General features: G+C 59.7%; 52 protein-coding genes, 2 tRNA genes, 2 pseudogenes and 1 riboswitch (1 of these 57 cut by a window edge). Of the genes and pseudogenes, 13 read left to right on the top strand and 43 right to left on the bottom strand.

Translation table 11 applies throughout. From position 1 onward, the window contains the following. The 3 genes from ACW4PC_RS02880 to ACW4PC_RS02870 all read left to right on the top strand — a co-directional run. Positions 1-228: the 3' end of a L,D-transpeptidase family protein gene (locus ACW4PC_RS02880; RefSeq protein ID WP_455872768.1), read on the top strand. 1,011 nt of this gene lie to the left of the window's left edge; 228 of the gene's 1,239 nt are visible here — the last part of the coding sequence; its start codon lies off the left edge, out of view; its stop codon occupies positions 226-228. A gap of 186 nt (positions 229-414) precedes the next feature. Next, on the top strand, positions 415-879 hold the full coding sequence (locus ACW4PC_RS02875; protein ID WP_455872767.1) for a hypothetical protein: 465 nt from the start codon (positions 415-417) through the stop codon (positions 877-879). A gap of 57 nt (positions 880-936) precedes the next feature. Then, complete coding sequence (locus ACW4PC_RS02870; protein ID WP_455872766.1) at positions 937-1,443, top strand: HIT family protein; 507 nt, start codon at positions 937-939, stop codon at positions 1,441-1,443. A 23-nt stretch (positions 1,444-1,466) separates the two neighbouring features. On the opposite strand, the gene dnaE is transcribed toward ACW4PC_RS02870, so the two are convergent. Continuing rightward, complete coding sequence (dnaE, locus tag ACW4PC_RS02865) at positions 1,467-4,949, bottom strand: DNA polymerase III subunit alpha (RefSeq protein WP_455872765.1); 3,483 nt, start codon at positions 4,947-4,949, stop codon at positions 1,467-1,469. Between the two features lie 306 nt (positions 4,950-5,255). Between dnaE and ACW4PC_RS02860 the strand changes: the two genes are divergently transcribed. Both ACW4PC_RS02860 and ACW4PC_RS02855 read left to right on the top strand, forming a co-directional pair. Next, a complete protein-coding gene (locus ACW4PC_RS02860) occupies positions 5,256-5,834 on the top strand; it encodes a hypothetical protein (RefSeq protein ID WP_455872764.1) in 579 nt (192 codons plus the stop codon). 71 nt (positions 5,835-5,905) lie between these two features. Then, a complete protein-coding gene (locus ACW4PC_RS02855) occupies positions 5,906-6,370 on the top strand; it encodes a DUF5680 domain-containing protein (RefSeq protein ID WP_455872763.1) in 465 nt (154 codons plus the stop codon). Here the strand turns inward: ACW4PC_RS02855 and ACW4PC_RS02850 are convergent, their stop codons facing one another. The 28 genes from ACW4PC_RS02850 to ACW4PC_RS02715 all read right to left on the bottom strand — a co-directional run bounded on the left by ACW4PC_RS02850 (position 6,371) and on the right by ACW4PC_RS02715 (position 31,167). Beyond that, positions 6,371-7,054: an ABC transporter ATP-binding protein gene (locus ACW4PC_RS02850; protein WP_455872762.1), complete on the bottom strand. Its 684-nt coding sequence runs from the start codon at positions 7,052-7,054 to the stop codon at positions 6,371-6,373. Positions 7,055-7,069: 15 nt separating this feature from the next. Beyond that, the gene (locus ACW4PC_RS02845; protein ID WP_455872761.1) at positions 7,070-8,377 is read right to left on the bottom strand and encodes a lipoprotein-releasing ABC transporter permease subunit; all 1,308 of its coding nucleotides are present in this window, start codon (positions 8,375-8,377) and stop codon (positions 7,070-7,072) included. 17 nt (positions 8,378-8,394) lie between these two features. Further along, the gene (proS, locus tag ACW4PC_RS02840; protein WP_455872760.1) at positions 8,395-9,717 is read right to left on the bottom strand and encodes a proline--tRNA ligase; all 1,323 of its coding nucleotides are present in this window, start codon (positions 9,715-9,717) and stop codon (positions 8,395-8,397) included. Between the two features lie 592 nt (positions 9,718-10,309). Then, complete coding sequence (locus ACW4PC_RS02835; RefSeq protein ID WP_455872759.1) at positions 10,310-10,585, bottom strand: DUF1467 family protein; 276 nt, start codon at positions 10,583-10,585, stop codon at positions 10,310-10,312. Positions 10,586-10,708: 123 nt separating this feature from the next. Beyond that, positions 10,709-11,113, bottom strand: a complete 405-nt coding sequence (gene mce / locus ACW4PC_RS02830; protein ID WP_455872758.1) for a methylmalonyl-CoA epimerase — start codon at positions 11,111-11,113, stop codon at positions 10,709-10,711. Positions 11,114-11,116: 3 nt separating this feature from the next. Further along, positions 11,117-12,787, bottom strand: a complete 1,671-nt coding sequence (locus ACW4PC_RS02825) for a ribonuclease J (RefSeq protein WP_074067428.1) — start codon at positions 12,785-12,787, stop codon at positions 11,117-11,119. Between the two features lie 8 nt (positions 12,788-12,795). After that, positions 12,796-13,560 (bottom strand): biotin--[acetyl-CoA-carboxylase] ligase, encoded by a 765-nt coding sequence (locus ACW4PC_RS02820; protein WP_455872757.1) that lies wholly within the window; start codon positions 13,558-13,560, stop codon positions 12,796-12,798. Then, positions 13,560-15,005 carry an NADH-quinone oxidoreductase subunit NuoN gene (gene nuoN / locus ACW4PC_RS02815; protein ID WP_455872756.1) on the bottom strand — a complete coding sequence of 482 codons (1,446 nt, stop codon included), beginning with the start codon at positions 15,003-15,005 and terminating at the stop codon, positions 13,560-13,562. The genes ACW4PC_RS02820 and nuoN overlap by 1 nt, the downstream gene beginning before the upstream one ends. Before the next feature lie 18 nt (positions 15,006-15,023). After that, a complete protein-coding gene (locus ACW4PC_RS02810) occupies positions 15,024-16,535 on the bottom strand; it encodes an NADH-quinone oxidoreductase subunit M (RefSeq protein ID WP_455872755.1) in 1,512 nt (503 codons plus the stop codon). After that, positions 16,535-18,535 carry an NADH-quinone oxidoreductase subunit L gene (gene nuoL / locus ACW4PC_RS02805; protein WP_455872754.1) on the bottom strand — a complete coding sequence of 667 codons (2,001 nt, stop codon included), beginning with the start codon at positions 18,533-18,535 and terminating at the stop codon, positions 16,535-16,537. The genes ACW4PC_RS02810 and nuoL overlap by 1 nt, the downstream gene beginning before the upstream one ends. A 7-nt stretch (positions 18,536-18,542) precedes the next feature. Continuing rightward, the gene (gene nuoK, locus ACW4PC_RS02800; RefSeq protein ID WP_039844563.1) at positions 18,543-18,851 is read right to left on the bottom strand and encodes an NADH-quinone oxidoreductase subunit NuoK; all 309 of its coding nucleotides are present in this window, start codon (positions 18,849-18,851) and stop codon (positions 18,543-18,545) included. A 24-nt stretch (positions 18,852-18,875) separates the two neighbouring features. After that, positions 18,876-19,490 (bottom strand): NADH-quinone oxidoreductase subunit J, encoded by a 615-nt coding sequence (locus ACW4PC_RS02795; protein ID WP_455872753.1) that lies wholly within the window; start codon positions 19,488-19,490, stop codon positions 18,876-18,878. Positions 19,491-19,632: 142 nt separating this feature from the next. Continuing rightward, positions 19,633-20,124: an NADH-quinone oxidoreductase subunit NuoI gene (gene nuoI / locus ACW4PC_RS02790; RefSeq protein ID WP_028739580.1), complete on the bottom strand. Its 492-nt coding sequence runs from the start codon at positions 20,122-20,124 to the stop codon at positions 19,633-19,635. A gap of 40 nt (positions 20,125-20,164) precedes the next feature. Next, positions 20,165-21,208 carry an NADH-quinone oxidoreductase subunit NuoH gene (gene nuoH, locus ACW4PC_RS02785; RefSeq protein WP_039844561.1) on the bottom strand — a complete coding sequence of 348 codons (1,044 nt, stop codon included), beginning with the start codon at positions 21,206-21,208 and terminating at the stop codon, positions 20,165-20,167. 11 nt (positions 21,209-21,219) lie between these two features. Next, entirely contained in the window at positions 21,220-23,301 is a 2,082-nt protein-coding gene (nuoG, locus tag ACW4PC_RS02780; RefSeq protein ID WP_455872752.1) for an NADH-quinone oxidoreductase subunit NuoG, read from the bottom strand. A 221-nt stretch (positions 23,302-23,522) separates the two neighbouring features. Then, entirely contained in the window at positions 23,523-24,131 is a 609-nt protein-coding gene (locus ACW4PC_RS02775) for a 5' DNA nuclease (protein ID WP_455872751.1), read from the bottom strand. Between the two features lie 4 nt (positions 24,132-24,135). Continuing rightward, complete coding sequence (nuoF, locus tag ACW4PC_RS02770; RefSeq protein WP_455872750.1) at positions 24,136-25,440, bottom strand: NADH-quinone oxidoreductase subunit NuoF; 1,305 nt, start codon at positions 25,438-25,440, stop codon at positions 24,136-24,138. A gap of 12 nt (positions 25,441-25,452) precedes the next feature. After that, positions 25,453-26,583 carry an NADH-quinone oxidoreductase subunit E gene (locus ACW4PC_RS02765; protein WP_455872749.1) on the bottom strand — a complete coding sequence of 377 codons (1,131 nt, stop codon included), beginning with the start codon at positions 26,581-26,583 and terminating at the stop codon, positions 25,453-25,455. A 16-nt stretch (positions 26,584-26,599) separates the two neighbouring features. Continuing rightward, complete coding sequence (locus ACW4PC_RS02760; protein ID WP_194729407.1) at positions 26,600-26,872, bottom strand: hypothetical protein; 273 nt, start codon at positions 26,870-26,872, stop codon at positions 26,600-26,602. After that, complete coding sequence (locus ACW4PC_RS02755) at positions 26,872-28,062, bottom strand: NADH-quinone oxidoreductase subunit D (protein ID WP_022714819.1); 1,191 nt, start codon at positions 28,060-28,062, stop codon at positions 26,872-26,874. The genes ACW4PC_RS02760 and ACW4PC_RS02755 overlap by 1 nt, the downstream gene beginning before the upstream one ends. Positions 28,063-28,275: 213 nt before the next feature. Continuing rightward, the gene (locus tag ACW4PC_RS02750) at positions 28,276-28,389 is read right to left on the bottom strand and encodes a four helix bundle protein (protein WP_455872748.1); all 114 of its coding nucleotides are present in this window, start codon (positions 28,387-28,389) and stop codon (positions 28,276-28,278) included. Between the two features lie 7 nt (positions 28,390-28,396). Further along, the gene (locus ACW4PC_RS02745; RefSeq protein WP_455872747.1) at positions 28,397-28,504 is read right to left on the bottom strand and encodes a four helix bundle protein; all 108 of its coding nucleotides are present in this window, start codon (positions 28,502-28,504) and stop codon (positions 28,397-28,399) included. Between the two features lie 35 nt (positions 28,505-28,539). Beyond that, entirely contained in the window at positions 28,540-29,142 is a 603-nt protein-coding gene (locus ACW4PC_RS02740) for an NADH-quinone oxidoreductase subunit C (protein WP_039844556.1), read from the bottom strand. 18 nt (positions 29,143-29,160) lie between these two features. Continuing rightward, positions 29,161-29,745, bottom strand: a complete 585-nt coding sequence (locus ACW4PC_RS02735) for a NuoB/complex I 20 kDa subunit family protein (RefSeq protein WP_455872746.1) — start codon at positions 29,743-29,745, stop codon at positions 29,161-29,163. Next, positions 29,736-30,101: an NADH-quinone oxidoreductase subunit A gene (locus tag ACW4PC_RS02730; protein ID WP_028739579.1), complete on the bottom strand. Its 366-nt coding sequence runs from the start codon at positions 30,099-30,101 to the stop codon at positions 29,736-29,738. The genes ACW4PC_RS02735 and ACW4PC_RS02730 overlap by 10 nt, the downstream gene beginning before the upstream one ends. Positions 30,102-30,347: 246 nt before the next feature. Beyond that, positions 30,348-30,424 (bottom strand) — tRNA-Asp (locus ACW4PC_RS02725). A gap of 47 nt (positions 30,425-30,471) precedes the next feature. Then, positions 30,472-30,548, bottom strand: a tRNA-Asp gene (locus tag ACW4PC_RS02720). A gap of 217 nt (positions 30,549-30,765) precedes the next feature. Beyond that, positions 30,766-31,167 (bottom strand): (R)-mandelonitrile lyase, encoded by a 402-nt coding sequence (locus ACW4PC_RS02715; protein ID WP_039844554.1) that lies wholly within the window; start codon positions 31,165-31,167, stop codon positions 30,766-30,768. 213 nt (positions 31,168-31,380) lie between these two features. Between ACW4PC_RS02715 and ACW4PC_RS02710 the strand changes: the two genes are divergently transcribed. Next, positions 31,381-32,367: an aldo/keto reductase gene (locus ACW4PC_RS02710; RefSeq protein WP_455872745.1), complete on the top strand. Its 987-nt coding sequence runs from the start codon at positions 31,381-31,383 to the stop codon at positions 32,365-32,367. A 65-nt stretch (positions 32,368-32,432) separates the two neighbouring features. Here ACW4PC_RS02710 and ACW4PC_RS02705 read toward each other — a convergent pair whose 3' ends face one another. From ACW4PC_RS02705 to clpP, 6 genes are all read right to left on the bottom strand, one after another. Then, on the bottom strand, positions 32,433-34,643 hold the full coding sequence (locus tag ACW4PC_RS02705; protein ID WP_455872744.1) for an esterase-like activity of phytase family protein: 2,211 nt from the start codon (positions 34,641-34,643) through the stop codon (positions 32,433-32,435). 81 nt (positions 34,644-34,724) lie between these two features. Next, positions 34,725-35,633, bottom strand: a complete 909-nt coding sequence (locus tag ACW4PC_RS02700; RefSeq protein ID WP_455872743.1) for a DMT family transporter — start codon at positions 35,631-35,633, stop codon at positions 34,725-34,727. 81 nt (positions 35,634-35,714) lie between these two features. Then, positions 35,715-35,869: riboswitch (FMN riboswitch) on the bottom strand. A gap of 121 nt (positions 35,870-35,990) precedes the next feature. After that, positions 35,991-36,266, bottom strand: a complete 276-nt coding sequence (gene hupB / locus ACW4PC_RS02695; protein ID WP_028739578.1) for a DNA-binding protein HupB — start codon at positions 36,264-36,266, stop codon at positions 35,991-35,993. Positions 36,267-36,471: 205 nt separating this feature from the next. Further along, entirely contained in the window at positions 36,472-38,889 is a 2,418-nt protein-coding gene (lon, locus tag ACW4PC_RS02690) for an endopeptidase La (protein ID WP_455872742.1), read from the bottom strand. A gap of 401 nt (positions 38,890-39,290) precedes the next feature. Then, on the bottom strand, positions 39,291-40,568 hold the full coding sequence (gene clpX / locus ACW4PC_RS02685) for an ATP-dependent Clp protease ATP-binding subunit ClpX (RefSeq protein ID WP_455872741.1): 1,278 nt from the start codon (positions 40,566-40,568) through the stop codon (positions 39,291-39,293). A gap of 302 nt (positions 40,569-40,870) precedes the next feature. After that, positions 40,871-41,500, bottom strand: a complete 630-nt coding sequence (clpP, locus tag ACW4PC_RS02680) for an ATP-dependent Clp endopeptidase proteolytic subunit ClpP (protein WP_039844551.1) — start codon at positions 41,498-41,500, stop codon at positions 40,871-40,873. A 368-nt stretch (positions 41,501-41,868) separates the two neighbouring features. Between clpP and ACW4PC_RS02675 the strand changes: the two genes are divergently transcribed. Both ACW4PC_RS02675 and ACW4PC_RS02670 read left to right on the top strand, forming a co-directional pair. Next, positions 41,869-43,122 (top strand): GGDEF domain-containing protein, encoded by a 1,254-nt coding sequence (locus ACW4PC_RS02675; RefSeq protein WP_455872740.1) that lies wholly within the window; start codon positions 41,869-41,871, stop codon positions 43,120-43,122. A gap of 50 nt (positions 43,123-43,172) precedes the next feature. After that, positions 43,173-44,408 (top strand): annotated as a pseudogene (locus ACW4PC_RS02670) (cytochrome P450); the annotation flags it as partial. Positions 44,409-44,435: 27 nt separating this feature from the next. Here the strand turns inward: ACW4PC_RS02670 and ACW4PC_RS02665 are convergent. Beyond that, on the bottom strand, positions 44,436-45,152 hold the full coding sequence (locus ACW4PC_RS02665) for a DUF1194 domain-containing protein (RefSeq protein WP_455872739.1): 717 nt from the start codon (positions 45,150-45,152) through the stop codon (positions 44,436-44,438). A 339-nt stretch (positions 45,153-45,491) separates the two neighbouring features. Continuing rightward, complete coding sequence (locus tag ACW4PC_RS02660; RefSeq protein ID WP_455872738.1) at positions 45,492-46,295, bottom strand: SDR family NAD(P)-dependent oxidoreductase; 804 nt, start codon at positions 46,293-46,295, stop codon at positions 45,492-45,494. Between the two features lie 146 nt (positions 46,296-46,441). On the opposite strand from ACW4PC_RS02660, the gene ACW4PC_RS02655 reads away from it, so the two are divergent. Continuing rightward, positions 46,442-46,933: a MarR family winged helix-turn-helix transcriptional regulator gene (locus tag ACW4PC_RS02655; RefSeq protein WP_455872737.1), complete on the top strand. Its 492-nt coding sequence runs from the start codon at positions 46,442-46,444 to the stop codon at positions 46,931-46,933. Here the strand turns inward: ACW4PC_RS02655 and ACW4PC_RS02650 are convergent. Both ACW4PC_RS02650 and ACW4PC_RS02645 read right to left on the bottom strand, forming a co-directional pair. After that, positions 46,930-47,275 (bottom strand): annotated as a pseudogene (locus ACW4PC_RS02650) (cupin domain-containing protein). The gene ACW4PC_RS02655 and the pseudogene ACW4PC_RS02650 overlap by 4 nt on opposite strands. Positions 47,276-47,727: 452 nt before the next feature. Next, positions 47,728-47,928: a hypothetical protein gene (locus ACW4PC_RS02645; protein WP_455872736.1), complete on the bottom strand. Its 201-nt coding sequence runs from the start codon at positions 47,926-47,928 to the stop codon at positions 47,728-47,730. 130 nt (positions 47,929-48,058) lie between these two features. On the opposite strand from ACW4PC_RS02645, the gene ACW4PC_RS02640 reads away from it, so the two are divergent. Then, positions 48,059-48,391 (top strand): cysteine hydrolase family protein, encoded by a 333-nt coding sequence (locus tag ACW4PC_RS02640; RefSeq protein ID WP_455872735.1) that lies wholly within the window; start codon positions 48,059-48,061, stop codon positions 48,389-48,391. 14 nt (positions 48,392-48,405) lie between these two features. Next, positions 48,406-48,633, top strand: coding sequence for an isochorismatase family protein (locus ACW4PC_RS02635; RefSeq protein ID WP_455872734.1), 228 nt, complete (start codon positions 48,406-48,408; stop codon positions 48,631-48,633). Here ACW4PC_RS02635 and ACW4PC_RS02630 read toward each other — a convergent pair. From ACW4PC_RS02630 to ubiA, 4 genes are all read right to left on the bottom strand, one after another. Further along, entirely contained in the window at positions 48,538-49,725 is a 1,188-nt protein-coding gene (locus tag ACW4PC_RS02630) for a helix-turn-helix transcriptional regulator (protein WP_455872733.1), read from the bottom strand. The two genes, ACW4PC_RS02635 and ACW4PC_RS02630, sit on opposite strands and share 96 nt — an antisense overlap. 103 nt (positions 49,726-49,828) lie before the next feature. Further along, positions 49,829-50,611, bottom strand: a complete 783-nt coding sequence (locus ACW4PC_RS02625; RefSeq protein ID WP_455872732.1) for a formylglycine-generating enzyme family protein — start codon at positions 50,609-50,611, stop codon at positions 49,829-49,831. Next, complete coding sequence (locus tag ACW4PC_RS02620) at positions 50,581-51,477, bottom strand: aldo/keto reductase (RefSeq protein WP_455872731.1); 897 nt, start codon at positions 51,475-51,477, stop codon at positions 50,581-50,583. The genes ACW4PC_RS02625 and ACW4PC_RS02620 overlap by 31 nt, the downstream gene beginning before the upstream one ends. Positions 51,478-51,958: 481 nt before the next feature. After that, positions 51,959-52,873, bottom strand: coding sequence for a 4-hydroxybenzoate octaprenyltransferase (gene ubiA / locus ACW4PC_RS02615; RefSeq protein ID WP_455872730.1), 915 nt, complete (start codon positions 52,871-52,873; stop codon positions 51,959-51,961). Positions 52,874-54,294: 1,421 nt separating this feature from the next. Here ubiA and ACW4PC_RS02610 point away from each other — a divergent pair. Together ACW4PC_RS02610 and ACW4PC_RS02605 are read left to right on the top strand one after the other, a co-directional pair. Beyond that, positions 54,295-54,537: a hypothetical protein gene (locus ACW4PC_RS02610; RefSeq protein WP_455872729.1), complete on the top strand. Its 243-nt coding sequence runs from the start codon at positions 54,295-54,297 to the stop codon at positions 54,535-54,537. An 11-nt stretch (positions 54,538-54,548) separates the two neighbouring features. Beyond that, positions 54,549-55,514, top strand: coding sequence for a LuxR family transcriptional regulator (locus ACW4PC_RS02605; protein ID WP_455872728.1), 966 nt, complete (start codon positions 54,549-54,551; stop codon positions 55,512-55,514). The last annotated feature ends 219 nt before the right edge of the window (positions 55,515-55,733 follow it).

Below are 55,733 nucleotides of genomic sequence, written 5' to 3'. Positions count from 1 at the left end.
AACGACCTTTCCAGGCAGGCAATGAAGCGGCTCGGGATCGTCGCCAACGAGAGTTCGATCGTGACCGGCACGCCGATCGCCAACGCGCTCGACCGCATCACGATACCCGACGAAACACGCCGCCGGATCGGCGGCATGCTGGCGGCAGGCTCGACTTTGACGATTTCCGACACCGGCATCGGCCCGGAGACCGGCGCCGGCACGGATTTCATCACAATTACGCGCTAGAGCGCAAACTCATCGATGGCTGGCGGCACGGCCGTCGTACCGGCAGCCCTTTTGCAGTCGGTTCCGGCACCGCCTAATTGCAATCTCGTCGCAATCAATGAAATACTGGTTGCATGATAGAGCGATTCATTTGGAACGTTCGATCAACCAAGTGGTGGGCCTGATCGAAAATGGAACTGCTCACGCATGTATGTCCTGAAACACGGCATCAAGAAAAATCCTGAAAAGCGGTGGGCGCTGCCTGACCGTATCTTCTTTGGCTATGGCGCCTGCCACATCCTTGCCGGTGTCTTCCTTCAGCGTCCGCCGCTCGAAGGTTTCCATGCTGAGCGGATCATTCCGAACGAGGGTTTTGCAGGAGGCCATATGTATGTGACGAACGGCATCATCGCCTTCGATTATCACGGCTATTCCGGGCGCGAACGGCTTCTGGAACACCATCGGAAGGGGTGGGCATCTCGTAATCCCGGGTGGGGCTGCGCGATCGAGAAAGTCGATTTCGATCCGCTCAGCACGCCCGAGTTAAATCATCGCAAGATGCTGGGTCCCGATCAGTATCTGCATGACCCGATCCCTCGGGCATGCAACTTCATTGACCGCAGAGACCACACGCAGGATGCGGCGAAGGCGCTCAAAACAACCTTCGCTTAAAATCGAAAGGCAGCGCAAGAAAATCTTGATTTATACGCATGGTCCTTGATGTTCAGCATGAGCAAACGCCAGCCGTTCAATCTCGAAGCCTACCTGCGCGATATAGCGACAAGGCCCTGTTTTATCTGCGGGCTGGTGAGCGGAGATCCTGCGTTCTTCCATCATCGCATTTTCGAGGATGAGGAGACAATTATCTTTCTCAGTAAGTATCCAACGTTGCCCGGATACTGTTTGGTTTCCCCAAAGAAACACCGCGAAGACTTGGCTCAGGATCTTTCGACCGAAGAATACCTGCGATTGCAAGGGCATATACACCTCTTGTCTCGGGCGCTGAAAAAAGCATTCAACGCTGAAAGAATCTACGTTCTTTCACTCGGCAGCCAGCAAGCCAACAGCCACCTCCATTTCCATGTCGTTCCTCTGCCTGCAGGCGTACCCCTCGAAGAGCAACAGTACCACGCGCTCATGGCCGAGCATGGCGTGCTGCAGATTCCCGCAGGCGAGATGGCACGGCTAGCGGCGCAGATCACCCAAGCCTTTCTTCAGGAACGGGGCGTTCCCTGATTCTGGTTCAGGCAGTTCACGACCTAGACAAGCTCGACATCGACGATGCCGGGGGCGGCGCGCAAGGCGGCGGCAATTTCCGGTGTGATGCGGTATTTTTGCGGCAGTTCGACCTCGACCTCGCGCTTGCCGTCCTCCTTGATGACGATGAAGGAAACGAGGCCGTCGCCCTTGGCGTTCAGGTGCGCCGCAACGGCGCGCAGAGGACCGGAATCGCGGACATAAACGCGTAGCGACTTCTGCATCTGCAGCGACTTTTCCTCGAGCGACTGGATCGTCTGCAAGCGCAGACCGACGCCTTCCGGCCGCTCCTCGCCGGTGGCGGTTAGCACAAAGGACTTCCCGGGTTCCAGCACGTCGCGGTACTGGTTCAGCATTTCGGAGAACAGCACAGCTTCGAACTGTCCGGACGAATCCGAAAAGACGATGATGCCCATCTTGTTGCCGGTGCGCGTCTTGCGCTCCTGCTTCGAAATGACAGTCCCGGCAAGCCGGGCATTGGTTGCGCCCTGCTTCACGGCGGCGGAGAATTCCGCAAAGGTCTGGACCCGCATCTTCTGCAGGATATTGTTGTAGCTGTCGAGCGGGTGCGCCGTCAGGTAGAAGCCCAACACCTGGAACTCCTTGAGCAGTCGCTCGGAAGCGAGCCAGGGCGAAAACGGCGGCAGCGCGATTTTCTCCGGCCCGGACGACAGCGCGCCGCCGAAGATATCCGACTGGCCGCTCAGCTTATTTTCCTGCGCGCGCTGGGCATAGCCCAGAATGCGATCAAGGCCGGCTGCGAGCTCTGCGCGATCCTGGCCGAAGCAATCGAAGGCGCCGGCATAGATCAGGCTTTCCAGCACGCGCCGGTTGACCTGGCGCGGATCGATGCGCAGGCAGAAATCCTCGATGCTGGCAAAAGCCTCGTCGCCGCGTACCTCGACAATGTGATCGACGGCATTTTCGCCGACGCCCTTCAACGCCGCCAATGCGTAATAAATGCGGTTGTCGCCGGTTTCAAATTGGCGGAACGAGCTTTGAACCGAGGGTGCGATGACCTCGATGCCGAGGCGCTTGGCATCCTGCCGGAAATCGTTGACCTTATCGGTGTTCGACATATCGAGCGTCATCGACGCGGCCAGGAACTCGACCGGGTAATGCGCCTTCATATAGGCCGTCTGATAAGAGACGATAGCGTAGGCGGCGGCGTGCGACTTGTTGAAGCCGTAGTTTGCGAACTTTGCCAGCAGTTCGAAAATGTTGTCGGCTTGCGGCTTCGACACGCCGTTTCTGATGGCACCGTCGACGAAGCGTTCGCGCTGCTGGTCCATTTCCGCCTTGATCTTCTTGCCCATGGCGCGCCGCAGAAGATCGGCTTCGCCGAGCGAATAGCCGGACAGGACCTGGGCGATCTGCATCACCTGTTCCTGATAGACGATGACGCCCTGTGTCTCCTTGAGCAGGTGATCGATCATCGGATGGATCGACTCGACCTCTTCTTCCCCATGCTTGCGGGCATTGTAGGTCGGGATGTTTTCCATCGGGCCTGGGCGATAGAGGGCGACGAGGGCGATGATGTCCTCGATGCAGTCCGGCTTCATGCCGATCAGCGCCTTGCGCATGCCGGCACTTTCCACCTGGAACACGCCTACCGTTTCGCCGCGAGAGAGCATCTCGTAGGTTTTCTTGTCATCGAGCGGGATCGCGGCGAGGTCCACCTTGATGCCGCGTTTGGCCACGAAATCGACCGCAACTTTCAGTACCGTCAGCGTTTTCAGGCCGAGGAAGTCGAACTTTACGAGGCCGGCCTGCTCGACCCACTTCATGTTGAACTGGGTGACCGGCATATCGGAGCGCGGGTCGCGATACATCGGAACCAGCTTCGAGAGCGGCCGGTCGCCGATGACGATGCCGGCGGCGTGCGTCGAGGCGTGGCGGTAAAGGCCCTCGATCTTCTGGGCGATATCGAGCAGGCGCGCCACCACGGGCTCCTTCGCTGCCTCCTCCTGAAGCTTCGGCTCCTCCTCGATCGCCTTGGAGAGCGGCGTCGGATTGGCCGGATTGTTCGGCACCAGCTTGCAGATCTTGTCGACCTGGCCGTAAGGCATTTCCAGCACACGGCCGACGTCGCGCAGGGCAGCGCGCGCCTGCAGCGAACCGAAGGTGATGATCTGCGCCACCTGTGCGCGGCCGTATTTCTGCTGCACGTAGCGGATCACCTCTTCGCGGCGGTCCTGGCAGAAGTCGATGTCGAAGTCGGGCATCGAGACGCGTTCCGGATTGAGGAAACGTTCGAAGAGCAGCGAAAAGCGCAGCGGGTCGACGTCGGTGATCGTCAGCGCATAGGCGACGAGCGAGCCTGCACCGGAACCGCGGCCGGGGCCAACAGGGATATCATGCTGCTTTGCCCATTTGATGAAGTCCGCAACGATCAGGAAGTAGCCCGGAAACCGCATGCGCTCGATGACGCTGAGTTCGAATTCCAGCCGTTCGCGGTAATCCTTCTCCTCATAGCCGGGCGACATGCCGAGCGTCGAAAGGCGCATGTCGAGGCCCTCCTCCGCCTGCCGGCGGAGCTCCAGCGCTTCGGCGCGTTCGGCCTCCTCGGGATCGTCGGTGGCGCCGGTAAAGCGCGGCAGGATGGGCTTACGGGTCTTGAGGACGAAGGAGCAGCGGCGGGCGATCTCGACCGTGTTTTGCAGCGCTTCCGGCAGATCGGCAAAGAGTTTCGCCATCTCGGCGCGGCTCTTCAAATAGTGGTCCGGCGTCAGGCGGAAACGGCTGTCGTCCGAGACGATGGCGTTATGGGCAACGGCCATCAGCGCATCATGGGCATCATAATCGTCGCGCGTCGGGAAGAAGGCTTCGTTGGTCGCCACCAACGGCAGATCGTGCTCATACGCAAGCCCCACGACCTTCTGCTCATGGCGCTTGTCATAGGTTCCGTGGCGCTGCAACTCGATATAGAGCCGGTCTGGGAAGAGGCGCTTCAGGGCAAGCAGCCGGGTTTGCGCCTGCGCGGCATGACCCTGCTTCAGTGCCACATCGACGGGACCGCCAAGCGCACCGGTCAGCGCGATCAGCCCTTCGGTTCCGGCCTCTTCCAGCCAGGACGCCCTGATATGAATAGCCTGGTTGTCGTCGCCGCCGAGATAAGCGCGGCTGACGAGATCGACGAGCCGCTCGTAGCCTGCCGCGGTCGCGGCAAGCACGACGATCGAGGGCAGCTTGGCCAGCGCCTGCTGACCGCCGCGCCTTTCTGTCTCCAGGCCGTCCATGTCGATCGACAGCTGGCAGCCGATGATCGGCTGTAGCCCCTCTTCCATCGCCTTTTGCGAAAATTCGAGAGCGACGAACAGATTGTTGGTGTCTGTGATGGCGATCGCCGGCTGGCTATCGCCCGATGCCTTGTAAAGGATCTTCTTCAGCGGCAGCGCGCCTTCAAGGAGCGAATAAGCCGAGTGGACACGCAGATGCACGAAACCCGGCGTACCGCCGACGAAGCCGCTCTCCGCATCCGCCATTTCATACCCTTCCAATCGCCCGAATGAATCGGTTTGCATTGTCGGTGTTGATGACAGCGATGTCCAGAAGCAGTCCCTTGGGCGGACCGCATGAAAGTGATGCGGTCCCCTGGAAAATTACAGTGCCATGAGGATCAACGAAAAGCTGGCAACGAACATTGCAATGGAGGTGAATGCTGCGATATCACGGATCATGTCAGTCATCTGGCTCTCCTTTACTCGTTATGTTTCCAATTTGTTCCGCTATTGTTCTGTTGTCAACAGGAATCATTTGCGCATAGTTAACGGCGGAACCGGAGGAGAATCATGAGGGCTGTCATCGCATTCATCGCCATTTTCGTCGCAACGGCGACGTCGGCTGCGGAGATAGACCCTGGCGCCATCGTCGATGGCGCGACGGGAGACTGGAACGGCGACGGCAAGCTGGATCTGGCTATCCTCGTCGCACCGGCCGATGCGGAGACAAAAGGGCAGATCGGCATCTACATCTATCTGCGCGACGCCGACCACGAACTCCTCAGGCTTTCGGCAAGCGCGCCCAGCAAGATCTGGGGCAGCACGGATGCAGACGGCGTTTTCGGCCAAGAACCCACGATCAAGGCTGCCGGCAAATCCTCCATTGCAGTCCATTCCCGAAACAGCGCGATCGGCCGCGAGCGCTGGGATCTGACGCTGACACTTGCCTACCGCAACAAGCAATTTGTTGTCGCCGGCTACACCTACAATCACTACGACACGCTCGATCCCAATGCCGGCGGTTCATGCGACTACAATGCGCTGACGGGCAAGTTGCAGAAGAACGGAAAGGACGTGAAAGCCGCGCCGCGCGTGATCACCATCGAGCAGTGGAGCGACGAAACCGGTCAATCGATCTGCGGCCAATAGTCGCCAGTTCTCATTTTGTTCTTTACAGGCATACGTTTTTGGGAAAGCTTCGGCGCGGGAGGCCGAGAGCCATGAATCTTGCTGCATTGAACGGCTTCATCGTCGAAGCGAAGGCAAATACCTATGTCGGCGGCGGGAGAAAGCTAGACGCCTGCCGCAGCGGATCGCACGACATCGGCTACGAGCGCGGAGAATGGCGCTATCTCGACAGCTATTTCGGCGGAACGGATTTCGCCGGACAAGAAGTCGTGTGGCTGGGCGGCGAGCCCGTCTGGGTGATGAACTATTTCGGCCGCATTGTCGAGCCGACGCTGATCGATGGGGAAAAGGCAGGCGCCGTCATCAAAGCCGCGCTTTCGACGATGTATGCCGAATACAGTCGCTTCCTGGGCGGCATGGAATTCGAGCATGCCTTCGGCTTTTATGCCGACCACAGCACCGGCGATTGCGATCACTTCAGCGGACGGGAAATGATCATCGTTGCAGAGCGGAGAGCCTACGAGCTGGACTACCGAGGCGGCCTCATCCGTCCCTAATCAGAACTCGACAACCTTACCGTCGCTGATGGTCACGCGACGGTCCATGCGGCCGGCGAGTTCGTGGTTATGCGTGGCGATCAGCGCTGCAAGACCGGATTGGCGGACGAGCGCCTCCAGCGCATCGAACACGTAGCTCGCGGTCTCGGGATCGAGGTTGCCGGTCGGCTCGTCGGCGAGAAGCACGGTCGGCGCATTGGCAACCGCGCGCGCAATCGCGACCCGCTGCTGCTCGCCGCCCGAAAGCTCGCCGGGACGATGGCTGGCGCGGTGGCCGATGCGCATATAGTCGAGCAGCTGCTTTGCGCGTTCGCCCGCCTCCTTTCGCGCCAGACCGGCAATCATCTGCGGCATCATGATGTTCTCGAGGGCCGAAAACTCCGGGAGGAGATGGTGGAACTGGTAGACGAAGCCAATCTCGCTCCGGCGGATCGCCGTGCGCTTCTCGTCGGTCAGCCCTTCGCAGACTTGACCGTTGACGATGACTTCGCCGCCGTCGGGATGCTCCAGCAGGCCCGCGACATGCAGCAGCGTCGATTTGCCGGTGCCCGAAGGAGCGACCAGGGCGACGATCTCGCCGCTGTGGAGGGTAAAATCTGCGCCCTTCAGAATGGTGAGCACGGTATCGCCCTGGCCATAGTGACGCTCGACGCCGGAAAGCTTGAGAACGACGTTCCGTTTCATTGAAATCAGCATTCCTTATTCGTAGCGGAGCGCCTGCACCGGATCGAGCCGCGAGGCCCGCCAGGCGGGGAAAATGGTCGCGAGAAAGGAGAGCGCCAGCGCCATGACGACGACAGAGACCGTCTCGCCGAGACTCATCTCGGCCGGCAGCTGGCTCAGGAAATAGAGCTGCGGATTGAAGAGCACGGTGCCGGTGACCCAGGAGAAGAACTGGCGGATCGACTCGATGTTGATGCAGACGACGACGCCGAGCAGCACGCCGGCAATAGTGCCGACGATGCCGATCGCAGCACCGGTCATGAAGAAGATGCGCATGATGGCGCCGGACGTCGCGCCCATAGTGCGCAGGATGGCGATATCACTGCCCTTGTCCTTCACCAGCATGATCAGGCCGGAGATGATGTTCAGCGCCGCGACCAGAACGATCAGCGTCAGGATCATGAACATCACATTGCGCTCCACCTGCAGGGCGGAAAAGAACGTCTGGTTGCGCTGGCGCCAATCGGTGATGGCGATCTGACGGCCTGCCGCTTCCTCCACCTTGGGGCGGAGATTGTCGATATCGTCGGGATTGTTGGCGAAAAGCTCGATCGACTGAACGAGGCCCCCGGCGTTGAAATAGAGCTGGGCCTCCTCAAGCGGCATATAGATAATCGCCGCGTCATATTCCGACATGCCGATCTCGAAGATGCCGGAGACCGTGTAGGATTTGACGCGCGGATTGATGCCCATCGGCGTCACGTCACCTTCCGGTGAAATCAGCGTGATGGTGTCGCCTGCCTGCAGACCGAGCTGCTCCGCCATGCGCGAACCTACGAGAACGCCCTGACCCGAAGCGAATCCGACGAGGTCTCCGGACTTGATATTGTCGGAAACCGTCTTGAGCTTGGTCAGGTCTTCGGCGCGGATGCCGCGCACCAGCGCGCCGGTTCCGGCACCCGCCTGGCCCGACGCCAGCGTCTGGCCCTCGACCAGCGGCAGCGCCATCCTGATGCCGGGCACCGCCGCGAACCTGTCGGTCAACGCCGCATAGTCGGTAAAAGGTCCGTCCACCGGCTGCACGATCATATGGCCGTTGATGCCGAGAATGCGCGAGATCAGCTCGGTGCGGAAACCGTTCATGACCGCCATGACGATGATCAGCGTCGCAACGCCCAGCATGATGCCGACGAAGGAAAAGCCGGCGATGACCGAGATGAAGGCTTCCTTGCGGCGGGCGCGCAGATAACGCCACGCCACAAGGCGTTCGAAGGCGGAAAATGGCCTGACCGCCGGACCGAAGCCGGATTTCGAACCCCGCTGGTCCACCGCCGCATCTGCCATTTCGCCTCCGTTCGGCCTTACGCCAAGAGCTTGTTGATCGCCGCGTCGATCGTCATCGTTTCGCGGGCACCGGTCTTGCGGTCCTTGAGTTCCACTTCGCCGTTCGCGACCGCGCGCGGGCCGGCGATGATCTGCATCGGTATGCCGATCAGGTCGGCGGTGGCGAATTTCGTTCCGGCGCGATCATCGGTATCGTCATAGAGAACGTCCTTGCCGGCCTTCGAAAGCGCCGCGTAGATCTTCTCACAAGCTGCATCGCAAGCGCCATCGCCCGCCTTCATGTTGATCACGAGCGCATCGAACGGCGCAACAGAAGCCGGCCAGATGATTCCGTTGTCGTCATGCGATGCTTCGATGATGGCGGGAACAAGGCGCGTCGGCCCGATACCGTAGGAACCCATGTGAACAGTGTGCTCCTTGCCATCTGGCCCCTGCACCTTGGCGCCCATCGGCTCGGAATATTTCGTGCCGAAATAAAAGATGTGGCCGACTTCGATGCCGCGCGCCGAAAGACGCTCGGTTTCCGGGATGGCGTTGAATGCTGCTTCGTCGTGCATCTCCGAGGTGGCTGCATAGACAGAGGTCCACTTGTCGAAAATCGCATTCAGGCCGGCGGCATCGTCGAAATCGGTATCGGCCGGCGGGATATCGAAATTGACGAAATCCTTGTGGCTGTAAACTTCCGATTCGCCGGTCTCCGCGAGAATGATGAATTCATGGCTGAGATCGCCCCCGATGGGACCGGTGTCGGCGCGCATGGGAATGGCACGCAGCCCCAGGCGGTCGAAGGTGCGCAGGTAGGCCGTGAACATCTTCTTGTAAGAGTGCTCGGCGCCTTCACGCGTCAGATCGAAGGAATAGGCATCCTTCATCATGAACTCGCGCGAGCGCATGGTGCCGAAACGCGGGCGGATCTCGTCGCGGAACTTCAGCTGGATGTGATAGAGGTTCAGCGGCAGATTCTTGTAGGACTTGACGTAGGAACGGAAGATATCCGTCACCATCTCCTCATTCGTCGGTCCATAGAGCATCGGCCGGTCCTGGCGGTCCTTGATACGCAGCATCTCCTTGCCATAGGCGTCGTAGCGCCCGCTCTCCTGCCAGAGCTCGGCGGACTGCAGCGTCGGCATGGAAAGCTCGATCGCGCCGCTACGATTTTGCTCCTCGCGGATAATGGAGTTTACCTTGTCGAGAACGCGCTTGCCGAGCGGCAGCCAGGAATAAATGCCCTGCGACTGCTGGCGGATCATGCCGGCGCGCAGCATCAGCCGGTGGGAGACGATTTCCGCCTCCTTGGGGTTTTCCTTGAGAATGGGCATGAAATAACGGGACAGACGCATGACGGATTCCAAAGCAGTTGGGATTCCGCTCTCAGGCGGAATCGACGGCGATCGTTGATATCGGGAGCGTCATAACCGCTTCGCGGCCGGAAAGAAACCCGCGTGACGCGCGAGCAGCCTATCGTAGACGCAAGTTTGCGGCCGAAAAATGCCTATGCGAAAAAAAGCGGGCATTTCTAAAGGTTTGCATCAAAATCTTGTCAACAGGTATTTTTTTCTCAAGTGTAGTAAAAATGCAAAAAAAGCTGATGACAAAGCTTAATCTTTGAGCTAGCTTTAGCTCACAAAACAGGCAGGGAGATTAAATTCCTGTCGAATTCGCGGTCAAGTCTTGGGAGGATCAGATCTTAGGCGCGCTCGTCGCAGCCCCGGTAACGGTTACAGATCACGCGATACTTAAAACAAGGCTTTCAGCCTTGTTTTTTTTTGGTTTTTCCAGCCTAACTCGACGCACAAAAGCCCTAAGTCTTACCTTACGGCAAGGCGTCATGCCGTTACGTGAGTTCTCTGCGTCATTTCCCTGACGCCCGTATGACAGCTCCGGCTTTCCGGCAAGTTTGCATATGCTCAAAGATTGAGCAAAAGCTCCATTTCATCGGAAGCTCGGACCAATCTGCGGGAGGGCGTCGAAACCCCAGCCGAAATAGGTCGAGGAGATATACCAGGCGCCATAGACGACCGCCGAAACGATGGTCGTCAGGGAGAAGGTGAAGAGCGCCCGAAAACGCGTCGGCGCGCTCGGAACGGTGCCGAGAACCACATCATTGTCCTCCGCCTGCGTGCGCAGGCCGATCGGCAGCACGGCAAAAAGCGTGATCCACCAGACGATGAAATAGACGGCAAAGCCCTGTAGAAAAATCTGCAGCATTTCTGTGTCCCGAGACGCCGTTGCAAACATTGCAACAGACGCGCTTATAGAGCGGAATGGTGGATAGCTCAAATCCCATATCCGGATGCTTCCGGCAGTCAGGTCACTCTGCCGCAGCCTGCCTCAGACTTGTTCCAGCTCGATCAGTGTGCCGAAGAAGTCCTTCGGATGCAGGAAGAGCACCGGTCTTCCGTGGGCGCCGGTTTTCGGCTCGCCGCTGCCAAGCACCCTCGCGCCCGATTTCGCGAGTTGATCGCGCGCCGCAAGGATGTCCGAAACCTCGTAGCAGATGTGATGCATGCCGCCGGAAGGGTTCTTTTCAAGAAAGGCGGCGATCGGCGAATTTTCGCCGAGCGGCTCCAGCAGTTCGACCTTGGTGTTCGGCAATTCGACAAAGACGACGGTGACGCCGTGTTCAGGTAAAGCTTGCGGCTGCGAGACCCTGGCACCCAGCGTATCGCGGTAGCCTGCCGTTGCTGCGGCAAGGTCGGGGACGGCGATGGCGATGTGGTTGACGCGGCCAAGCATCGATCAGACCTTTGTGATGAACGCCGTGACTATCGGCTTCTTGCCCCAGGTCTGGTTTGCCGCAGCGCGGACCGCGCGGCGCACCGCTTCCTGCATCATGTCGAGGTCCTTGCGGCGGGCGCGCGGGATGCTCTCGATTGCGCCGACGACGGCATCGAAGAGCGTGTCCTCCATCTCGTCGCCCTCGTCGTCATAGACCGGCAGGCCGATGGCCACGAGATCGGGATCGCCGACGATGTCGTAGCGGCTGTCGATCACGAGGTTGACCGCGACATGGCCGACATAGGAGAGCTTCTTGCGCTCGCCGATCCCCATCTCGTCGAAATCGCCGATGAGCATGCCGTCCTTGTAGATGCGTCCGTGCGGCGCCTCGTCGATGACCTCGACCGGACCGGGCGCAAGCCGCAGAATATCGCCGTTGCGCACCCGCGGCACGATGCCGATACCGGATTGTTCCGCCAGTTCCTTGTGAGCTGTCAGATGCGTCGCCTCGCCGTGCACGGGCACGACGATCTTCGGGCGTGTCAGCTCGTACATCTTCTGGAGCTCGTTGCGGCGCGGATGGCCGGAGACGTGAACCAGCGCTTCGTTGTCGGTGATGACGTGCACGCCCTGCTCGGTGAGGCCGTTCTTGATATCCTGGATCGCCTTCTCGTTGCCGGGGATCGCGCGGGAGGAGAAGACGACGATATCGCCGGCGGCGAGTGCGACGTTGCGCATCTCGTCGCGCGATAGCTTAGCAAGCGCTGCGCGCGGCTCGCCCTGACTGCCGGTCAGGATGACCACGACCTTGTCGCGCGGGATATAGCCGTATTCGTCCTCGGAGATGAACGGTTTGACGCCTTCCATCAGTCCGATCTCGCGTGAGACATCGACGACGCGCTTCAGCGAGCTTCCGAGCAGCAAGACTTCGCGGCCTGCGGCTTCAGCGGCCTCGGCAATGGTGCGGATACGGCCGACATTCGAGGAGAAACTGGTGACCGCCACGCGGCCTTCGGCATTCTCGATGATCCTGCTCAGGCTTTCCGAAACGTCCTTTTCGGACGGCGAAACGCCGTCGCGAAGCGCATTGGTGGAGTCACACATCAGCGCTAACACGCCCTCGTCGCCGAGCTGGCGGAAGCGGGTCTCGTCGGTCAGCGGTCCAAGCGAGGGCTCGTGGTCGATCTTCCAGTCACCGGTATGGATCACATTGCCGAGCGGCGTGCGGATCATCAGCGACATCGGCTCGGGGATCGAGTGATTGACAGCCACGCCCTCAATGCTGAAGGGACCAGCATTGATCGTATCGCCAGCCTTGAAGATCGTCACCGGCACTTCGCCGATCGCATCCTTCTCGAAATTGCGCTTGGCTTCCAGCAGGCCCGCGGTGAACGGCGAGCCGTAGACGGGAACATTCAGGCCCGGCCAGAGGTCGGCCAGTGCACCGTAGTGATCCTCATGCGCATGCGTGATGATGATCGCCTTGAGGTTCTTGCGCTCGGCAGCGAGAAAGCGGATGTCGGGCAGCACCAGATCGACGCCCGGAAGATCCGGACCCGGGAAGGTGACGCCGCAATCGACCATGATCCACTGGCGGTGATCTGCCGGGCCGTAGCCGTATAGCGCGAGATTCATGCCGATCTCGCCGACACCGCCCAAAGGCAGAAATACCAGTTCGTCCTGCTTAGCCATAAGCTCCACTATCCAAAAAATACATCCCCGGCGGCAATCTGCATCATCTTGCCCGTGCCGGTTTCGAGCATCAACAAGCCATTATCATCAATCCCGGCGAATTGTCCGGAAATAGAGCGGTCCGGCAGATTGACCGTGATCTTCTCGCCGATGCCGCAGGCGACATCCCGCCAACGGGCGGTGATCTCGCGAACGCCTCGTCCTTCGTTCCAAATATCGAGCACCTCTGCCATCGAAGCGAAGAGATGGGCGAAGAGTTCCTCGGGGGCGGCGGTACTTCCCTCTTGGCGCAGACAGGTCACCGGGTAGAGTGGATTGTCGGGCATGAGGGCGACGTTGATGCCGATCCCGATCACCAGCGCGTAGCGCTCATCTGCAAGCTTTTCACCTTCGACGAGGATTCCGCAGGTCTTCCTGCGGCCGATCAGGATGTCGTTCGGCCACTTCACCTCGAGCGGTGCTGCGCAAGGCGGCAGAACCATGCGAATTGCCTGATGCACGGCAACGGCGATTGCCAGCGGAAGCGACGAAAGGCGCTCCATCGGTGCCGGATCGATCAAGAGAAGGGAAGCGTAGAGATTGCCCCGTTCCGAAGCCCACGCGCGGCCGCGGCGGCCGCGGCCACTGGTCTGCTTTTCCGCAGTCACCCACAGGAAACCATCGTCCCCTGCCCTGGCGCGGGCAAGGCATTCGCTGTTGGTGGAGGATGTTTCCGACAGCGCCTCGTGCCGGAAATCGCCGAGCGATATCCGGCGCCGCACGGGAAACATCATCAAAAGAGCGTCGCAGCCGCGAGCTCGGCCGCACCGCCGATCGGGCCGCCGATGACGACATAGGCAAGAACGAACAGGCCGGAAAGGCCGAAGACGAGGCGAAGCGGGCCGGAAACGCGGGCAAACTCATCCGTCGCTTCATCAAACCACATCAGTTTGATGACACGCAGATAATAGTAAGCCCCGACGACCGACGCGAGAACGCCGATGATGGCGAGCGCATAGAGCTTGGCTTCGATGGCAGCGACGAAGACGAAGTACTTCGCGAAGAAGCCTGCAAGCGGCGGAATGCCGGCGAGCGAGAACATCAGGGCCGTCAGCACCGTCGCCATGAAGGGGTTCGTGCTGGAAAGGCCGGCGAGATCGTCGACAGCTTCGACGACCGTGCCGTCCTTGCGGCGCATCGACATGATGATCGCGAAGGAGCCGAGCGTCATGACCATATAGATGACCATGTAGAGCATCACGCCCGTCACGCCGGTCTGGTTGCCGGCGGCAAGCCCGACGAGCGCATAGCCCATGTGACCGATCGAGGAGTAGGCCATCAGACGCTTGATGTTCCGCTGCCCGATGGCGGCGAAGGCGCCGAGCAGCATCGAAGCAATCGAGATGAAGACCACGACCTGCTGCCAGTCGGCAATGACCGGCTGGAAGGCGGTGATGACGATGCGCGTCATCATGGCCATGGCCGCAACCTTCGGCGCGCTTGCTAGAAAGGCGGTGACCGGGGTCGGCGCACCTTCGTAAACGTCCGGCGTCCACATGTGGAAGGGGACCGCCGAGATCTTGAAGGCGATGCCCGCGAGGATGAAGACCAAGCCGAAGACCAGGCCAAGCGAGCGGGCACCTTCGGCGGAAAGCGCCTGGGCGATATCGTCGAAATGCGTATGGCCGGTGAAGCCGTAGACCAACGACATGCCGTAAAGCAGCAAGCCCGAGGAAAGCGCGCCGAGAACGAAATACTTGAGGCCCGCTTCGGTGGACTTCAGGTTCTCCCGGTTGATCGCCGCCACGACGTAGATCGCCAGCGATTGCAGCTCGAGACCGAGATAGAGCGCGATCAGGTCGTTTGCCGAGATCATCAGCAAGATGCCGAGGGTGCAGAGCACGAGCAGGACCGGGAACTCGAACTTGTCGAGCTGGTTTTCCCTGGCAAGACCGATCGACATGAAGAGCGCTGCGAAGGAGCCGACGAGCGCGGTGATCTTCATGAAGCGGGAGAAACCGTCCGCCTGGTAGACGCCGCCGTAAGCGAGGCCAAAGCCCGGCACGAAGATCAGCCACAGCGCGGAGGCCGCAAACAGGATCAGCGCCAGAACGCTCACCATACGGCCCGACCGCTCGCCCGCAAAGACGCCGATCATGAGCAGGACAAGGGCGCCGACCGCGAGGATGATCTCCGGCGCGGAAAGATGCAGGCTTGCGAGAATGGTTTCAGCGGTCATGTCCAAAAAGTCCCGTCATCAATTCATCGACAGCGCAACGTCGTGCGCAGCGTTTACGGCGGCCGTATAGTTGTTCACCAGCATATCCACGGAGGCGGCCGTCGCATCGAAGACCGGCGCCGGATAGACGCCGAAGAAGATCGTCAGTGCCACCAATGGATAGAGGATCAGTTGCTCGCGCGGCGAAAGATCGAGAAGCGCCTTCAGCTTTTCCTTTTCCAGCGCGCCGAAGATCACGCGGCGGTAGAGCCACAGAGCGTAGGCTGCCGACAGGATCACGCCGGTTGCGGCGAAGAGCGCTACCCAGGTGTTGACGCGGAAGACGCCCATCAGCGTCAGGAATTCGCCGATGAAGCCCGAGGTGCCCGGAAGGCCGACATTCGCCATGGTGAAGACCATCAAGGCGACGGCATATTTCGGCATGTTGTTGACCAGGCCGCCATAGGCCACGATCTCGCGGGTATGGGTGCGGTCATAGACGACGCCGACGCAAAGGAAGAGCGCGCCCGAAACGATGCCGTGCGACAGCATCTGGAAGATCGAGCCCTGCACGCCCTGCATGTTCGCCGCGAAGACGCCCATGGTGACGTAGCCCATGTGGGCAACCGACGAATAGGCGATCAGCTTCTTGATGTCGTCCTGCATCATCGCGACCAGCGAGGTGTAGATGATGGCTATCACCGACAGGGCGAAGACCAGCGGCGCGAAGAAATCGGACGCGACCGGGAACATGCCGAGCGAGAAGCGGATGAGGCCGTAACCGCCAAGCTTCAGCAGCACGCCTGCCAGGATGACGGACCCGGCCGTCGGTGCCTGGACGTGCGCATCCGGCAACCAGGTGTGAACCGGCCACATCGGCATCTTCACCGCAAAGGAGGCGAAGAAGGCAAGCCACAGCCAGGTCTGCATGGCAGGCGGGAACTTGTAGGCGAGCAGCGCGGAAATATCCGTCGTGCCGGCCTGCCAGTACATCGCCATGATGGCGAGCAGCATCAGTACCGAACCGAGCAGCGTGTAGAGGAAGAACTTGTAGCTTGCGTAAACGCGGTCCCTGCCACCCCAGACACCGATGATGAGGAACATCGGAATGAGACCCGCTTCGAAGAAGACGTAGAAGAGCACGATATCGAGCGAAACGAAGACACCGACCATCATCACTTCAAGGATGAGGAAGGCGATCATGTATTCCTTCAGGCGCTTTTCGATGGAGAGCCAGCTCGCCAGAATGCAGAAGGGCATGAGGACCGTCGTCAGGACGACGAACAGCATCGAGATGCCGTCGACGCCGACATGATAGCCGATGCCCGTGCCGAGCCAGCTATGCTTCTCGACCATCTGGAAGCCCGGATTCGCATTGTCGAAACCGATCCAGATGAACAGCGAAACGATGAACGTGACGATGGTCGTGATCAACGAGATGTTGAGCACGTTGCGTCTGCCGCTCGGGCCGTTTTCGCTCATCAGCAGCAGAAGCACCACGCCGACGAGCGGCAAGAAGGTGACCGTTGAAAGAATAGGCCAATCGGTCATCAGAAGGAACTCCCGAGCATCATCCAGGTAACGAGTGCGGCAATGCCGATCAGCATCGCGAAGGCATAGTGATAGAGGTAACCGGTCTGCAGGCGCACGACGCGATTGGTGACGTCGACGACGCGGGCGGCAACGCCGTTCGGGCCGTAAGCGTCGATGACGCCGATATCACCCTTCTTCCACAGGAAGCGGCCGAGCGCCTTGGCGGAACGGACGAAGAGGAAATCGTAGAGCTCGTCGAAGTACCACTTGTTGAGCAGGAACTGGTAAAGCACGCGGTGCTGCTGCGCGAGAACGCGCGGCGTCGAGGGCGACTTGATATACATGTACCAAGCCGTCACGAAGCCGAGAAGCATCGCGATGAACGGGCTCAGCGCCACCCACGCCGGCACGTGGTGGAATTCTTCCAGCAATTCGTTCTCGGCGCCGGTGTAGAGCGCGCCTTTCCAGAACTCGGCATAGTGGTGGCCGTAGAAATAGCCCTCGAACAGGACACCCGCGAGAACCGCGCCGGCCGCCAGAAGATAGAGCGGCACGAGCATGACCTGCGGCGATTCGTGGACATGGTGCATTACCTCGTGCGAGGCACGCGGCGTGCCGAAGAAGGTGAGGAAGGCAAGACGCCAGGAATAAAAGCTCGTGAACAGGGCCGCGATCACCAGAAGCGTGAAGGCGAAGCCTGCAACCGGTGAATGCGAGGCGTAGGTCGCTTCGATAATCACGTCCTTCGAGAAGAAGCCGGCGAAACCGACCGGCGTGAACGGAATGCCGACGCCGGTCAGCGCCAGCGTGCCGATCGTCATCATCCAGAAGGTGACCGGGATGTGCCTACGAAGGCCGCCCATGTAACGCATGTCCTGCTCGCCGTCGACGGCATGGATCACCGAGCCGGCGCCGAGGAAGAGCAGCGCCTTGAAGAAGGCGTGTGTGAAGAGGTGGAAGATCGCCGCACCGTAAGCCCCGACGCCGAGCGCCACGAACATGTAGCCGAGCTGCGAGCAGGTCGAATAGGCGATGACGCGCTTGATGTCGTTCTGCACGAGACCGACGGTCGCCGCGAAGAAGGCGGTGATCGCGCCGATCATGGTGACGAAGACCAGTGCATCGGGCGACAATTCGAAGAGCGGCGACATGCGGGCGACGAGGAAGACGCCGGCGGTGACCATGGTCGCGGCATGGATGAGTGCCGAAACCGGCGTCGGGCCTTCCATAGCGTCCGGCAGCCAGGTATGCAGCAGGAACTGAGCGGACTTGCCCATCGCGCCCATGAAGAGCAACAGGCAGATGCCGGTCAGCGCATGCGCCTTGTCGAGCTGCATGCCGAAGAGGTTAAGTACGACTTCACCCGCGGATTCGGTTCCCTCATGCGGCGCGAAGCTCGAGGCATTGGCGAAGATCGTGTCGAGGTTGATCGAACCGAATAGAACGAAGATGCCGGCAATACCGAGCACGAAGCCGAAGTCGCCGACGCGGTTGACGACGAAAGCCTTGATTGCGGCGGCGTTTGCCGACGGTTTCTTGTACCAGAAACCGATGAGCAGATACGAAGCCAGACCCACGCCTTCCCAGCCGAAGAACATCTGGGCGAGGTTGTCGGAGGTCACCAGCATCAGCATGGCGAAGGTGAAGAGCGAGAGATAGGCGAAGAAGCGCGGACGATGCGGATCATGGTGCATGTATCCGATCGAGTAGATATGCACCAACGTCGAGACCGTGTTGACGACGATCAGCATGACGGAGGTGAGCGTGTCGACGCGCAGCGACCAGGAGACGTCGATGCCGCCGGACTGGATCCAGCGCAGGACCTCGACCTTGATCGGCCCGCCTTCGAGATGCCCCATGCCGACGGTGACGAAGACGTACCAGGACAGGACGGCAGCGACGATCATCAGGCCGCAGGTGACGTATTCCGATGCCTTGGCGCCGATCGCACGGCCGAAGAGGCCGGCAATGATCGCGCCGATCAAGGGAAGAAAGACGATAGCCTTATAGAGGAACATGAGCCACTCAGCCCTTCATCATATTAACGTCTTCGACCGCGATCGAGCCGCGGTTGCGGTAGAAGACAACCAGAATTGCAAGACCGATCGCCGCCTCAGCCGCGGCAACCGTCAGAATGAACAGTGCAAAGACCTGGCCGACGATGTCGTTCAGGAAGGACGAAAAGGCGACCATGTTGATGTTGACCGCAAGCAGGATGAGTTCGACCGACATCAAGATGACGATGACGTTCTTCCGGTTGAGGAAGATGCCAAAAATGCCGATCGTGAGGAGAATGGCGCTAACCGTCAGGTAATGGGAAAGACCGATGACCATGTTCTTTGTTCCTTGTCCCTGCCTTTAGAGGCCCTGCCCCGGCTTGACCGTGATCACCTCAACGGCAGTTGCGGGCGTGCGGGCGACCTGTCTTGGAATGTTCTGCCGCTTGATGTTGGTGCGGTGCCTCAGCGTCAGCACGATCGCACCGATCATCGCGACAAGAAGCACCAGGCCGGCGATCTGGAAGAAGTAGACGTAGTTCGTATAGAGCACGTCGCCGAGGGCGGCGGTATTGGTGCGCTCGGTAATGGCCGGGATCGGCATCGCGACGGTCTTTGCGACTTCCGGAGAGATCACGCTGCCGCCGACAACGACGATGAGTTCGGCCGCAAGAACCAGACCGATCAGGCCGCCGATCGGGGCGTATTCAAGAACGCCCGCGCGCAGCTCCGTGAAGTCGATATCGAGCATCATGACCACGAAGAGGAAGAGGACCGCGACTGCGCCGACATAGACAACGAGCAGGATCATCGCCAGGAACTCGGCGCCGAGCAGCAGGAAGAGGCCTGCGGCATTGAAGAAGGTCACGATGAGGAACAGAACCGAATGAACCGGATTCTTCGCCGAGATGACCATGAACGCCGACGCTACCGCGACAAAGGCGAAAAGATAGAAAAATAGAGCCTGCAGACCCATGTTGGTGCCTTTTTCATCTTCCCCCGGGCAGCCGGGAGTTTCCCTGCCCGAATGGAGCTTGGCGTGACGTCAAGCCCGCAAAGCTCCGGTGCATGTTGACCGCGGGAGGCGAGTGCCCGCCGCGCGGCATTTCAAATTCCAATCAACGGTACGGTGCGTCGATCGCCATGTTGCGGGCGATTTCGCGTTCCCACCGGTCGCCATTGTCCAAAAGCCGCTGCTTGTCGAAATAAAGCTCTTCGCGGGTTTCCGTGGCGAATTCGAAGTTCGGGCCTTCGACGATCGCATCGACCGGGCAGGCCTCCTGGCAGAAGCCGCAATAGATGCACTTCACCATGTCGATGTCGTAGCGCACCGTGCGGCGCGTGCCGTCATTGCGGCGCGGCCCAGCTTCAATGGTGATCGCCTGAGCGGGACAGATCGCTTCGCAGAGCTTGCAGGCGATGCAGCGCTCTTCGCCGTTCGGATAGCGGCGCAGCGCATGTTCGCCGCGGAAGCGAGGGCTGACAGGACCCTTTTCGAAGGGGTAGTTGATCGTCGCCTTCTGGCGAAAGAAATAGCGCATCGACAAGAAGAATGCGCCAACGAATTCCTTGAGGAACAGCGAGCTGACGGCGTTGGACAAGCTTGCCATCTTCAACCTCCAAAATTGCTGGAAACGAGGGCGGACATCATCATGCCCATCCCATCAGCTTCAGCACGAATGCAACGATGACGACCATGGCGAGCGACAGCGGAAGGAAGACCTTCCAGCCGAGGCGCATCAGTTGGTCGTAGCGGTAGCGCGGCACGAAGGCCTTGACCATCGCGAACATGAAGAACACCAGGCAGGCCTTCAGCGTGAACCAGATGATACCCGGTACCCAGTTCAGGAACCAAACGTCAACCGGGGGCAGCCAGCCGCCGAGGAAGAGGATCGTCGTCAGCGCGCACATCAGGCAGACGGCCGCATATTCGCCAAGCATGAACATCATGTACGGCGAAGAGCCGTATTCGACCATGAAGCCGGCGACCAGCTCCGATTCGGCTTCCGGAAGATCGAAGGGCGGACGGTTGGTTTCGGCAAGCGCGGAAACGAAGAAGACGATGAACATCGGGAACAGTGCGAGCCAATGCCAATCGAGGAAGGACGCCGGCAGGCCGAGCATCGTTCCAAGGCCGTCATGCTGCGCATTGACGATGTCGGTCAGGTTCAGCGAACCGACGCAAAGGAGGACGCTGACGATGACGAAGCCGATCGAGACTTCGTAGGACACCATCTGTGCGGCGGAGCGGAGAGCGCCGAGGAACGGATACTTCGAATTCGAAGCCCAGCCGCCCATGATGATGCCGTAAACCTCGAGCGAGGCGATCGCGAAGATATAGAGGATGCCGACATTGATGTCGGCAATCACCCAGCCGTCTGCGAGCGGCACGACCGCCCAGGTGGACAGCGCCAGAAGCACGGCGACGAGCGGCGCGATCAGGAAGACGACCTTGTTGGCCCCCGCCGGGATGATCGGCTCCTTGAAGACAAACTTCAGAAGGTCGGCAAAGGACTGGAACAGGCCGAAGGGGCCGACGACGTTCGGGCCGCGGCGAAGCTGCACCGCCGCCCAGATCTTGCGGTCGGCAAGGAGCACGTAGGCGATGAAGATCAGAAGGCAGACCAGCAGGAGAAGCGACTGGCCGACCATGATGATCCCCGGCCAGACATATGTGGAAAAGAAAGAGTCCATAGTCCCTGCCCTTACTCTGCCGCGACTTTGAAGTTGTTGCGGGCCAATGCCGAGCATTCGGCCATGACAGCCGAGGCGCGTGCGATCGGGTTCGTCAAATAGAAGTCTTTGACCGGTGACGCAAACCCGGATTTGTTCATCTTCCCGGCTTTTTTGGCCAGTGCGGCAATTTTGGCGCTGTCGCCTTCGGCGATCTCGTCGACGGCGGCGAAATGCGGGAAAGCCGCATAGAGTTTCGAGCGCAGTTCGGCAAGCGAATCAAAGGGAAGCTTCTTGCCGAGGACGTCGGAGAGCGCACGCAGGATCGCCCAGTCCTCGCGGGCATCGCCCGGTGCGAAACCGGCGCGGCTGCCCATCTGGACGCGGCCTTCGGTATTGACCCAAGTGCCCGACTTTTCAGTATAGGCGGCAGCCGGCAGAATGACGTCGGCATGATGTGCGCCGTTGTCGCCGTGCGAGCCGATATAGACCGTGAGCTTGGCCTTCTTGGCGGTGAAGTCCAGCTCGTCGGCGCCGAGCAGGAAAAGCACGTCCATGGAGGCCAGCATGGCAGCCCCGTTGACGCCCTTGGCGCCGGGCACGAAGCCGAGGTCAAGGCCGCCGACACGCGATGCGGCCGTGTGCAGGACGGCAAAACCGTTCCAGCCTTCGGCCACGGCGCCGACATTGACGGCGAGCTTTGCGGCGCTTGCCAGAACACCCGCGCCATCCGTGCGGGAAAGCGCGCCCTGGCCGACGATGATGAGCGGCGTCTTGGCCTCCGCCAGCACCTTGGCGAAGGCGTGGTTGCCATCCACCAGATCCTTCAGCGTATCGGGACCAGCACCGAGATATTCGTAATCATAACGCAGGTCACCGCCTTCGCCGATCACGCCGATCGGGAAGCCGCCGCGGCGCCAGCGCTTGCGGATGCGGGCATTGAGCACGGCAGCCTCGAAGCGCGGGTTCGCGCCGATAATCAGCAGCGCATCAGCCTGTTCGATGCCTTCGATCGTCGGGTTGAAGAGGTAGCTTGCACGGCCGAGCGACGGATCAAGTGCCGTCCCATCCTGGCGACAGTCGAGGTTCTCGGAACCGAGCGACTTCACCAGTTCGGAGAGCGCGTACATTTCCTCGACCGAAGCGAGGTCGCCGGCGATTGCGCCGATCTTTTCGCCGGTCGTCTTGGAAACTGCAGACTTGATCGCGCCGAAGGCTTCCGCCCAGGTCGCGGGCTGCAGGCGACCACCCTTGCGGACATAGGGTTTGTCGAGACGCTGCGTCTTCAGGCCGTCCCAGATGAAGCGGCTCTTGTCGGAAATCCACTCCTCGTTGATCGCCTCGTTGACGCGCGGCAGGATGCGCATGACTTCGCGGCCGCGGGTATCGACGCGGATGGCGGAGCCGAGCGCGTCCATGACGTCGATCGATTCCGTCTTGTTCAGCTCCCATGGACGGGCCGTGAAGGCGAAGGGTTTCGAGGTCAGCGCGCCGACCGGGCAAAGGTCGACGACGTTGCCCTGCAGCTCGGAGGTCATCGCCTGTTCGAGATAGGTGGTGATTTCGGCGTCCTCGCCGCGGCCGATCAGGCCGAGTTCCGAGATGCCGGCGACTTCCGTCGTGAAGCGGACGCAGCGCGTGCAGTGGATGCAGCGGTTCATGACCGTCTTTACGAGCGGACCGATATACTTGTCTTCGACGGCGCGCTTGTCTTCCTGATAGCGCGAGGTGTCGATGCCGAAGGCCATCGCCTGGTCCTGCAGGTCGCATTCGCCGCCCTGGTCGCAGATCGGGCAATCGAGCGGGTGATTGATCAGCAGGAATTCCATTACGCCTTCGCGGGCCTTCTTGACCATCGGCGTGTTGGTGAAGACTTCCGGCAGCTCGCCATTCGGGCCGCCGCGAATGTCGCGAACGCCCATAGCGCAGGATGCCTGCGGCTTCGGCGGACCGCCCTTCACCTCAACAAGGCACATACGGCAATTGCCAGCGACCGACAGCCGCTCATGGAAGCAGAAGCGCGGAACTTCAGCGCCGGCTTCCTCACACGCCTGGATGAGCGTGTAATGATCCGGGACTTCGATCTCGTTGCCGTCTATCTTCAGTTTTGCCATCGTCACTCAGTCCTGTTTCCCGTTCGCCGGATGGCGGCAAACAAACCTATTATGCAACATGACCGCTGCCAGGCGGGATTTTGTCCCCGCAGGCACCGGTGTCGCCCAAATTGTCCTTCCAGGATTCGGAAAACCCGAAACCCGATCGGCGCGCAGTTCGCAGGCCCCGCCCGCTTGCCGCTTCGCCATTCCCCTCCGGCTGCTTGGGTCAGCCGAAAAGATCACGTCCGCTTCCGGCCCTTCGCACAAAGCGCCTTCGCCTGACCGGTCCAATCGTCGCGAACGACGCGGCCGTTGAAACCAAGTTCGGCGTCGAGTTTTGCGATTTCCGCATCCGTCCAGGCGGCAATCTCGGCGAAGGTCCGAATTCCCTTCGCATTCAGCACCTGCTCGAGCTTCGGACCGATGCCGGCAATCAGCTTCAGGTCGTCTGCCTTCTTCGCGCGTGCCGCCGGCTTCTTCGGTGCCGTAGGCTTTGATCCAGTTGCGCCGACAATCGAAAGCTTGGCCTTCTCCAACGCTGCCTGCCGGATATTCTCCGGCTTGATGCGCACTTGCGGCTTTGGTTCTTCCGGCGGCGTGTCGTCAAGGGCTTCCGCCAGCCTGTTGGTCTCCTCGAACACACCCTGCAGAGCGCCGAAGAAAGCGCCAGCAAGCTGCGTCGAGAAACCAAAGCCGATCGCAGTTGCCGCAGCCATCGCCGCGACGGGCGGCGCCATCAGCGGATGCATCGGCAGAGCCCGCTCCAGCATCTCGCCTGCAAGACGGCCGAAGTCCGCCGGGAAATCGGCCACTCCATCCTTCCCTGTGCTACCAGATGCCTTCGTCATCTTCCTACTCCGCTGCCTCGAGAACCGCACCATGATCCATGGCGCTCGCCGTGTACTGATCGATGCGCGCTTCGATCTCCGGACGAAAGTTACGGATCAGACCCTGCACCGGCCATGCGGCAGCATCGCCGAGCGCACAGATGGTGTGGCCTTCGATCTGCTTGGTGACCTGGAAGAGCATGTCGATCTCGCGCTTGTGGGCATTGCCCTTGGCCATACGCTCCATCACGCGCCACATCCAGCCGGTGCCTTCGCGGCACGGCGTGCACTGGCCGCAGCTCTCATGCTTGAAGAAAGCCGAGATGCGGGCGATCGCCTTGATGACGTCCGTGGACTTGTCCATGACGATCGCGGCGGCCGTGCCGAAGGACGAACCGACAGCGCGCAGACCGTCGAAATCCATCGGGCAATCGATGATGTCCTTGGCGGGCACGATCGGGCACGAGGCGCCGCCAGGAATGACGGCGAGCAGGTTGTCCCAGCCGCCGCGAATGCCACCGGCGTGACGATCGACAAGCTCGCGGAAAGTAATGCCCATTTCCTCTTCGACGGTGCACGGCTTGTTGACGTGGCCGGAGAGCATGAAAAGTTTGGTGCCGACATTGTTCGGACGGCCGATCGAGGAGAACCAGCCCGCGCCGCGGCGAAGGATCGTCGGGGCAACGGCGATCGACTCGACGTTGTTGACCGTCGTCGGGCAGCCGTAGAGACCCATATTGGCCGGGAACGGCGGCTTCAGGCGCGGCTGCCCCTTCTTGCCCTCAAGGCTTTCGAGCAGGGCGGTTTCTTCGCCGCAGATGTAAGCGCCAGCGCCGTGATGGACATAAATTTCCATGTCCCAGCCGAGCTTGTTGTTCTTGCCGAGCAGGCCGGCATCATAGCATTCGTCGATCGCCGCCTGTAGTGCCTCACGCTCACGGATATATTCGCCGCGGACATAGATGTAGGCGGCGTGCGCGCCCATGGCGAAGCTTGCAACCACGCAGCCTTCGATCAGCGTATGCGGATCGTGGCGCATGATGTCGCGGTCCTTGCAGGTGCCGGGCTCCGACTCGTCGGCATTGACGACGAGATAGTGCGGCCGGCCATCGCTTTCCTTCGGCATGAAGGACCATTTCAGACCGGTCGGGAAACCTGCGCCGCCACGGCCGCGAAGGCCGGACGCCTTCATCTCGTTGACGATCCAGTCGCGGCCCTTTTCGAGGATCTGCTTGGTGCCGTCCCAGTGGCCGCGGCTCATCGCGCCTTTCAGGGACTTGTCCTTAAGGCCGTAGATGTTGGTAAAGATGCGGTCTTTATCTTGTAACATGCTTCACACCTCTTACCGCGGCTTCTTGCCAAAGACCTTGATATATTCCGCTTCGCCGCCCTTGGCGAGCGCCTTGGCCTGCTTGGCCCAGTCGTCGCGCTCGATGCGGCCCTTGAAATTCAAGTATCCATCGACCCACTCGCGTTCAGCCTTCTTCCAGCCTGCGACCTGCGCGTAGGTGAAGATGCCGAGTTCGTTCAAAATGGCCTCGATCTTCGGACCGACGCCCGAGATCAGCTTGAGATCGTCCGGAGCTGTCGGCTTTTCGATGCCGACCGGCCGGTTCTTGTCGGTCAGGGCCGGCTTGCTCACGGCCGGAGCAGCGGCTGCCCTTGCAGGCTTTTCGGCCGGTGCAGGCAGCGGCGCTGCCTCGACGTCCTTGACATTCTTGGCCGCGGCCTTCGGCGCCGTATGGGGCGTCTTCAGCGCCGGATTGGTTTCAGCGTCACCGCTCTTTGGACGGCCGGCCTCGGAAGGCGGAAGGCTGACGGCATCGCCGACGGCCTTCTTTGCGGAAGCCTTCGGCTTGGGATCCGGCGCCAGAAGCGTCGTCGGACCGCCTTCGGGCGAGGAAAAATGACGGTCGATCTGCGGGCCGGGCTTGATGCTCGCCCCATCGCCGGCATTGAACGTGTCGATGATCTCTTCGAGGCGCTCCGGCGTCAGGTCTTCGTACGTGTCCTTGCCGATCATCACCATCGGTGCGTTAACGCAGGCCCCGAGACATTCGACCTCTTCCCAGGAGAGCGTGCCTTCGGCATTGCGCTCGAACGGGTGATCGTGGATCTTGCTCTTGCAGACCTTCATCAGGCCTTCAGAGCCGCGCAGCATGCAGGGCGTCGTGCCGCAGACCTGGACGTGCGCGCGCGTTCCGACCGGACCCAGCTGGAACTGGGTGTAGAAGGTCGCGACTTCGAGGACACGGATATAGGCCATGTCCAGCATGTCGGCGACTTTCTCGATCGCCGCGCGGGTGACCCAGCCGTCCTGCTCCTGCGCCCGCATCAACAGCGGGATGACCGCCGACTGCTGACGGCCTGCGGGATATTTCTTGATCGTTTTGTCCGCCCAAACCGCGTTTTCGTCATTGAAGGCGAATGCGGCAGGCTGGAATTGATCTTCGGCTAGTCGACGAACGGACATTCTTCCTCACGCCTTGTCAGTTTAGGGTCCCACACCGCGAGGCTGTCAGAGACTGCATCTCGCAAGCATAGGCCGACTGGTCTTTCTGCATAAACACAACGAACTTGTTGCCGTTCGGAACGGCAGCCTTGATTTCATAGCCCCGGGACAATAGCTCGCCCATGGAGGCCTGGCCGCCCGGAGGCGCTACATCCTGCGCGCCCAGCTTCTGGCCGAATCCCTGATTATCCTGAGCGAACGCTCCGGATGCCATGAGGAAAACGGCTGCTGAAAGCGCGGCAAGCTGCATCAGCGGTCCACCTCGCCGAACACGATGTCGAGCGAGCCGAGAATGGCAGCGACGTCAGCCAACTGATGGCCGCGGCACATGAAATCCATCGCCTGAAGGTGGGCATAGCCCGGAGCCTTGATCTTGCAGCGATACGGCTTGTTGGAGCCGTCGGAGACGAGATAGACGCCGAACTCGCCCTTCGGCGCCTCGACTGCGGCGTAAACTTCACCGGCCGGAACGTGGTAGCCTTCGGTATAGAGCTTGAAGTGGTGGATCAGAGCTTCCATCGAGCGCTTCATCTCGCCGCGCTTCGGCGGCACCACCTTGCCGTCGACCGAAGAGAACGGTCCAGTGCTGGCATCGCCAAGCAGGCGGTTCACGCACTGCTTCATGATGCGGACCGATTCACGCATTTCAATCATGCGGATCAGGTAACGGTCATAGCAGTCGCCATTCTTGCCGATCGGGATATCGAACTCGAGATCGGAATAGCACTCGTAAGGCTGCGCACGGCGCAGGTCCCAGGCAGCACCCGAACCGCGGACCATGACGCCCGAGAAGCCCCAAGCCCAGCAGTCTTCCAGCGATACCACGCCGATATCGACGTTACGCTGCTTGAAGATGCGGTTGCCGGTCAAAAGATCGTCGATGTCGTCCAACGCCTTCAGGAACGGATCGCACCAGTCGCCGATATCCTGAACGAGCTTTTCCGGCAGATCCTGATGGACGCCGCCTGGACGGAAATAAGCCGCATGCATGCGCGAGCCGGAAGCGCGCTCATAAAACACCATCAGCTTTTCGCGCTCTTCGAAGCCCCAGAGCGGCGGCGTCAGAGCGCCGACGTCCATGGCCTGGGTCGTGACGTTGAGGAGATGCGACAGGATACGGCCGATTTCCGAATAAAGAACGCGGATCAGCTGACCGCGAATCGGGATTTCGATGCCGAGCAGCTTCTCGACGGCCAGCGCATAGGCATGTTCCTGGTTCATCGGCGCCACATAATCGAGGCGGTCGAAATAAGGAACGGCCTGCAGATAGGTCTTGGTTTCGATCAGCTTCTCGGTGCCGCGATGCAGCAGGCCGATATGCGGATCGACGCGCTCCACAATTTCGCCGTCAAGCTCCAGGACAAGACGAAGAACGCCGTGCGCCGCCGGATGCTGTGGCCCGAAATTGATGTTGAAGTTGCGGACGTTATGTTCGGTCATACTGCAAACTCCAAGCCAAACGCGCCGCTGGTTAGGCGAATGGCGAATGGCGAATAGCGAATAGTTTCGTTCCGTTTCATTGTTTCTCCTGGAGACTCCGTATCAGCGCCCTGATCATCCGTCTGATCTCGTCGCACTTTTCGGTCATCTGCCTGAACGCAATCTCGCCGATCAACCGACGCGGTGAGAAATGAATATCTGTTTCCAATTCCTTCAACGAACCTGGGACATGCGCAGATATCGAATAAAGCTTCCAGTGACTTCACGTCCGTGCCCTTCAGCAATATTGGCAGCAATCGAATTTGCTGCCCTGCGTATCTGGGTCATCAGACCGTCAAATCTCCACCTTGGGAAGATCCTTGGTCATCCGATGGCAGTCCACCGCGAGATCGATCGCCAACTGCCAGACCTTGAGATCCTTGTTGGAGTTTACCGTCTGCAACCCCTTCCCAACTCGTCGCTGTTCACTATTCGCTTCTACTGCTTCGCCTTCTCATCGCCCGGCAGCACGTATTCGGTGCCCTCCCAAGGCGACATGAAGTCGAAGTTGCGGAATTCCTGCTTCAGTTCCACCGGTTCGTAAACGACCCGCTTTGCCGCATCGTCGTAACGGACTTCGACGAAGCCGGTCGTCGGAAAGTCCTTGCGAAGTGGATGTCCTTCGAAACCGTAGTCGGTCAAGATGCGGCGGAGATCCGGGTGGCCTGTGAAGAGAACGCCGTACATGTCCCAGGTCTCGCGCTCGAACCAGTCGGCGCCGGGATAGACCGCGCAGGCCGACGGAACCGGCGTATCCTCGTCGGTCGCGACCTTCACGCGGATGCGCAGGTTCTGCTTCGGCGACAAAAGATGATACACAACGTCGAAACGCTTTTCGCGCTGCGGCCAATCGACGCCGCAGATGTCCGTCAGGTTGATGAAACCGCACTTGGCGTCATCGCGCAGGAACGCCAGAAGCGCGATCAGGTTTTCGCCCGTCGTCGTCAGTGTCAGCTCGCCGAATTTCAGTTGCGTCGCGGCAATCAGGCTGCCACGCGCTTCCGAGAGATGGGACGAAAGCTCAGTGAGGGCTTCGCTCATATGTCTTGTCCTTAACCCTTACCGCTCGATCGTGCCGGTGCGCCGGATCTTCTTCTGCAGCAGAAGCACGCCGTAAAGCAGCGCCTCCGCTGTGGGGGGACAGCCCGGCACGTAGATGTCGATCGGCACGACGCGGTCGCAGCCGCGCACCACCGAATAAGAATAGTGATAGTAGCCGCCGCCATTGGCGCAGGAGCCCATCGAGATCACGTAACGCGGCTCAGGCATCTGGTCATAGACCTTACGGAGCGCGGGCGCCATCTTGTTGGTGAGCGTGCCAGCAACAATCATCACGTCCGACTGACGCGGCGAAGCGCGCGGCGCAAAGCCGAAACGCTCGACGTCGTAACGCGGCATCGACAGCTGCATCATCTCGACGGCGCAGCAGGCGAGACCGAAGGTCATCCACATTAGCGAGCCGGTACGCGCCCAGTTGATCAGTTCGTCGGTCGAGGTGACGAGAAAACCCTTGTCGGCCAGCTCGTTGTTGATGTCGCCGAAGAACGCGTCGTTGCTGCCGATCGGCTTGCCGGTTGCGGGATCGATGATCCCCTTCGGCTGCGGCGCCACGAGCGTGCGATTGCTTGAGGGGGTCACTGCCATTCCAGGGCTCCCTTCTTCCATTCATAGATAAAGCCGACGGTGAGCACGAGCAGGAAGACCATCATGGACCAGAAGCCGAACCAGCCGATGGCGCCAAAGGAAACCGCCCAGGGGAAGAGGAAGGCGACCTCGAGGTCGAAGATGATGAAGAGGATCGACACGAGATAGAAGCGGATGTCGAATTTCATGCGAGCATCGTCGAAGGCGTTGAAGCCGCATTCGTATGCGGAAAGCTTTTCCGAATCGGGTGCCTTGAAGGCCACGGCAAACGGCGCGATCAGAAGCGCCAGGCCGATGACGAGGGCAATGCCGATGAAGATAGCGATCGGAATATAGGAACTGAGCAGTTCAGTCATCATGTTCATCCCTGCTTGCCGAATGCGCCAGGCAGCGCAACGGGCAAATGCCCGGCAAGCGAACGTGCGTTGCAACAAGCCGTGGTTAGCGCAGCCGGAGCCATGGCGCAAGGCTTTTAGAAAGCCAATTCCACCTGTGAGGATGCGACATTATCAAGCAGATGCAACGATGTCGCGACAAATACGCACAAGTTGCGAGAGGTTGCATGGCAGCCAACCAAAAACTGCATGGCTCGGAGAAAAGAATGGCGCGAGTGACGGGGCTCGAACCCGCGACCTCCGGCGTGACAGGCCGGCACTCTAACCGACTGAGCTACACCCGCGCATCTTGAAGGAAAGGCCGGAATGCGCCTTGCGGCACATCTTAAAATGGCGCGAGTGACGGGGCTCGAACCCGCGACCTCCGGCGTGACAGGCCGGCACTCTAACCGACTGAGCTACACCCGCACTTCATTTCAAGTCATCCGGAGCTTTCGCATCCTTGTCAAAACGGACAGGCCGCTTCGATGAGCGGCTAACTAAGGGGTTCGCATTTGAGTGTCAAGCAGGTTTGGAGACAAAACCATGACAGTCCGGAAATTGTTTTCAAGGCGAAGTCCAGCCGCCGCACAAGAGCTGAGCGTTGAGAGGACTTCCGACGCATTTTCTCGCGTCTGACGCCGCTTCAGGCCTTTCCGGCATATTGCTCGTCGCTTACCTGCTCCATCCAGTCGGCGACGCTGCCATTCAATGATTCCTGGATCGCGATATGCGTCATCGCCGTTTCCGGGGCTGCGCCATGCCAGTGCTTTTCGCCGGCTGCGAACCAGACGGTGTCGCCCGGCCGGATTTCGCGGATTTCGCCGCCCCAGCTCTGCACAAGCCCCTTGCCGGACGTGACGATCAGCGTCTGGCCCAGAGGATGCGTGTGCCATGCGGTACGCGCTCCCGGCTCGAATGTCACGTGCACGACCCTCACGCGGGCCGGATCGGGCGCTTCGATCAACGGATCAAGCCGCACGGTGCCAGCGAAATAGTCCGCCGAAGCCTTCGCCGATGGCCGGGAACCGGCTGTCTTGATTTCCATGCTATTGCCTCTTCGTTGTTTGATCGGGCGCGTCCCTCACAGAAAGTAGGTCGTCGGTCGACCCATTTGAAGTGGAGCGGGAAGATATGCCCCAACCGGCACCGTTCTCGAATAAGCAACGTCTGCGCCCTATTTCCCCCTGCAGGCGCTTGTCCGCCCGGGGCCTGGCTGATAGTCGCCGTGCGAGCATTTCATCACGAATGGAGGATTCCCATGAAACAGCATTCTTTCGGCCGCATGCCGTTTTCAGTCACCAATGTCGGGTTCGGCGCATGGCAGATAGGCGGTTCCTGGGGCGATGTCAGCGAGGCTGACGGCCGGGCGGCCCTCAATGCGGCGCTCGACGCCGGCATCACCTTCATCGACACAGCGGACGTTTATGGCGACGGCCGATCGGAAAAGATCGTCGCCGACGTGCTGAAGAGCCGTGGCGGCACGCGCCCGATGGTCGCCACCAAAGCCGGCCGAAGGCTGAACCCCCATGTTGCCGGCGGCTATACCAAGGCCAATCTCGAAGGCTTCATCGACCGCAGCCTGAAGAACCTGCAGGTCGACAGTCTCGACCTCGTCCAACTCCACTGCCCGCCGACGGAGGTGCTTTACCGTTCGGAAGTCTTCGAAGGTCTCAACGAGCTGCAGAAGGCCGGCAAGATCAAGGGCTATGGCGTCAGCGTTTCGACGGTGGAGGAAGGCTTGAAAGCGATCGAGTTTCCGGGCGTTGAAAGCATCCAGATCATCTACAACATCTTCCGTCAGCGCCCCGATCGCCTGTTCTTCCAGGAAGCCCGCCGCAGGAACGTCGCCGTGATTGCCCGCGTGCCGCTCGCAAGTGGCCTACTCTCCGGCAAGATCACCCGCGACACCAAGTTCGCAAGCGACGACCACCGCAATTTCAACCGCCACGGCGAGGCCTTCGATGTCGGCGAGACCTTCGCGGGCGTTCCCTTCGAGGTCGGTCTGCAAGCGGTCGACCAGGTGCGCAAGCTGGTGCCGCAGGGCGCCTCCATGGCAGCCTTTGCGCTACGCTGGATTCTGATGAACGATGCCGTAACCGTGGTCATCCCCGGCGCGCGCAACGCCGAACAGGCAAGGGCCAACGCAGCGGCCGCCGATCTCGCGCCGCTCTCCCACGACGTGATGGACGCGACCCGCGAGATCTACGAGCGGCTGATTGCACCACATGTGCATCAGCGCTGGTAAGCGTATCCTTTCAGAACCAAAAATGGCCGGGTTTGACCCGGCCATTTCCTTTCAGTTCTGGGACCTCAGTTCGTGCCGGCCAGGTTGACCGGGAAGAACAGGGTTTCACCTGAGGAGTTGCTGACCCCGTCGTTGTCGGTGACGGCATAGGCCTTGCCGCCGGCGTCGAAGGTGAAGCCTTCGATCTTGTCGAGCACGTAGCCGTTGGTGGCCGTCTTCAGCTCGTTGACGAAGTCGTAGGCTTCGGTCTTCTCGACGGCCGGCAGCTCGCCGCCGAGCTTGGCGGGCTTGAGATCGGCGATCGCCACCTTATAGAGCTTCTTCAATTTCGCTTGATCGCCCACGAGGTTGTCGCGCTCGATGACATAGACGCTGTCGCCATGGGCAGAGATTTCCGAAAGACCGACCCAGCCGTTTTCAGACTTGTCGAGCGGGTAGCGCACGGCACCCCATTCCTTGCTCTTCAGATTGTAGGAGACGAGCTTGACGAAGCCCTTCTCGTCGTCCTTCCATTCGCGCTGAATTGCCATCCACAACGTTGCATCATCTCCGGAGCCGACGATCGTCACGCCTTCGAATCCGTAGCGGATTTCGTTGGCGGTCAGTTCCTTCGGCAGGGCGACCTCGGCCTTGATCTCGCCCTTCGGATTGACGTGGTAGAGCGCGTGCGGCAGCAGCTTGTCGCCGTTGCCTTCGGAAGCGAGCCAGAACCAGCCCTTCTCATCGACGGCGATGCCCTCGATGTCGAGCTTCTGGGCGGCAGCACCGTCACGCTTGACCGTCAGCGTCTCGGTGATGACGGCGGGCTTCTGCGTCGCGTCGATTGTGTAGATCGTCGGCTGCATGCCGAGCACGCTGTCGCTGACCGCAAAGAGCTTGCCGGGCTTTTCCGGAACGCTAGCAAGGCCCGAAAGGGCGGCAAAGCCGACCGGATTGCCATCCTTCTCGGCCGCGACGATCTGCGGATAGGCCTTCTCTCCTTCGGCAAGCTCGTAGATCATCACATGCGAGCGCGGGCCGCCGTCCTCGCCGAGATCGACTTCGTTGGCGGTCGCAAAGAGGTTGCGCGAGGGGATGGCGACAGCGCCTTCAGGCGAAACGCCCGATGGCAATATCTGCGAGAGTTCCGGGTCGGCGCCCGTGTCCTTGTAGACGCCGACAACAGAAGCGCGCTCGGCAAGCACGAAGAAATATTGCTGGCCTCCGAAGGTGGCTGCTTCCAGGCCCTCCGGTTCGACGCCCTTCGAGGAAGAGCGGCCGTCCGGATAATGGCCGAGATCCGCCACGGCGCGCTCGAAGGAGCTGCCGGATTCGTAGAGAACCTTGCCGGTCTTGTCGAAGATCGTGAACCCGCGCGAGCCGCCTTCATAATCGCCTTCGTTGGCGACGACGAGACGGTTGTCGTCCAGCCATTTCACAGCGTCCGGTTCGCGCAGAACACCCTTCAGTTCGCCAGCAAACTTCAGCGCCCCGTCCTTCTTCGTGTCGATACCGGAAAGGTCCGTGCTGCCCGCGGAGAAATGCGTCTTCACCTGTGCGGTTTTGGCGTCGATGATGACGATCTCGTTGTTCTCCTGCAGTGTCAGTGCGATCTCATCCTGGCCGTTGAAGGCGACGAATTCCGGCTCCGGGTCCTCCGGCGCGACGGCCGAGAGGCCGGTCAGCGCAACGTGCTTGATCGTGCCGCAATCGACCGTTCCGTCCTTGACCTGGAAGATAGCGAGATCGCCTGCCGGCATCTGCGGGATCTTGCCGTCGTTGACGTCTTCGTCGCGCTCGTTTTCGATGGCGATGGTGCCGAGCGTCTCGTCCTTGTTGAGCGCGATCGAATCCGGCTGACCGCCGAGATCGCAGGTGTTCTCGATCTTTTTGGTGGCAACGTCGACGATTGCCAGATGGCCGGAAGGCTTCTGCTTACTCTTGCCGGTGTTGACGGCAACGAGCGCCTTGCCGGCTGCCGACGTAACGGATGTCGGCTCGCCGTCCATCATCAGCGCGCCGCCGGCCTTCGGGGCCTTGGCATCGATGATGTCGACGAAGCCGATCGCGCCGAGCGGGCTGTCGCTGTAAATCAACGTCCTGCCGTCATCGGTGGCGGTGATGATTTCGGCGGAGGTCGTGGAAAGCTTGTCCCTGCCAGCGGGCAGGTTTGCGGCAACCGGGAAGGACGCAATACGATTGAAAACAGGCTCCGCAGCGGCCGGGAAAGCAACGGACGCGAGAAGCACGGCAGCCAGTGTTGCCTGGCGCGATGAAATGGTCATGAAATCCCCCATGTGTCGAATGTCGAAACGGGGGATTTTTGAGGGACGCTGATGACAGACACATGACAGGCGGCGCGTTTTGCACCGCCCTGTCTATGCAGTCGTCTGCTCGCGGCGCAGTTCGTTGCGCATGATGAAGAGGGAGGCGCAAAAGATCAATGCCGCTCCGAGCCAGAGGTAACCGCTAGGCGCATAGCCGAAGACGAGCCAACCCGCAAAGACGTTGAGCGGCAGCTTGAGATCGTCGAAGGGCTGCACATAGGCAGCATCGGCCACTGTATAGGCAAGAGTGAGAAAATACTGCGCGAGCACGGTCAGCAGGCCGGCGAATACGAAAAGCCCCAGCGTGACGCCCGCCGGAACCTCGAAGCCGGCCGCCAGCGCGAGCCCGCCATTGATGGGCGTCAGGAGCACCAGCAGCCAGACCGTGATGGTTTCGGGTCGCTCGATGCCCGTCAGATTCTTGGTGATCAGCGAGGAGGCGCCCCAGAGCAGCGCCGAGAGGATCGGAAGCAGGGTCGCCCAAGTGAAACTGACCGACCAGGGCTGCAAGATGATCATCGCACCGGCAAAGCCGGCGATCGTTGCCGTCCAACGGGCCGGACCAACGCGTTCCCTGAGCAAGAGTCGCGCACCGAGAATGATGAAAAACGGCGATGTCATCACCAGCGCGATCGCCTGCCAGATCGGCACGGAGGCGAGCCCTGTGACCCAGGCTTCGACGCCAAGCGCCGCACAGGCAACGCGCACGACATGGCGCCAAGGATAATTGGTGCGCATCGCCGAGAAGCCGGCCCGGTAGAGGAACGGCAGCGAGAAGACGAGCGCGAAGGCATATTGCCAGAAGGCAATGGACGCTGCCGGAAAGGCAAGCTTCATCGCCGCCCATTGCGTGACGACGTTGAGGAGCGAGAAGGCCACGCCGGCCAGCACCATCCAGGCGGCACCTGCCATGGCACGCGACTTGGAAATAGTGAGGGAAGTCTGATTCATGTCATTCATCCAAGATAAAAAGGACCAACACAAATCAGGACGCATGAGCGCAACAACACCGCCGGGCAGTTCCCTGCCCTTCGTGCATGCGATCATTCTCTTTCATCCGGACTATGACCGTCGGCCCCGGCATCGCACCGGATCTGCTGACCCCTCCCCGCCCATGGGCGGGTGGAAGGCGCTCGCGGGCTCGGGCCGAGGCCCTTACCGCCGGTGGGGACTTTCACCCCGCCCTGAGAACAGAAAACCCGTAGATGAAACTTGAAAAGCCCGCAAGACCTGCGGAAAGTGGGAAGGGGTCCGGCTTTCGCCGAACCCCTCCAAACCTGGGCTGCCAGTCTCGTTATCCGGCGGCCAGAAATCTCATTAGCCGTTAACGGCATCCTTCAGGCCCTTGCCGGGCGTGAACTTCGGCACGTTGCGAGCCGGAATATTGACTTCGGCGCCGGTGGACGGATTGCGGCCCTTGGTGGCAGCGCGATGAGAAACGGTGAAGCTGCCGAAGCCGGCGAGACGGATGTCGCCCTTCTTCTTCAGTTCAGCCTGGACAACGTCGAAAACAGCGTCGACAGCAGAAGCAGCGTCAGCCTTGGTGAGGCCAGCCTTTTCGGCAACTGCGGACACGAGTTCATTCTTGTTCATGTTTCCACCCCTTTCAATGGTTCGAAACGACTTAAATCTGTAAGCTAGGCACAGAATAAGTTTCATCAGGCCCGCCGCAACCCAAAAGCCCTGCAAATCAAGGAAAAGCAAGCGGCTCCGTGACGTTTTCACAAAAAAGGCTGGCGTTTTAAGCCAGCCTTTTCCGAGTTTTGCAGCATTTTGACATAAATGTGGCAGGCAGCGCTCAGTGAGCGATGGCTGCACCAGTTTCATCGAGGCCCTCGACCGTCGCGATGACCGGCGTTTCAACCGTTCCATCCCATTCGATCGGTTCAGGCCTGCGAACCAGCGCATGCTTGATCACCTCGCCCATGCGGGATACCGGGATGATCTCCATGTTGTTCTTCACGTTGTCCGGAATCTCCGCCAGATCCTTGGCATTTTCTTCCGGGATCAGCACCTTCTTGATGCCGCCGCGAAGCGCTGCGAGCAGCTTTTCCTTCAGGCCGCCGATCGGCAGAACGCGGCCGCGAAGGGTGATCTCGCCGGTCATGGCGACATCCTTGTTGACCGCAATGCCGGTCATGATCGAGACGATCGCGGTTGCCATGGCGACACCGGCCGACGGGCCATCCTTCGGGGTCGCGCCTTCCGGCACGTGCACGTGGATGTCGCTCTTGTCAAAGCGCGGCGGCTCGATGCCGAAATCGACAGCGCGCGAGCGAACGTACGAGGCCGCAGCGGAGATCGACTCCTTCATGACTTCCTTCAGGTTGCCAGTGACCGTCATGCGGCCCTTGCCCGGCATCATCACGCCTTCGATCGTCAACAGCTCGCCGCCGACTTCGGTCCAGGCAAGACCGGTGACCACGCCGACCTGATCCTCGCGCTCGGCTTCGCCGTGGCGGAAGCGCGGAACGCCCAGATAGTCGTCGATGTTGGCAGCCGTGACGGCGACCGACTTCGCCTTGCCCTTGATGATCTCGGTCACCGCCTTGCGGGCGAGCTTCATAAGTTCGCGTTCGAAGTTACGCACGCCTGCTTCGCGGGTGTATTGCTGGCTGATCGCCATCAGGGCATCGTCGCTGACCGAAAATTCCTCCGGCTGCAACGCATGTTCCTTGATGGCCTTCGGCAGCAGGTGCCGCTTGGCGATTTCGCGCTTTTCGTCTTCGGTGTAGCCGGCGATACGGATGATCTCCATGCGGTCCATCAAAGGTGCCGGGATGTTCAGCGTATTCGCCGTCGTGATGAACATCACGTCCGACAGGTCGTATTCGACTTCCAGGTAGTGATCCATGAAGGTCGAGTTCTGGGCCGGGTCGAGCACTTCGAGCAGGGCCGAGGACGGATCGCCGCGGAAATCCATGCCCATCTTGTCGATCTCGTCTAGCAGGAAGAGCGGATTGGACTTCTTCGCCTTCTTCATCGACTGGATGACCTTGCCGGGCATCGAGCCGATATAGGTGCGGCGGTGACCGCGGATTTCGGCTTCGTCGCGAACGCCGCCGAGCGCCATGCGGACATACTCACGGCCGGTCGCCTTGGCAATCGACTGCGCAAGCGAGGTCTTGCCGACGCCCGGAGGGCCGACGAGGCACAAGATCGGGCCCTTGAGCTTGGCTGCACGCGCCTGCACGGCGAGATACTCGACGATCCGCTCCTTGACCTTGTCCAGGCCGAAGTGATCGGCTTCGAGGATCTCTTCTGCGTGGTTGAGGTCCGACTTGATCTTCGATTTCTTGCCCCACGGAATGCCGAGCAGCCAGTCGAGATAGTTGCGGACGACGGTTGCTTCGGCAGACATCGGGCTCATCTGGCGCAGCTTCTTCAGCTCCGCGTCGGCCTTCTCGCGCGCTTCCTTGGAAAGCTTGGTCTTGGAGATGCGCTCTTCCAATTCGGCCATCTCGTCGCGGCCTTCCTCGCCGTCTCCGAGCTCCTTCTGGATCGCCTTCATCTGCTCATTGAGGTAGTATTCGCGCTGGGTCTTCTCCATCTGGCGCTTGACGCGCGAGCGGATGCGCTTTTCGACCTGCAGGACCGAAATCTCGCCTTCCATGAAGCCGAGGGCCTTTTCGAGGCGAGCCTTGACGCTGGTGGTTTCCAGCATCTCCTGCTTTTCGGTAATCTTGATCGACAGGTGCGAAGCAACCGTATCGGCGAGCTTGGAATAATCGTCGATCTGGCTGGCAGCGCCGACCACTTCAGGCGAGATCTTCTTGTTGAGCTTCACATAGCTCTCGAACTCCGAAACGACGGAGCGCGACAGCGCTTCCAGCTCGACCGGGTCGTCATGCGGCTCTTCGAGCACATGGCCGAGCGCCTCGTAGAAATCCTCGCGGCTGGTATAGGCATCGATCTCGGCACGAGCGCGGCCTTCGACAAGAACCTTCACGGTGCCGTCGGGAAGCTTCAGGAGCTGCAGAACATTGGCAACCGTGCCGACATTATGAATTGCTGAAGGATCCGGATCATCATCGCTTGCGTTGATTTGGGTGACCAGCATGATCTGCTTGTCAGAACCCATGACCTCTTCAAGCGCACGGATCGACTTTTCCCGTCCGACGAACAGCGGCACGATCATATGGGGGAAGACCACGATGTCGCGCAGGGGCAAAACAGGATAGGCAGTGCTGCTCGCTACAGACGTTTTCTTCGTCATTTTATTTCCTTTCCATCGTCCCGTTTCCGGGCTCTTTGCGCGGCCGCATGCGATCGGCCGGCGCTCTCACTTGGGCTACAAGTGGAGGTTCTGACTATGCATTTCAAGCCACGCTAACGCCCGCGTTCCACGGTTGTGACAGCTTTATTACAACGGAACGCTAGTACAATGAAGCGCCTAACTGGATCGACGCTTACCGCTTTCGAACCGGCTAAAACACAAGGCCGGAGAACCCGCTATGGAATCATTCCATCATCCCCAAGGACGGAACATTCCGCAACGTCAGCAATAGCGTTTTCCCAGTCTTGCCAGCCATTATTAACAGGACCATACACGGTTTTTCAAATAGAAAGGGGCCCGCCTTCGGCAAGCCCCTAAATCTAACCATACGAGGATCGGCATCAGGCCGAGGCGTTTGCCTTTTCCTCCTGACGGTCCGCATAGATGTAGAGCGGACGGGCAGAACCGCGGGCAACTTCCTCGGAGATAACGACTTCGCGAACGCCTTCCAGCGCCGGCAGTTCGAACATCGTATCGAGCAGGATCTTTTCCATGATCGAGCGAAGGCCGCGGGCACCAGTCTTGCGTACGATCGCCTTGCGGGCGATTTCGCGGAGCGCATCCTCGTGGAAAGTGAGTTCCACGTCTTCCATCTCGAACAGGCGCTGATACTGCTTGATGAGCGCGTTCTTCGGTTCCGACAGAATCTGGATCAGCGCATCCTCATCGAGGTCTTCGAGGGTTGCCAGGACCGGCAGACGACCGATGAATTCCGGAATGAGGCCAAACTTCACCAGATCTTCCGGCTCGAGCTCGCGCAGCACTTCGCCGACGCGGCGGTCATCCGGCGCCTTGACGGTGGCACCGAAGCCGATCGAGGTCTTCTCGCCGCGTGCCGAAATGATCTTGTCCAGACCAGCAAAGGCGCCGCCGCAGATGAACAGGATGTTCGTCGTGTCGACCTGCAGGAATTCCTGCTGTGGATGCTTGCGGCCGCCCTGCGGAGGAACGGAAGCGACTGTGCCTTCCATGATCTTCAGAAGCGCCTGCTGCACGCCCTCGCCCGACACGTCGCGAGTGATCGAGGGATTGTCGGACTTGCGGGAGATCTTGTCGACCTCGTCGATATAGACGATGCCACGCTGGGCGCGCTCGACATTGTAGTCGGCAGACTGCAGAAGCTTCAGGATGATGTTTTCGACGTCTTCACCGACATAGCCGGCTTCGGTCAGCGTCGTTGCATCGGCCATCGTGAAGGGAACGTCGATGATGCGGGCGAGCGTCTGGGCGAGATAGGTCTTGCCGCAGCCGGTCGGGCCGACCAACATGATGTTCGACTTCGCCAGTTCGACTTCACTGTTCTTGGTGGCATGCGCTAGGCGCTTGTAATGGTTGTGGACGGCAACCGACAGTATCTTTTTCGCCTGCCGCTGGCCGATGACGTATTCGTCGAGAACCTTGATGATGTCCTGGGGCGTGGGAACGCCGTCGCGGGACTTGACCATCGAGGACTTGTTCTCCTCGCGGATGATATCCATGCACAGTTCGACGCATTCATCGCAGATGAAGACGGTCGGCCCGGCGATTAGCTTCCGGACTTCGTGCTGGCTCTTTCCGCAGAACGAACAATACAGGGTATTCTTGGAGTTGCCGCCGTTGCTGCCGCTGACCTTGCTCATATCACTTTCCTTCCAGCACGCCGCATTTCAAGGTGAAATCGCGGTCCACTCAATGGCCCGCCGGCCTGCTCCCACCGGAGCATCAGCCGGCCAAGGCTTTAAGGGGTAAAAACCGGTACCCAACCAAAACATGCCCGGGTTCCGGCGGCAACGAACTCCCCTTCGAATGCCGAATGCTATGTCATACAGATTCAACATAGCATTAATAGTTACTATTAGCGTCTTCGCTACCGCATTAAACCCCTTGTTCAATCACAAATGGGATAGAACTGTGGCGGCAAAAACACCATCCCTATTAATTACTAGGCCTGATCGCCTTCCATTTCGATGCGCGACGTCAGGACCTTGTCGATCACGCCCCAGCTCTGAGCCTCGTCGGCATCCATGAAGTGGTCGCGGTCGAGGGTCTTTTCAACTTCTTCGTAGCTACGGCCGGTATGCTTCACGTAGACCTCGTTCAGCCGGCGCTTCATCTTCAAGATATCCTTGGCGTGGCGCTCGATGTCGGATGCCTGCCCCTGGAAGCCGCCGGAGGGCTGGTGAACCATGATGCGGGAATTCGGAGTGGCAAAGCGCATATCCTTGTGGCCGGCGGCCAGCAGCAGCGAGCCCATCGAGGCCGCCTGGCCGATGCAGAGCGTCGAAACGGCGGGCTTGATGAACTGCATCGTGTCGTAGATCGCCATGCCGGCACTCACGACGCCGCCCGGCGAATTGATATAGAGCGCGATTTCCTTCTTCGGGTTTTCGGCCTCGAGGAAGAGAAGCTGGGCGCAAACGAGCGTCGCCATGTGATCCTCGACGGCGCCCGTCAGGAAGATGATGCGTTCCTTCAGCAGGCGGGAATAGATGTCGTAGGAGCGTTCACCGCGATTGGTCTGTTCCACGACCATCGGCACGAGGGCCATAGCGGTATCGACTGGGTTTCTCATGTGCGTCCTTTGCCAACGTCTGCCGGCTGCCGCCGGGAATCAAAGAAAATGCTTCATCCCTACATAGAGTGTCACCGCCCTCTTCTTCAAGACACGCATAAGGATAACGTTAAGAAGCGGAGCCCGGCGCAGGATGAACCTCATGACAGGGCTATCTCCCAGCTGCCGCTTGACCGGGAGAGGCCACCACGGGCGCTCACAGCTTTTCTCCGCGACAGGATGAACGAACCCTAAATACACTCGGGACAGTTCTGAGGCGGTTTACCTTGTGGAAAGCCTAATGGCGAATATAGGGCACAAGGCGTTCCGGCATTAATCGACTGGAGAATTTCGGCGGCGAAACTGCCCATATTCCAAGGGGTGTTGCCGTGTTTAATATTACTACAGGATTAGCCATCTGGTGCGCGGAAGCCATGACGCTCGCGTTGCTGCTGTTCATGGCCTGGCGCCATAACGTCCGCAACAGGGCCTATCTTTATTGGAGTCTCGGCTTCCTGTTGAGCGGCACCGGTTTTGCCATGATCGCGTTGCGCAGCCAAATCCCCGATATCCTGTCGATCGAGGCCGGCAACGCGACCGCACTCCTCGGCCAGAGCGCCTGGGTTGCAGGCTTCATGGCGCTCGATCGCCGGAAGATCGAATGGTGGGCGTTGCTACCGCCGGCGATATGGCTTGCCGGCGTTTACCTGCCCTGGGTCAACGACGACTACGGCAACCGCGTCATCCTTTACAATCTTGCTTCGGCGACCGGCGCCACCGGCCTTGCCATGGCCGTCTGCAGCGCCGGCATGCGCCGCGAACCGACGCGCGGCAAACTTGCCGCCGTCTTCATCGTCCAGGCATGGCTTTGCTTTGCCGTGGCTCTGACGATGGCCGTGACCTTGCCGAGCGACGCGGAAGCGACCAACTACAGCGGCGCAGCTGCCATGGCGAGCGCCTTTCTGCTGACGATCGCCTTCGCATTCACCTGCCGCATGATCATGGAACGTTCCGAAAAGCACTTGCGCGCCTTGAGCCTCACCGATTCATTGACCGGCGTCTGGAACCGCCGCGGCCTCTTCGCCCGGTTCGATGCAATGCATGAGAAGGCCTTCGACGACAAGCGCCAGATCGCAGTCCTGCTTTTCGATCTCGATCATTTCAAACGCGTCAACGACCGTTTCGGCCATCAGGCGGGGGACGCCGTTCTTTCGGCTTTTGCGAGGACGGCGCGCCAGTTCGTGCCGGACACCGTCTTCGGCCGCATGGGAGGCGAGGAATTCGCGGCCTTCGCGATCGTTGCCGACCAGATGGAGGCAGAGGCGCTTGCCGAATTGATCCGCGCCGAATTCTGCCGCGTGCCGGTCGCAACCGGCGAGGCGATCGTACCGGCCACCGTCAGCATCGGCATTGCGCTCAGCTCTGCGGCCGAAACCAATATGGACAAGCTGATTTCCGCAGCCGACCGCGCACTCTATGCGGCAAAGGCCGCTGGCCGGAACTGCAGCGTCATTTTCGGGGCGGAAGAAGCCGCCGCCCCCGCACCTGCGGAAATGGACAAGAATGCCGGCGAGCTGGTCCCGACGGTTGACGATCAGGTCGACGCGCTCCGGCGGATGGGCTCGCTGTCGCGCGCCGGCTGACCGTCCGATCCATCTTTTCGGGGCCTGTCAAATCCGCTAAGCCTGCGAACATGATGATAGCGCCCTTTTTCTCGATCGATCCCGCCACCCGCCGCGTTTCCCTCGACAGCAGTGATCCGGCTTTCTACGGCAATCCGAACGACGTCTATGAGGCGCTGCACTGCCATTGTCCGACCTTTTACTGGGAACAGCAGAAGCAGTGGTTCTTCACCGGCTATGACCATGTGAACGGATTGCTGCGCGACCGGCGCTTCGGCCGCCAGATCCTGCATATCGCGACGCGCGAAGAGCTGGGCCTTGCCGAGCCGGAGCAGCATCTGGCAAATTTCGATCTGGCCGAGCGCTACTCGCTGCTCGAACTCGAGCCGCCGGAGCACACGCGCCTGCGCACCCTCGTCAACCGCGCCTTTGTCTCACGCCATGTCGAGAAGATGAAGCCGGAGCTCGCGGAGCTCGCGAACAAGCTCATCGACGGTTTCAAGGACAAGGGCGAGGTCGAACTGCTTTCCGCCTTCGCCGATATCATCCCGGTGACGATGATCGCCCGCATGATCGGCATTCGGGAAGAAATGGGACCGCAGCTGCTTGCCTGGTCACATGCCTATATCCGCATGTACCTTTTCGGCCGCACGCGCGAAGACGAGGACGGCGCCGAGCGAGCCGCAAGCGAATTTTCCGATTACGTGAAGACGGTGATTGCCGAGCGCCGCGCCAACCCGCGCGACGATCTGCTGACGCACATGATCCGCACGGAGCACAAGGGCCAGTACCTGACCGATGCCGAGCTGGTCTCGACGACGATCGTGCTCCTCAATGCCGGCCACGAGGCGACCGTGCACCAGATCGGTAACTCGGTCCGCGTCATCCTGGAAAGCGGATGTGATCCCGCCGAACTGTTCAAAGACGAAGCGACGACGGAGCGCACGGTCGAGGAAACGCTGCGTATCTGCGCGCCAGTGCATATCTTCCAGCGCTGGGCCTTGGAGCCCGTCGAGATCGATGGCATCTCCTTCAAGCGGGGCGACAAGGTGAGCCTGATCCTTGCCGCCGCCAATCTCGATCCCGCGAAATTCACCGATCCGCTGAGCTTCAGGCCCGACCGCAACGAAGCGCCGAACCTCTCCTTCGGGGCCGGCATCCACTTCTGCATCGGCGCGCCGCTCGCCAGGCTCGAACTCAACGTCGTCCTGCCGATCCTCTTCGAACGGCTGCCGGGCCTCAAGTTGACGAAGACGCCGTCTGTGAAGGACGTCTACCACTTCCACGGGCTGGATGCGCTGAATCTCGGTCTGGTGAGGATTGTCCGCCAAAGCTCAGCGAGGCCGGGCCTTATCGCCGATCGCTGCGATTTCGCTCATGTTGGAGATTTCGCGCAAAAGCTTGCGATAGATTGCCGGCGAATATTCTTCGGGAGCTGCGACCGGCTCAGCAAAGGCGTCTGGTCCGCCGATCACCTCGCTCCGGAAGTAGGCAAGCAAGTTTTCGGGCGATATGACCTCTCCTTCATCGCCCAGCAATCCGCCATACACAACAGGTAAGGCATTGATGGTGATGCCGCGGGCAAGGACGCCGGCGCGGACGGGCATAACATCGCGCCCCTTGTTGTTGACGCCGTCGCCGGAGATATTGATGAGCGAGCGCGTCGCCTCATAGCCGCTGGAGCGGATCAGATAATCGGCATAGGAAAGCAGGCCGCTGATGGACGTGCCTCGGCGTATCTTTGCCGGCAAACTCACCTCAAGCTTCAGCGAAAACATCCAGGAATCCATCTCATTCGTGATGATGGTCCATGGAATGACTAGCCTTCGCTGTCCGTCGCCGCCCCATTCGACATAAGTGACGGCGATCCGGCCGTGCCGGCCTGCTGCGATCGCTTCGATGATTTCCGGGCGCCGGAACGCTTCGACGAAGCCCCGCTGCTGCAGCGCCTTTTCCTCCGCATCCATTGATGTCGATACGTCAGCCGCGATCACCAGCTGCATATCCACAAGCTCGCCGGCCACGGCGACATTGAATATTGTCGCAGCCATCGAAAGACCGGCAAGCAATTCAGCGATATGGCGGTGCCCTCTGGATGTTTTCCTCCACACCTGCATGTCACCGTCCCCAAGAAGAGTTGATTGATTGCGTGAAAAGAGGCGTAAGACGAAATTGCCGGCGCGAAGATCGGGCCCGATGGCGGTTTCAATAGTGGAAAGCGACCTCAAGTTAAATTAGCTAAATATAATATAATGAGCGGACGTGATTTGCTCGCGGTCAGCTGTAGTAATACTTCGGAATTAGCGCCGCGATCGAAACGGAACGCTTGCTTCAAAAAAGGCACTTGGGACTGCGTTGGTTCGCCGCAGTCCCAAATCAGGCGCGCCGCCTCAGGCCCTCGGGACACCATAGCGGGCGGCCGGGTGGTCGTGCGAGAGGTTGGGGCCAAGCGCCGAACGGGCAGCGGTGAACGCGTTCCAGTCGGCATTGTCCGGAAGAGAGGGAATGGTGATGAGTTCGCCCTGATCGAAGCCTGCCAGTGCCGCATCCACCATGTCCGTCACGTCCATGATCATCGTCGGCGGGAAGCGATCGAAGGAGCTGCCGACACGGTCGAAAATTTCGGTCCGGGTCAATCCGGGAAGCACGGCCTGAACCTTCACGCCCTTTGGCCCCGCTTCGGCGTTGATCGCCTGCGTCAGATTGAGCACGAAGGCCTTGGTGGCGCTGTAGGTGCCGTTGAAACGCTCGGCGACCAGCGCTACGACCGACGCGATGTTGATGATGGCGCCCTTGCCGCATTTGGCGAATGTCTGCGCCGCGGCGATGCCGAGCCGGTTCACGGCTACGACATTCAATTCGATCATCGTTTCGAGATAGTCGATATCATCATCCAGCAGCGTGCCTTTCGGACCGATTCCGGCATTGTTGACGAGAAGCGTGATGTCTTCATCCTGACGCAGCCGTTGTTCGACCTTGCGGACATCTTCACGCTCCGTGAGATCGGCCGGCAGCACCTCTGCCTTGATGCCCCGCTCTGCCGTCAGCTTTTCAGCAAGCGCATGCAGGCGACTGGCATCGCGGGCGACAAGCAGGAGATCATAGCCGCGTTTTGCCAGGCGATCGGCATAGGTCGCGCCGATCCCCGAGGAGGCGCCGGTCACGAGTGCAGTTCCAAGAGACGAGCGAGACATCGGTAATCCTTTCCGAGGTTTTTAGTGGTATATGCCACCATATTGATCGGAACCTGATTTCCCGCAAGAGCAATCGATGGAAAAACTCCCAAGTGGCGATTGACTGATCGTCAACAATCCGCAGACATCGCCTCAGGAGAGCGATTATGGACGAGAAGACAGAAGGCTTTGAAAGCTGGGCCCATTGCAGCAACAGCGCATTGCGCCGCGCCACTCGGCAACTCGGCCAGCTCTATGACGATGTGCTGGCACCAAGCGGGCTCAAGGCGACGCAATACGGCCTGCTCAGCCAGATTCACTTCAACGGCAAGCCTTCCCTGAAATCCCTGGCCGATGGATTGGTGATGGATCTTTCCGCACTCGGACACACACTCAAGCCCCTCATCCGCGACGGACTTGTGGAACTCGTGCCTGACGAGACGGACCGCCGCGTGAAGCGGGCAAGATTGACGGAGATCGGCGTTGAAAAGTGGCAAGAGGCGCATCTGCTTTGGCGCGAGGCGCATTCGCGTTTCGACAACGCCTTCGGCGACGAGGAATTGGTAGCGCTGCGCAATGCGATGAACCGCATCGCTTCGCCGGACTTTGCAAAGAAATTCGTCGCCGGCCCTGAAAAGGACAGAGGCACTGCGCCCTAAACCCGGATCACATAATCCTTGCGAGTTCGTTTCAACGACTTCCCAGGTTCCCTTGAAACCGGGCTTTAGAATCATCCGGTCGCCCGCCTTCAGATGCACCGGCTCGCCGCCGTCCTCGGTGACGATCGAGTGCCCGCAGAGCACATTGAAATATTCCCACTCGTCATAGGAAATCCGCCATTTGCCGGGCGTCGCCTCCCAGATGCCCGAATAGAGGCCACCTTCGGCCGCCTCCAGGTTCCAGGTGCGGAACTGCGGATTGCCGGAAACGATGCGGTCCGCATCCGGTGCGCCGAACTCGGGTTCAGTTCCGTCTATGCCGAAGGTGATGTGGTTCGCCATGGGACCTCAGATGTAATTAGCCAGATGCATCTGTCTAGGGCAGTATTGATTTCATTGCACGGTTCGACAACCACCGCCGGATAGGTCTGACGAACATTCGCACGTACCGCGTATAGCACCTCGCCACATCCCTTCGCCCCATGTTGCGACGTGAGGTCGACCGCGTCTTTATCACGTTAAATTCCCCCTCTCGAACTCGGACATGAAGGTTTGGGCTGGATAGTCGGCGACTTGGGCCGAGAACTTTCCATGGGGCCTGGTCGCTTTGCTAGCGTAAAGCGAGTGAAGCTCGTTGACGACACGCTCGACGGTTTTCGAAACCTTGAGCTGCGCCTTGTCGAGGATGGTTTCGAAATGTGCAGCTGGAGTTGATCTCCCCATCCTCGTTTCGGCGTCTGAGCAAATCGCACCATACGTTCCAGGTGGCTAGCAAGGCACTGTCTCGCCCGACGTCACGCTGTCTTGCGTATGGTGGCCGCCCGGGAGCGTTCACGAGCGAGGCGTCTGCTCTGTGCGCCCACAAGACCGTAGTGTGTGATCGAGGCGTAGAGTCCGACAATCGATGCGTAGTTCAAGAAGAACCCCGGCGTCGATTCCGTAAAGTCCCACATGTCGAGCGTGTAGGTCAGCATCAGCTTCGAACCGAAGGCCATTTCGAACGAACTCTCCACGCCCCAAGCCGCTATCGCGAGTGCAAGTAAGCGAGCCAGCGCCATCCGGAAGCTGCCAGTTAATGATGCGCTTTGTCACAAAAGCTATGTTAACATTGGGCATAAACCTGCCATGATCAAACGCGCTCTCGTCATAATTGACCTAATCAACGACTACCTCGACCGCTGGGATACGGACAAAGCAGTCCAGCTGGTTTCAAATACCAATAAGCTGGCGAACGCATTCAGAAGGTCGGGGCTCCCGGTCATCTGGGTGCGACAGGAGTTCCGGCCTGATCTGAGCGACGCATTTTTGGAAATGCGCGACAACGACATCAAAATCGCAATTGAGGGAACACGCGGCGCTCAGCTACATGCTGACCTCGATTGGAATCCAAGCGATGTGACCATTATCAAGAAACGGTATAGCGCCTTCTTTAAGACGGGATCTCGAAGACCTTCTTGAGGAACTTGGAGTGGATGAACTGGTTCTGCGGCATCAACACACATGCTTGCATCCGCATGGCCGCAATCGACGCCTACCAGCGGGACCTTCGCGTGGTGCTCGCCCAGGAATGCATCAACTCCTACAATGAAGAGCATGCTCGGGTCTCACTGGATTACATGAACGGAAAGATCGCAAAAGTGGCGGCTGTTGCCGAGATCATTGATACGCTCCGTCCGAGCGCCGCGGTGCCAGCAGAATAAAGCCGTACAGTCTGTAGCCTCTCCGACGACACTACTGCTGGCAGCCTCACTCTGTGGCGTACCATGATGCCGGAAATTTCGTGTTATTAGCTGTGACAGCACCTCACGAATCTGATCAATTCCAGCGCGACGTAACGACCGCCAGACAATGGTTGCATTGGCAGTTTTAGCTGCGAAGATAGGTCCGGTCACACACGCTATTACCGGTTTTCCCCTGTACCAACGGGATTTTAAATTTATGTGTTTCGCCAGCGTGAGGGCGAATGGCCTTTGTGCGCGCGGAACAACCGCGCAAAATGACTCGGACTTCTCGATCCCGCAGAGCGCGGCGACCTCGATGATGGGCAGGTCCGTTTCCCTCAAAAGACGAGCTGCACGGTCCATGCGGCGGCGGGATATCACTTCCAAAGGCGTTTGGCCTGTTGCTCCGCGAAAAGTCCGGAAGAAGTGCCCCTCCGAGATGCCAAGTGGGAGTGACAGGTCAGAGATCGAAATCGGTTCCGCCAGCCTTGCATCAATTCTCTCGTAGGTGTCACGAAGCTGTCGTCTCGTTAGAGCGTTCTTTGCCGACGTCCCGCGCGGACCGCGTCCTGCAACTCTGTTCGAGAGGTACTCGGAAAGAGCAAGAGCCATCGTCGAGCAGTAAGTCACATCCAGATTGCCTTCACGATGATAGAGGCCGCTCATATGCGCCGTCATGCCATAAATGAAGTCGTCGCGATCAACGAGGAACGACTTGGCGTTACGGAGCTTTGGGCTTCCCACAACCGGATCGATGGCAATCGCACCCCATTCCCATGCGACGTCGCGGAGCACAAGCTCGCGATTGCAGCCTGCAGGCAGAAAGGAAACCATGCCCTTCACGTCGCGGCCCTCATAGCGAAATCCGTCGTCGGTTCGAAATGCATGATGCGCTGCGCCGCCATTCAGCGTCACCATGACCAGATGGAAGTCTGGTGCTATCTTACCTTCGACTTCTCCTGTCTGCCCCCGCCGCGCGGTTTCGAAACGACCGCCGGGCCACTCTATTCGCAGATGGTCCTGAGGCGGGTGGGTCAATTGCCAGCCTTCGATCCTGGTCTTCTGTTGCATCGACGCAAAGCTCCAGCCGTACGCCTGCAAGGCACATCTTGCAGGTGAGATGCTGAACGATACGACTGGTTGCGTGCGTATGCATTTAGGAAATCGTAGGTTTTCAACCCTCGCTGTTCAAAAGTGCGTGAGGGTTGAGTGCTTGAAAGGTTTTCGTGGCTCGCGGCAGGTGAAGCTCCGATTTCAGGTCGTAGGCGCACCGGAAGCCGATGTAGGCGACATAGAAGTCGGCAGACTTCCACTGCATGGCTTCTTCCCGCATCTTGTCTGGGCCGTACCACCACGAGCCGCCAGCCGTGATCGCGTTGTCACCGTAGCGGTCGGCGAGCCATTCCCACACGTTGCCACCCATGTCGTAAAGGCCGTTCACGCCCTGGCGAGTGGTTCCCGACGAGGCATGCTGAAGCCAAGGATCGCTACCGTTCGTATTCGCCCCTTCAGGAGTATCTCCCGTCGGATAGGAATACGTTCTCCCGACTACGAAGCCCGCCGCCGATCCACTACCATATTCACGATAGGCGGCACGCTGCCACTCGGCGCGAGTCGGCAGTCGGCCGCCGACCGAGGCGCAATAGTCACGTGCCTCATACCAGCTTACATGAACGGCGGGTTCGGCCGCTTCTTGCGGTGGTTTTCCAAACGGGCTGCGGAACGTCCAGCCTGGACGACGTTCCCATCCGCTTCCCCATTCGTGACCGCCGCCATCACGTTCAGCAGCCGTCCTCAGCTTAGTCGCGTGAGCGAAGGCGGCGAAATCGGCGATAGTGACTTCGCTCCTGTCGATAGCGAAACCTTCAATCGTGACACGGTCGCTCCCGGCCATTGCGACGGCCGGGAGCGCAAGGAGCATGAGCGTCAGGTACGTTGTGCTTGCGGGAATGGCCATGTGACGACGCCACCATATTTTTTTCCAGGATAAGGAGGCTGTTTAAGCGCGTCCGCGACGCCTGTCAGCCCGGTATAATAATCCACCATGCGTTCACGCATCGCCCGGTCGGGCAGCTCGCCGTAGAGCGCGCCCATGTTGTCGACGACGTGCTGTGGCTGGCTGGTCGCGGGGATAACATTTGTGACGGCCGGATGGGAGATGATCCATTTCAGGAAATACTGCGCCCAGGTCTCGATACCCATCTCCTGGGCAAAGTCTGGAACTGGTTGTCCCGCCACAGGCGTAAAGAGCCGCGCCTTTTCGAACGGGATGTTGACCTGGACGGCTACACCGTTGGCGGCGCAGGCATCGAGCAACCGTTGTTCGGCGGCACGCGTCAGGATCGTATAGGCGACCTGGACGAAATCCAGCGTGCCCGTATTCACCAGACGCTCCATGGTGTCATAGTATTCTGGGCTCCACTGCGTGATCCCGATATAGCGTACAGACCCCTCGGCCTTTTTCTGCGCCAGCCAGTGACGGACTTGGTCGTGATTTTCGAGACTGTGAACCTGCAGCACATCGATCCGATCCCGCCACAGCCTTTCCCGCGACTGCCTGAGCTGCCGTTCCGAATGGCTGTTGTCGGAAAGATAGTCGCCGGTGGTCCAGGTCTTATTGGTGATGAAGATGTCGTCGGCGATGTCGAGATCGATGATGAAATCGCCGACACACACTTCAGACATTCCATAAAGTGGCGATGTATCGATGACCCTTCCGCCATGTTCATGGAACAGCCGGATTACCTCGCCCACATGGTCGCGCGGTTCGCCCGGGCGGAGGTCGAAGGTCTCGAATGTGCCGAGGCCGACCGCCGGGATCATCTCCCCCGTTTTCGGGATCGGCCGCATGATTGGAGCACGGCCCGATTGTTAAGCGACAGCCTGTCGCATAGAGATGGCCGAAGCGAACATCGATGTTGCGGCAACTGCCGCCGCGCCGGTCAAAAACGTCCGGCGTTTCGTTGCAAGTCCTGAGGTCATTCCAAAAAATCCCTGTTGTGACGACAGGGACGTTAACCGGGAGAATGCCGCCGCGCGCGCTCGATCCTCACCATTTGTTCGATTCTGATCATTTTCTGCGCGTCGTGGCGTTCAAATACCATGCACGTCTGAGTTTGCCTCAATGACCGCTGCTTGCGCAATCCGGAAGTGGCCGACCTTCCGCTGTCGGCCCGAGCCGGTCATCAGGCTGTCGCAAAAGTCGACCGCATAACGCCGACTTTTGCGAGGGAGTTCTGCGACGGAAACTTCTCTGAAAGTTCAGCAGTCTCGATTTTGTCGCACATGTTAGAACTTCTGCGACTTACCAAGTCCCTGCGAAGGTCGCGCCTGCGAGAAGCGCCCCAGTCACGATATTCGACAGGAATAGGCGGTAATTTACCTGTGGGCGGGAAAGGTCTATCCGCCAAGTCTGCCAAGCAAGGTGCGCGGCGATTACCAGCATCCCAATCGCGTAAGGCAGAGACATGTCCAACAGCCAGCCACCTAGCGACCACGCAACAATCGTCAAAGCGTAAAACAGGCCAATGCAGGTCTTGCCGTTCCGGCCGAACAGGATCGCCGTCGACTTCAGGCCCAGGCGGGTATCGTCTGCGACATCGACATATGCGTAAACCGTGTCATAGCCGATCTGCCACGCTATAGCGCCGATCCACATCGCGACGGCCCCGGCCGGGATCGTTCCCGAAACCTCCGCCCATGCCATCAGCATTCCCCAATTGAACGCCGCGCCCAAGGCGGATTGCGGCCAATGCGTGAAGCGTTTGCAAAGGGGATAGATGAACACGAGCGGCAGCACGCATATCGCTACGAGGCGCGTGAAGGGGGTCAGGAAAAACAGCAGCAACGCAGCTAGGGCGAGTTCTGCGACAAGGAATGCTATTGCGTTGTAGAGGCGGAGCTGACCGCTCGCCAGCGGGCGAAAGCGGGTCCGCTCCACATGCCCGTCAAACTTGCGATCCGCAATGTCATTGACCGTCGATCCGGCGCTTCGCATCAGGAACGCGCCGAGACAGAACACCACCAGAAGCCAGATTTCAGGGAGCCCGTGAGCGGCCTGCATAAGCGCGGCCAAACAGGGGAAAAGCGTAAGCCAAATGCCTACCGGCCGATCAATCCGGGCAAGTCTCGCATAGGGACGCCAAGAGGTGGGCAACCGACGATCAACCCAATCTCCAAGGTGAATATCGCTCAAATCTGGACGGCTCAAGGTGGTCATTCTGCAATCTCAATTCCTGTCGCGATAATCCCGAGTTTTTTCGCAATTTTGCGCCTGTGTTTTGCGACTGTCGCAGGATAGGCAATTCTGCCGCAGTCGCAATGGCCGCTTTAGTGGCGCAATCCGGCCAAGGCAAAGCTTCCACAGTCGGCGGATTTCGTTGAAAAACTCGATGGAGTAGTCGCGAATCCCCTGCCAGAAGTTCAATGGCAGGGGATTTCTATTTGTTTTCCTCGGCTTACACCTACCGTCGACGGTTGAAATGTGTCAGACGTATGTGCGGAAAAATCAGACATTTGCGATGAACAACATCAGATGTAATTCGTCACGTACCTTTGACAACTCCCCATTGAAATCACAGATATTTTTCTGAGGAAGCGTCACGTACGTTTGGTTGTTTCCTCACATACCTTTGCTCAAGTACGTGCCCTACGTCAAATACCCTTGGCCAACTCAACAACCAGAAATTAAGCCGTTGTTTTCCAACTGTTTATCGCATGTTGGCCTTGCATCGAGCTGGCGACCAGATAGCAGCGGTGAGAGGATGGATTGGTAATTGTCGCTGCCCGACTGCAGGCTTTTATCTGGATAGCCAAGACCGCCTTTACGTCTACACATATGAGTTTGCGCCGACTGCTTTCTCAATTGAAACTGATTGAGAATGAGGTCTGAAATGTATCAAATCGCGATCAATAAAGTTGCGGGCGGCTTGCGTTTGTTGCGTGCGCTTATCTTGGGGGAGACGTCGCTATTATTCGTGGTGTCTTCGAACGCAATGGAGAGTACATCGAGAACTACGCGAACGAAGAAGAGCGCCTAGAGCTGGCATCGGTTCGGAAAGACCATAAATTCGATGATCGCGAAGGAACTCAGTGCCGGCGTCGGGGCACCCTGGCAAAGAGACAACTGCATTCCGGAAAATTGACATGGCCAGCTCCTCGTCGGTTGCAATCCATATAGCATATCGCCGGAGGGTGGTTAATCTCTGTGAGAGCCGCCTCGTTCGTGGCATGCCTCCGAATTTTGACGTCGCTGCTGGCGGCTCGTTGTAGGTCGGAGGGGCGAAGCTCTCGGCCGCCAGTGCCCCTATATCGGAGCAGGGGATATTCGCGGAATTCGGTAGATGCCACCACGCTTCGGGGTATCTTTAACGGCAACTCTGCGCTGACTGTGGTCGCGCGATTCAGCGTTCGGTCGTTCATCTGTGGACGTAACTACCAGAATCATCGATCTCAATGCTTATGAAACATCTCACCGCAGCAATCTTCCCAGGCGATCTATTCGCCAGATCGTCCACATGCCGTCTCGGCATGCCAGCTACTAGCCAGGAGCCGAGCCCGATGTCATCCGCTTGCATGACAGAGCACGGCCCGAATACGTGCGAGGATGCGCCAGATGTAGCCCGAACCGGGAGGCAGCAAATGGACTTTCACATTCTCGTCGCCGCGCATATGCGCTGCCGTCGCCATCCCCCACGGATGAGCGCCGCTGCCGAGGACCAATACTACGGCGATAAGTCCATCCTGTTACGTCCGAGCGTCCGGCTGCTCGCGCCGATCGCCGTAACCGCCGGCATGATCCTGCTTCTGGTCGGCTTATCCGGACAGGAGGCGCTACCATGCCCTGGTGAGCCAGCCATGCTATATTGCGATCCGTTGCCATAGGAGGCCGCGAGATGGAAGACAGCGAGGCTGACCCGGCGGCGATCCTGGGAGTGATCCGCGCCGAGACCGATGCCTGGTTGCAGCGGGACTTCGAAGCATGGGCGGACCATTGGGTGCAATCGCCCCAGACCCGACGCATGGAAGGTTGGGTTTCGCTCGGCGTGCGGGTGGACGAAGGCTGGGATGCGATCGCCGCACGGATCAAGAAAATCGTAGAGAGATTTCCGGAGAAACATACCTTTGCGGGCCGCGTCCGTTGGGAAAAGGTCAACGTCGTCATCGACCGGGACATGGCTTGGGTGACTTTCGACCAGATCGGCAGCGATACTGGCGAGGATCGCAAGCGCCAGCTTCGGATTCTTCACCGGATTGACGGCGTCTGGAAGATCGGTTGTGCAGTGGTGATGGAGTGCACGGTCGAGGAGGCGAGCTGCCCGCTGATAGAAGTCGACGAAGACGCGCGGATTCTTTGGACGAACCGGCTTGCGCGGGAACGCATGCTCGGTCATCCGGGCCTGGCAACCGCCGCCGGAAGGCTGCGCGCCCGGCGGCGCGAACGCGACGTCGGGTTGCGCGACGCAGTGCGCTCGGCTTTCTGCGAGTTGCAGAGCCAGCGCCCATTGAACGTCGTGCCGAAACAGGCCTGGGCCGTTACGCTCGGCGAGGATGCTGCGGGAGTGTCGCTCTACTGCTGGGTCATGGTCGAGGATGGCAGGGTGCTGATCTCCTTCGACGACGGTGAGACGATCGAACGCCGGATCGCTTGTGCGCGGGAGGTCTTCAGCCTCTCGCCGGCACAGACCCGACTTGCGCGTCTGATCGTCGACGGTCTGGAACTCGCAGCGGCCTCCGATGTGCTCCAGGTCAGCGTCAACACCCTGCGTACCCAGTTACAGCGCATCTTCGACAAGACCGGCGTGCGAAGCCAGGCCGCGCTAGTCCGCACGCTGTTGAGCACCGAGGCACCGACCAAATAAATTCAGCCGGTTAACGTTGCAACGGTTGCGAGGTCCGCTTCGCCTGAGTTCAAGATGGGAAATGCGGTTTTGAAAGTATAATTTAGAATCTCGATTTTTTCGCTGATTTGCGCCATCCGTCGGGCTCCAGTGCCGTCTGGCTTGCTCTGTTGGCTGGCTTCTTGAGTAAGATTACTCCATCGCCCGGTTCTCGTTTCGGCCAGAGTGTAGCACCAACCG

This window comes from Rhizobium yanglingense, assembly GCF_977109285.1.
This window is presented reverse-complemented; position numbering and strand designations above follow the sequence as displayed.

What these genes read in the sequence shown, in the direction of transcription:
- ACW4PC_RS02860 (WP_455872764.1), top strand. Translation starts at nt 5,256, where the DNA reads ATGAGGGCTGTCATCGCATTCATCGCCATTTTCGTCGCAACGGCGACG.
- ACW4PC_RS02635 (WP_455872734.1), top strand. Translation starts at nt 48,406, where the DNA reads ATGAACTGGTTCTGCGGCATCAACACACATGCTTGCATCCGCATGGCC.
- hupB (WP_028739578.1), bottom strand. Translation starts at nt 36,266, where the DNA reads ATGAACAAGAATGAACTCGTGTCCGCAGTTGCCGAAAAGGCTGGCCTC.
- ACW4PC_RS02795 (WP_455872753.1), bottom strand. Translation starts at nt 19,490, where the DNA reads ATGGGTCTGCAGGCTCTATTTTTCTATCTTTTCGCCTTTGTCGCGGTA.
- ACW4PC_RS02700 (WP_455872743.1), bottom strand. Translation starts at nt 35,633, where the DNA reads ATGAATGACATGAATCAGACTTCCCTCACTATTTCCAAGTCGCGTGCC.
- ACW4PC_RS02705 (WP_455872744.1), bottom strand. Translation starts at nt 34,643, where the DNA reads ATGGGGGATTTCATGACCATTTCATCGCGCCAGGCAACACTGGCTGCC.
- nuoN (WP_455872756.1), bottom strand. Translation starts at nt 15,005, where the DNA reads ATGACCGCTGAAACCATTCTCGCAAGCCTGCATCTTTCCGCGCCGGAG.
- ACW4PC_RS02845 (WP_455872761.1), bottom strand. Translation starts at nt 8,377, where the DNA reads ATGGCAGATGCGGCGGTGGACCAGCGGGGTTCGAAATCCGGCTTCGGT.
- ACW4PC_RS02810 (WP_455872755.1), bottom strand. Translation starts at nt 16,535, where the DNA reads ATGACCGATTGGCCTATTCTTTCAACGGTCACCTTCTTGCCGCTCGTC.
- ACW4PC_RS02825 (WP_074067428.1), bottom strand. Translation starts at nt 12,787, where the DNA reads ATGGCTAAGCAGGACGAACTGGTATTTCTGCCTTTGGGCGGTGTCGGC.
- clpX (WP_455872741.1), bottom strand. Translation starts at nt 40,568, where the DNA reads ATGAGCAAGGTCAGCGGCAGCAACGGCGGCAACTCCAAGAATACCCTG.
- ACW4PC_RS02875 (WP_455872767.1), top strand. Translation starts at nt 415, where the DNA reads ATGTATGTCCTGAAACACGGCATCAAGAAAAATCCTGAAAAGCGGTGG.
- ubiA (WP_455872730.1), bottom strand. Translation starts at nt 52,873, where the DNA reads ATGACCACCTTGAGCCGTCCAGATTTGAGCGATATTCACCTTGGAGAT.
- dnaE (WP_455872765.1), bottom strand. Translation starts at nt 4,949, where the DNA reads ATGGCGGATGCGGAGAGCGGCTTCGTCGGCGGTACGCCGGGTTTCGTG.
- ACW4PC_RS02625 (WP_455872732.1), bottom strand. Translation starts at nt 50,611, where the DNA reads ATGGCCATTCCCGCAAGCACAACGTACCTGACGCTCATGCTCCTTGCG.
- ACW4PC_RS02765 (WP_455872749.1), bottom strand. Translation starts at nt 26,583, where the DNA reads ATGTCCGTTCGTCGACTAGCCGAAGATCAATTCCAGCCTGCCGCATTC.
- ACW4PC_RS02665 (WP_455872739.1), bottom strand. Translation starts at nt 45,152, where the DNA reads ATGGCTGCGACAATATTCAATGTCGCCGTGGCCGGCGAGCTTGTGGAT.
- ACW4PC_RS02620 (WP_455872731.1), bottom strand. Translation starts at nt 51,477, where the DNA reads ATGATCCCGGCGGTCGGCCTCGGCACATTCGAGACCTTCGACCTCCGC.
- nuoG (WP_455872752.1), bottom strand. Translation starts at nt 23,301, where the DNA reads ATGGCAAAACTGAAGATAGACGGCAACGAGATCGAAGTCCCGGATCAT.
- proS (WP_455872760.1), bottom strand. Translation starts at nt 9,717, where the DNA reads ATGCGTCTGTCCCGTTATTTCATGCCCATTCTCAAGGAAAACCCCAAG.
- ACW4PC_RS02710 (WP_455872745.1), top strand. Translation starts at nt 31,381, where the DNA reads ATGAAACAGCATTCTTTCGGCCGCATGCCGTTTTCAGTCACCAATGTC.
- ACW4PC_RS02760 (WP_194729407.1), bottom strand. Translation starts at nt 26,872, where the DNA reads ATGCAGCTTGCCGCGCTTTCAGCAGCCGTTTTCCTCATGGCATCCGGA.
- ACW4PC_RS02740 (WP_039844556.1), bottom strand. Translation starts at nt 29,142, where the DNA reads ATGAGCGAAGCCCTCACTGAGCTTTCGTCCCATCTCTCGGAAGCGCGT.
- mce (WP_455872758.1), bottom strand. Translation starts at nt 11,113, where the DNA reads ATGCTTGGCCGCGTCAACCACATCGCCATCGCCGTCCCCGACCTTGCC.
- ACW4PC_RS02610 (WP_455872729.1), top strand. Translation starts at nt 54,295, where the DNA reads ATGGACTTTCACATTCTCGTCGCCGCGCATATGCGCTGCCGTCGCCAT.
- ACW4PC_RS02750 (WP_455872748.1), bottom strand. Translation starts at nt 28,389, where the DNA reads ATGACCCAGATACGCAGGGCAGCAAATTCGATTGCTGCCAATATTGCT.
- ACW4PC_RS02855 (WP_455872763.1), top strand. Translation starts at nt 5,906, where the DNA reads ATGAATCTTGCTGCATTGAACGGCTTCATCGTCGAAGCGAAGGCAAAT.
- nuoF (WP_455872750.1), bottom strand. Translation starts at nt 25,440, where the DNA reads ATGTTACAAGATAAAGACCGCATCTTTACCAACATCTACGGCCTTAAG.
- ACW4PC_RS02715 (WP_039844554.1), bottom strand. Translation starts at nt 31,167, where the DNA reads ATGGAAATCAAGACAGCCGGTTCCCGGCCATCGGCGAAGGCTTCGGCG.
- nuoL (WP_455872754.1), bottom strand. Translation starts at nt 18,535, where the DNA reads ATGTTCCTCTATAAGGCTATCGTCTTTCTTCCCTTGATCGGCGCGATC.
- ACW4PC_RS02660 (WP_455872738.1), bottom strand. Translation starts at nt 46,295, where the DNA reads ATGTCTCGCTCGTCTCTTGGAACTGCACTCGTGACCGGCGCCTCCTCG.
- ACW4PC_RS02835 (WP_455872759.1), bottom strand. Translation starts at nt 10,585, where the DNA reads ATGCTGCAGATTTTTCTACAGGGCTTTGCCGTCTATTTCATCGTCTGG.
- ACW4PC_RS02775 (WP_455872751.1), bottom strand. Translation starts at nt 24,131, where the DNA reads ATGACGAAGGCATCTGGTAGCACAGGGAAGGATGGAGTGGCCGATTTC.
- ACW4PC_RS02735 (WP_455872746.1), bottom strand. Translation starts at nt 29,745, where the DNA reads ATGGCAGTGACCCCCTCAAGCAATCGCACGCTCGTGGCGCCGCAGCCG.
- ACW4PC_RS02630 (WP_455872733.1), bottom strand. Translation starts at nt 49,725, where the DNA reads ATGCAACAGAAGACCAGGATCGAAGGCTGGCAATTGACCCACCCGCCT.
- ACW4PC_RS02755 (WP_022714819.1), bottom strand. Translation starts at nt 28,062, where the DNA reads ATGACCGAACATAACGTCCGCAACTTCAACATCAATTTCGGGCCACAG.
- nuoK (WP_039844563.1), bottom strand. Translation starts at nt 18,851, where the DNA reads ATGGTCATCGGTCTTTCCCATTACCTGACGGTTAGCGCCATTCTCCTC.
- clpP (WP_039844551.1), bottom strand. Translation starts at nt 41,500, where the DNA reads ATGAGAAACCCAGTCGATACCGCTATGGCCCTCGTGCCGATGGTCGTG.
- ACW4PC_RS02850 (WP_455872762.1), bottom strand. Translation starts at nt 7,054, where the DNA reads ATGAAACGGAACGTCGTTCTCAAGCTTTCCGGCGTCGAGCGTCACTAT.
- ACW4PC_RS02645 (WP_455872736.1), bottom strand. Translation starts at nt 47,928, where the DNA reads ATGGCCTTCGGTTCGAAGCTGATGCTGACCTACACGCTCGACATGTGG.
- ACW4PC_RS02730 (WP_028739579.1), bottom strand. Translation starts at nt 30,101, where the DNA reads ATGACTGAACTGCTCAGTTCCTATATTCCGATCGCTATCTTCATCGGC.
- nuoI (WP_028739580.1), bottom strand. Translation starts at nt 20,124, where the DNA reads ATGGCAAGCTTGTCCAACGCCGTCAGCTCGCTGTTCCTCAAGGAATTC.
- ACW4PC_RS02605 (WP_455872728.1), top strand. Translation starts at nt 54,549, where the DNA reads ATGGAAGACAGCGAGGCTGACCCGGCGGCGATCCTGGGAGTGATCCGC.
- ACW4PC_RS02820 (WP_455872757.1), bottom strand. Translation starts at nt 13,560, where the DNA reads ATGATGTTTCCCGTGCGGCGCCGGATATCGCTCGGCGATTTCCGGCAC.
- ACW4PC_RS02640 (WP_455872735.1), top strand. Translation starts at nt 48,059, where the DNA reads ATGATCAAACGCGCTCTCGTCATAATTGACCTAATCAACGACTACCTC.
- ACW4PC_RS02870 (WP_455872766.1), top strand. Translation starts at nt 937, where the DNA reads ATGAGCAAACGCCAGCCGTTCAATCTCGAAGCCTACCTGCGCGATATA.
- nuoH (WP_039844561.1), bottom strand. Translation starts at nt 21,208, where the DNA reads ATGGACTCTTTCTTTTCCACATATGTCTGGCCGGGGATCATCATGGTC.
- ACW4PC_RS02655 (WP_455872737.1), top strand. Translation starts at nt 46,442, where the DNA reads ATGGACGAGAAGACAGAAGGCTTTGAAAGCTGGGCCCATTGCAGCAAC.
- lon (WP_455872742.1), bottom strand. Translation starts at nt 38,889, where the DNA reads ATGACGAAGAAAACGTCTGTAGCGAGCAGCACTGCCTATCCTGTTTTG.